At 73.2% G+C, this 45521-nt stretch carries 42 protein-coding genes, 1 rRNA gene and 1 pseudogene (1 of these 44 only partly in view); 13 read left to right on the plus strand and 31 right to left on the minus strand.

Translation table 11 applies throughout. The features are described 5' to 3' along the window. A protein-coding gene (locus ACFY30_RS25150; protein WP_390847388.1) for an ABC transporter substrate-binding protein crosses the window boundary here: on the minus strand, window positions 1-148 show its 5' portion. The gene continues 1133 nt to the left of window position 1, outside the view; 148 of the gene's 1281 nt are visible here — the first part of the coding sequence; the start codon lies at window positions 146-148; its stop codon lies off the left edge, out of view. Beyond that, entirely contained in the window at window positions 117-692 is a 576-nt protein-coding gene (locus tag ACFY30_RS25155; RefSeq protein WP_390847390.1) for a hypothetical protein, read from the minus strand. Before ACFY30_RS25155 ends, ACFY30_RS25150 begins: the two co-directional genes overlap by 32 nt. Window positions 693-816: 124 nt before the next feature. Between ACFY30_RS25155 and ACFY30_RS25160 the strand changes: the two genes are divergently transcribed. Genes ACFY30_RS25160 through ACFY30_RS25170 form a run of 3 tightly spaced genes read left to right on the plus strand, consistent with a single transcriptional unit; the run spans window position 817 to window position 4726 of the window. Further along, window positions 817-1299: a hypothetical protein gene (locus tag ACFY30_RS25160; protein WP_390847391.1), complete on the plus strand. Its 483-nt coding sequence runs from the start codon at window positions 817-819 to the stop codon at window positions 1297-1299. Then, window positions 1299-4070, plus strand: coding sequence for an ATP-binding cassette domain-containing protein (locus tag ACFY30_RS25165; RefSeq protein WP_390847392.1), 2772 nt, complete (start codon window positions 1299-1301; stop codon window positions 4068-4070). The genes ACFY30_RS25160 and ACFY30_RS25165 overlap by 1 nt, the downstream gene beginning before the upstream one ends. Beyond that, the gene (locus ACFY30_RS25170) at window positions 4067-4726 is read left to right on the plus strand and encodes an ABC transporter ATP-binding protein (RefSeq protein ID WP_390847393.1); all 660 of its coding nucleotides are present in this window, start codon (window positions 4067-4069) and stop codon (window positions 4724-4726) included. The genes ACFY30_RS25165 and ACFY30_RS25170 overlap by 4 nt, the downstream gene beginning before the upstream one ends. A gap of 37 nt (window positions 4727-4763) precedes the next feature. Here the strand turns inward: ACFY30_RS25170 and ACFY30_RS25175 are convergent, their stop codons facing one another. Then, window positions 4764-5438 (minus strand): transglycosylase family protein, encoded by a 675-nt coding sequence (locus ACFY30_RS25175; RefSeq protein WP_390847394.1) that lies wholly within the window; start codon window positions 5436-5438, stop codon window positions 4764-4766. Window positions 5439-5953: 515 nt separating this feature from the next. Here ACFY30_RS25175 and ACFY30_RS25180 point away from each other — a divergent pair. Then, window positions 5954-6736, plus strand: coding sequence for a hypothetical protein (locus tag ACFY30_RS25180; protein ID WP_390847395.1), 783 nt, complete (start codon window positions 5954-5956; stop codon window positions 6734-6736). Window positions 6737-6893: 157 nt separating this feature from the next. Further along, window positions 6894-7313 (plus strand): hypothetical protein, encoded by a 420-nt coding sequence (locus ACFY30_RS25185; protein ID WP_390847396.1) that lies wholly within the window; start codon window positions 6894-6896, stop codon window positions 7311-7313. An 82-nt stretch (window positions 7314-7395) separates the two neighbouring features. Here the strand turns inward: ACFY30_RS25185 and der are convergent, their stop codons facing one another. The 5 genes from der to aroH all read right to left on the minus strand — a co-directional run bounded on the left by der (window position 7396) and on the right by aroH (window position 11892). After that, window positions 7396-8874, minus strand: coding sequence for a ribosome biogenesis GTPase Der (der, locus tag ACFY30_RS25190; RefSeq protein WP_390847397.1), 1479 nt, complete (start codon window positions 8872-8874; stop codon window positions 7396-7398). 106 nt (window positions 8875-8980) lie between these two features. Next, window positions 8981-9643: a lysophospholipid acyltransferase family protein gene (locus ACFY30_RS25195; RefSeq protein ID WP_390847398.1), complete on the minus strand. Its 663-nt coding sequence runs from the start codon at window positions 9641-9643 to the stop codon at window positions 8981-8983. Continuing rightward, window positions 9640-10326, minus strand: a complete 687-nt coding sequence (gene cmk, locus ACFY30_RS25200; RefSeq protein WP_390824195.1) for a (d)CMP kinase — start codon at window positions 10324-10326, stop codon at window positions 9640-9642. Before cmk ends, ACFY30_RS25195 begins: the two co-directional genes overlap by 4 nt. Before the next feature lie 121 nt (window positions 10327-10447). Then, window positions 10448-11533, minus strand: coding sequence for a prephenate dehydrogenase (locus ACFY30_RS25205; protein WP_390847399.1), 1086 nt, complete (start codon window positions 11531-11533; stop codon window positions 10448-10450). Continuing rightward, entirely contained in the window at window positions 11530-11892 is a 363-nt protein-coding gene (gene aroH / locus ACFY30_RS25210) for a chorismate mutase (RefSeq protein WP_390847400.1), read from the minus strand. The genes ACFY30_RS25205 and aroH overlap by 4 nt, the downstream gene beginning before the upstream one ends. Window positions 11893-12065: 173 nt before the next feature. On the opposite strand from aroH, the gene ACFY30_RS25215 reads away from it, so the two are divergent. Then, window positions 12066-12485 (plus strand): Rieske (2Fe-2S) protein, encoded by a 420-nt coding sequence (locus ACFY30_RS25215; protein ID WP_390847401.1) that lies wholly within the window; start codon window positions 12066-12068, stop codon window positions 12483-12485. Here ACFY30_RS25215 and ACFY30_RS25220 read toward each other — a convergent pair whose 3' ends face one another. Both ACFY30_RS25220 and ACFY30_RS25225 read right to left on the minus strand, forming a co-directional pair. Continuing rightward, window positions 12486-13508, minus strand: a complete 1023-nt coding sequence (locus ACFY30_RS25220) for an ADP-ribosylglycohydrolase family protein (RefSeq protein WP_390847402.1) — start codon at window positions 13506-13508, stop codon at window positions 12486-12488. Continuing rightward, window positions 13505-14236 carry an NUDIX domain-containing protein gene (locus ACFY30_RS25225; RefSeq protein ID WP_390847403.1) on the minus strand — a complete coding sequence of 244 codons (732 nt, stop codon included), beginning with the start codon at window positions 14234-14236 and terminating at the stop codon, window positions 13505-13507. Before ACFY30_RS25225 ends, ACFY30_RS25220 begins: the two co-directional genes overlap by 4 nt. 79 nt (window positions 14237-14315) lie before the next feature. Between ACFY30_RS25225 and ACFY30_RS25230 the strand changes: the two genes are divergently transcribed. Further along, window positions 14316-15203: a DUF72 domain-containing protein gene (locus ACFY30_RS25230; RefSeq protein ID WP_390847404.1), complete on the plus strand. Its 888-nt coding sequence runs from the start codon at window positions 14316-14318 to the stop codon at window positions 15201-15203. A 63-nt stretch (window positions 15204-15266) separates the two neighbouring features. Here the strand turns inward: ACFY30_RS25230 and ACFY30_RS25235 are convergent, their stop codons facing one another. The 9 genes and pseudogenes from ACFY30_RS25235 to ACFY30_RS25275 form a co-directional block, all read right to left on the minus strand. Further along, on the minus strand, window positions 15267-16358 hold the full coding sequence (locus ACFY30_RS25235) for a pseudouridine synthase (RefSeq protein ID WP_390847405.1): 1092 nt from the start codon (window positions 16356-16358) through the stop codon (window positions 15267-15269). Continuing rightward, window positions 16358-17005 carry an SMC-Scp complex subunit ScpB gene (scpB, locus tag ACFY30_RS25240; protein WP_390847406.1) on the minus strand — a complete coding sequence of 216 codons (648 nt, stop codon included), beginning with the start codon at window positions 17003-17005 and terminating at the stop codon, window positions 16358-16360. Before scpB ends, ACFY30_RS25235 begins: the two co-directional genes overlap by 1 nt. After that, window positions 17002-18075, minus strand: coding sequence for a segregation and condensation protein A (locus tag ACFY30_RS25245; protein WP_390847407.1), 1074 nt, complete (start codon window positions 18073-18075; stop codon window positions 17002-17004). Before ACFY30_RS25245 ends, scpB begins: the two co-directional genes overlap by 4 nt. An 18-nt stretch (window positions 18076-18093) precedes the next feature. Then, window positions 18094-18681 (minus strand): hypothetical protein, encoded by a 588-nt coding sequence (locus ACFY30_RS25250; RefSeq protein ID WP_390847408.1) that lies wholly within the window; start codon window positions 18679-18681, stop codon window positions 18094-18096. Beyond that, the gene (locus tag ACFY30_RS25255; RefSeq protein ID WP_390847409.1) at window positions 18666-19802 is read right to left on the minus strand and encodes a ParA family protein; all 1137 of its coding nucleotides are present in this window, start codon (window positions 19800-19802) and stop codon (window positions 18666-18668) included. Before ACFY30_RS25255 ends, ACFY30_RS25250 begins: the two co-directional genes overlap by 16 nt. Before the next feature lie 413 nt (window positions 19803-20215). Then, a complete protein-coding gene (ald, locus tag ACFY30_RS25260; protein WP_390847431.1) occupies window positions 20216-21331 on the minus strand; it encodes an alanine dehydrogenase in 1116 nt (371 codons plus the stop codon). 146 nt (window positions 21332-21477) lie between these two features. Next, window positions 21478-23554, minus strand: a pseudogene (locus ACFY30_RS25265) (tetratricopeptide repeat protein). A 245-nt stretch (window positions 23555-23799) separates the two neighbouring features. Beyond that, window positions 23800-24426: an NUDIX domain-containing protein gene (locus ACFY30_RS25270; protein WP_390847410.1), complete on the minus strand. Its 627-nt coding sequence runs from the start codon at window positions 24424-24426 to the stop codon at window positions 23800-23802. Between the two features lie 90 nt (window positions 24427-24516). Next, complete coding sequence (locus ACFY30_RS25275) at window positions 24517-26187, minus strand: CTP synthase (protein WP_390847432.1); 1671 nt, start codon at window positions 26185-26187, stop codon at window positions 24517-24519. 493 nt (window positions 26188-26680) lie between these two features. Here ACFY30_RS25275 and ACFY30_RS25280 point away from each other — a divergent pair, with 493 nt between their 5' ends. The 3 genes from ACFY30_RS25280 to ACFY30_RS25290 all read left to right on the plus strand — a co-directional run bounded on the left by ACFY30_RS25280 (window position 26681) and on the right by ACFY30_RS25290 (window position 31817). Continuing rightward, window positions 26681-28483 carry a glycoside hydrolase family 15 protein gene (locus ACFY30_RS25280; protein ID WP_390847433.1) on the plus strand — a complete coding sequence of 601 codons (1803 nt, stop codon included), beginning with the start codon at window positions 26681-26683 and terminating at the stop codon, window positions 28481-28483. A gap of 66 nt (window positions 28484-28549) precedes the next feature. After that, window positions 28550-29932 carry an FAD-binding oxidoreductase gene (locus ACFY30_RS25285; protein ID WP_390847411.1) on the plus strand — a complete coding sequence of 461 codons (1383 nt, stop codon included), beginning with the start codon at window positions 28550-28552 and terminating at the stop codon, window positions 29930-29932. Between the two features lie 241 nt (window positions 29933-30173). Then, the gene (locus ACFY30_RS25290; RefSeq protein ID WP_390847412.1) at window positions 30174-31817 is read left to right on the plus strand and encodes a PucR family transcriptional regulator; all 1644 of its coding nucleotides are present in this window, start codon (window positions 30174-30176) and stop codon (window positions 31815-31817) included. Window positions 31818-31833: 16 nt separating this feature from the next. Here ACFY30_RS25290 and ACFY30_RS25295 read toward each other — a convergent pair whose 3' ends face one another. The 5 genes from ACFY30_RS25295 to ACFY30_RS25315 form a co-directional block, all read right to left on the minus strand. Continuing rightward, window positions 31834-32961, minus strand: coding sequence for a glycosyltransferase family 4 protein (locus tag ACFY30_RS25295; protein ID WP_390847413.1), 1128 nt, complete (start codon window positions 32959-32961; stop codon window positions 31834-31836). A 750-nt stretch (window positions 32962-33711) separates the two neighbouring features. Beyond that, window positions 33712-35430, minus strand: a complete 1719-nt coding sequence (gene recN, locus ACFY30_RS25300; protein ID WP_390847434.1) for a DNA repair protein RecN — start codon at window positions 35428-35430, stop codon at window positions 33712-33714. Between the two features lie 80 nt (window positions 35431-35510). Next, complete coding sequence (locus ACFY30_RS25305; protein ID WP_390660639.1) at window positions 35511-36416, minus strand: NAD kinase; 906 nt, start codon at window positions 36414-36416, stop codon at window positions 35511-35513. Continuing rightward, window positions 36413-37228 carry a TlyA family RNA methyltransferase gene (locus ACFY30_RS25310; RefSeq protein ID WP_390847414.1) on the minus strand — a complete coding sequence of 272 codons (816 nt, stop codon included), beginning with the start codon at window positions 37226-37228 and terminating at the stop codon, window positions 36413-36415. The genes ACFY30_RS25305 and ACFY30_RS25310 overlap by 4 nt, the downstream gene beginning before the upstream one ends. 7 nt (window positions 37229-37235) lie before the next feature. Beyond that, complete coding sequence (locus ACFY30_RS25315) at window positions 37236-37541, minus strand: hypothetical protein (protein ID WP_390847415.1); 306 nt, start codon at window positions 37539-37541, stop codon at window positions 37236-37238. Between the two features lie 42 nt (window positions 37542-37583). Here ACFY30_RS25315 and ACFY30_RS25320 point away from each other — a divergent pair, with 42 nt between their 5' ends. Then, on the plus strand, window positions 37584-37931 hold the full coding sequence (locus ACFY30_RS25320; protein ID WP_390847416.1) for a sterol-binding protein: 348 nt from the start codon (window positions 37584-37586) through the stop codon (window positions 37929-37931). Here ACFY30_RS25320 and ACFY30_RS25325 read toward each other — a convergent pair. From ACFY30_RS25325 to ACFY30_RS25340, 4 genes are read right to left on the minus strand one after another with little or no spacing between them, the layout of a single operon-like run. Continuing rightward, a complete protein-coding gene (locus ACFY30_RS25325) occupies window positions 37915-38799 on the minus strand; it encodes an ABC transporter ATP-binding protein (RefSeq protein ID WP_390847417.1) in 885 nt (294 codons plus the stop codon). The genes ACFY30_RS25320 and ACFY30_RS25325 overlap by 17 nt on opposite strands. Beyond that, entirely contained in the window at window positions 38796-39875 is a 1080-nt protein-coding gene (locus ACFY30_RS25330) for a FecCD family ABC transporter permease (protein ID WP_390847418.1), read from the minus strand. The genes ACFY30_RS25325 and ACFY30_RS25330 overlap by 4 nt, the downstream gene beginning before the upstream one ends. Window positions 39876-39883: 8 nt before the next feature. Then, a complete protein-coding gene (locus ACFY30_RS25335) occupies window positions 39884-40927 on the minus strand; it encodes a FecCD family ABC transporter permease (protein ID WP_390847419.1) in 1044 nt (347 codons plus the stop codon). 51 nt (window positions 40928-40978) lie between these two features. Further along, on the minus strand, window positions 40979-42028 hold the full coding sequence (locus tag ACFY30_RS25340) for an HAD hydrolase-like protein (RefSeq protein WP_390847420.1): 1050 nt from the start codon (window positions 42026-42028) through the stop codon (window positions 40979-40981). 82 nt (window positions 42029-42110) lie between these two features. Between ACFY30_RS25340 and ACFY30_RS25345 the strand changes: the two genes are divergently transcribed. Continuing rightward, entirely contained in the window at window positions 42111-43394 is a 1284-nt protein-coding gene (locus ACFY30_RS25345; protein WP_390847421.1) for a DUF1015 family protein, read from the plus strand. 53 nt (window positions 43395-43447) lie between these two features. Here the strand turns inward: ACFY30_RS25345 and ACFY30_RS25350 are convergent, their stop codons facing one another. Both ACFY30_RS25350 and ACFY30_RS25355 read right to left on the minus strand, forming a co-directional pair. Continuing rightward, window positions 43448-44176, minus strand: coding sequence for a hypothetical protein (locus tag ACFY30_RS25350; RefSeq protein ID WP_390847435.1), 729 nt, complete (start codon window positions 44174-44176; stop codon window positions 43448-43450). Continuing rightward, complete coding sequence (locus ACFY30_RS25355) at window positions 44068-44697, minus strand: hypothetical protein (RefSeq protein WP_390847436.1); 630 nt, start codon at window positions 44695-44697, stop codon at window positions 44068-44070. Before ACFY30_RS25355 ends, ACFY30_RS25350 begins: the two co-directional genes overlap by 109 nt. Between ACFY30_RS25355 and ACFY30_RS25360 the strand changes: the two genes are divergently transcribed. After that, window positions 44669-45340: a hypothetical protein gene (locus ACFY30_RS25360; protein WP_390847437.1), complete on the plus strand. Its 672-nt coding sequence runs from the start codon at window positions 44669-44671 to the stop codon at window positions 45338-45340. The two genes, ACFY30_RS25355 and ACFY30_RS25360, sit on opposite strands and share 29 nt — an antisense overlap. 90 nt (window positions 45341-45430) lie before the next feature. Here the strand turns inward: ACFY30_RS25360 and rrf are convergent. Next, window positions 45431-45521: ribosomal RNA gene (gene rrf / locus ACFY30_RS25365) — 5S ribosomal RNA — on the minus strand; the annotation flags it as partial.

Below are 45521 nucleotides of genomic sequence, written 5' to 3' on the forward strand. Positions count from 1 at the left end.
TGACGCCGACCCGGACGGCGGAGGCCGGAGGGGTCCCGGTGGGTCCGAAGTCGCTCTCCGGGAGCCGGCTGCCGCAGGCCGCGCTCAGCAGGAGCAGCAGCGTGACGGCAGCGGTCTCAGCAGCCCGGAACCGCCGACGCGGACCCATCGCCGCTCAGCTTGACCAGCGCGCAGAGTGTGGTGCCGGAGACCTTCCAGGTGCCGTCCTGAAGGACCGCCTTCCCCGAGGCGTTCGGCAGGGCGGTCGTGCCGTCGAGCGTGAGGGTGTACGTCACGGTCGCCTCGGTCGGGCTGGTGAACTCCACCTTCCCCACCTCGGCCGCCACCTGTCCGCCGCGCCGGTCCCCGCCGAAGGCCTGGAGGACCGGGCCCATCCGCTCGCCGTTCTCCAGCACGGCCTGCTTGTCCTCGGTGGAGGTGGCCGGGTCGAAGAACTTCTGCCAGTTCTGCCGGACCTGCTGCTCGGCCGCCGCCGGATCGGCGGGTGCGGTGGGCGGCGCGCTCGTGGGCGCCTGCGAGGCCGACGCGGAGGGCGAGGAGGCACCGCCGCCGCCGTCGTCGTCGCTGCAGGCCGCGAGGGCGGGGGCGCACAGGAGGACCAGGGCGGCCGCGAGGGCCGTGCCCCGTCCCGCCGCCCGGCGGCCGCTTCCCCGCCGTGTGTCCCCCCGTGTGACGTCGCTCCCGAGAACCATGTGGCTCACCACCGGGTGTCGTTCCGGGCGTGCGCGCCCGGTGCTTTCAGGGTCAGCTTGCAGAGGGCATAGTGCAAGCCATTGGCCGACATGGACCGTCGCACGACGTGTGGGAGGCCGGAAGATGCGGAGAGGACGACTGCGGACCGTGCGTCCCTTCCCCTGGGCCGGCCTGGCCGCGCTCGCCGTCGGCGCGGTGCTGTGCGTGGCCGGGTGGTACGGCGTCTCCGGCGAGCGCTTCGCCGAACGGCAGCTGCCCTACCTCGCCTCCTGCACCGTCCCGGGTGCCGCGCTGATCGTGGCCGGGTCGGTCCTGCTGACGTACGGGCGGGCGCACGCGGCCACCGCGCGTGTGGAGGAGCTGTACGGCCTTCTGGTGACGGCCGGACCGGAAGAGCGGGAAGACCGGGCGGAGTCGTCCCCGGCGGTCGCGCCCGTCGCGGTCAGCGGTGAGCTGCGGAGGGTGCCCGGGGGCACCCTGTGGCACCGCGCGGACTGCCCGCTCGTCGCCGGGAAGCCGGAGGCGGTGCCGGTGGACGGCCGGCTGCTGGCGAGCGGCGACCTCGACCCGTGCCCCGTCTGCGAGCCGGACGCGGCGGACTCCTGATGTCGTCCCTGACCTACGACCTCACGCTCGCCGGCCTCTCGGTCGGCAGTGCGGCCGCCCTCACGGGCATCGGACTGATCGTCACCTACCGGGCGACCGGGGTGCTCAACTTCGCGCACGGGGCGATCGCGATGATCTGCGCGTACGTGCTGCGGCAGTGCGTGGTGGAGTGGGGCTGGCCCCTGTGGCCGGCGGCGGCGGTGACGCTCCTTCTCCTCGCGCCGGCGATCGGGGTGGTGCTGGAACGGTTCGTCTTCCGGCCGCTCGCGGTGCTGGGCGGCGATCCGGCACAGACCCTGGTGGCCTCGATCGGTGTGTTCGTGCTGCTGGTGGGCGGGGCGGCACTGGTGTGGGGGCAGGGGGCACGGGACGACGTGCCGGAGCTGGTGCGCGCGGATCCGTGGGGGCAGCTGGCCGTGGTGCTGGTCCTGGCGGCCGGTGTCGGTGCGGCCCTGCGTCCCGCCCGCGGACCCGGCCCGCGCCGGTGGACGCGCTTCGGGCGGGAGCTGCGGGCGGTGGTCGACGACCGGGAGCTGGCCGCGCTCGGCGGCGTCGACGCCGACCGGGTCGCGGCCGCGGGCTGGGCGTTCGGCGCGTTCACGGCGGGTCTGACGGGCGTCCTGCTGGCGCCGTACGTGCGCCTCGACCCGTACGGCCTGCCGCTCCTCGTGATGGAGGTCGTCGCGGTGGCGGTGGCGGCGCGGATGCGCAGCCTGCCGGTCGCGGTGGCGGTGGCGCTGGGCGTCGGGATCGCGCAGAGCCAGCTGACCCGGCTGCACCCGTCGGGCTGGGGCGCGCCGCTGCTGCAGGCGATCGGCGCGAACCTGTTCGTGGTCGCCCTGCTGGTCGCCGCGCTCGTCCTGCCCGGCGTGGGCTCGCGCGACGCGCTGCCGCCCCCGGCGCGGGCACGGATGCGCACCCCACCGGGGGCGTGGCCGGTGGCCGCGGTGCTGTTCCTGCTGCCGCTGGGGTTCGCGGGGCCGGACCTGCACACCTCGGTCCAGGTCCCGGCGCTGGGTGTGATCCTGCTGTCCCTGGTGGTGGTCACCGGCCGCGGCGGCCAGATCTCCCTCGGGCAGGCGGCGTACGCGGGCCTGGGCGCCCTGTTCACGGCACTGCTGGCCGCGGGCCGCTTTCCGGGCCTGCCGCGCCTGCCCGAGCTGGTGGCGCTGGCCGTGGCGGTCCTGCTGGTGGCCCCGCTGGGCCTGCTGACCGGCCGGCCGGCGATCGGCCGTCACGGACTCGCCCTGGCCCTCGCGACCTTCGCGGTCGGCGTCGGCGTCAGCCGCTTCGTCTTCGCCCAGCCGTACGCCACCTCGGGCCTGGCCCTCGGCCGTCCGGCGGGCTTCGACGGGGACCGCGCGTACTACGTCCTCGAGCTGGGCCTGCTCGGGGTGGCCCTGCTGGCGACGCGGGCGCTGCGCCGGGGCCGTACCGGGCGGGCCCTGGCGGCGATGCGCGACCACGAGCCGGGCGCCTCGGCGGCGGGCGTGCGCGTCCCGGCCCTGAAACTCCTGGCCTTCGTCGCGGGGGCCGCGCTGGCCGCGCTCGGCGGCGCCATGCTCGGCATGGGTCTGCGGGCCTTCGACGCCGGCGCGTACGACCCCGTCCGCGGTCTGCTCTGGTTCGCGGCGGTGGTGGTTCTGGGCGCCGACAACGCCCTGGGCGCCCTCATCGCGGCGGCGCTGCTGGTGGGCCTGGACGCGGGCGCCCGCGGCGGAGTGGCGGCGGTCCTGGTGGGCGTCCTGGCGGCGCTGACGGGCCGCTTTCCCGGCGGCCCGTACGAGGCGCTGCGGGCGGCCGGCGCGCGAGCGCTGCCGCGGGCGGGGCTGACACCGCTGGGCGCGCGGGTACGGCGAAGGCTGCGGGCGGCGGACCGTGCACCCGGGAACCGACGGCCCCCGTCCGGCCCGCCCGACGTATCCGGCCCCACCCGCACTCCAGCCCACCCGTCCGGGGCTGCCAGTAAGCCGTCCCCGCCGGAGGCCCTTGCGCGCCACCCGTCCGGGGCCGCCCGTACACCGTCCCCGCCGGAAGGAACCCCACCCCGCCCCTCCCGGCCCGCACGGGCGCCGTCGCCGGCCGCCCTTCTGTCGGCCCGTCACCTCGAAGCGCGTTACGGGGGCTTCACCGCTCTCGACCGTGTCGGGCTGGACGTGCCCGCCGGGCGGGTCACCGCCGTGGTGGGGCCCAACGGCGCCGGGAAGAGCACCCTGTTCCACTGTCTCGCCGGCACCCTGCGCCCCGTGCGCGGGCAGGTGCTGTTCGGCGGGCGGGACATCACGCGGCTGCCCGCGCACGCCCGTACCCGGCTCGGTGTCGCGCGGACCTTCCAGCAACTGGCCGTGTTCCCGTCGCTGACCGTGGCGGAGAACGTGCGGGTGGGTGCCGAGCAGGGGCGGACCGCCGGCCCGGAGGCCGTGGAGCGGGCGCTGGCGCTGTTCGGGCTGGACGGGCCGGTCCGCGCACGGCCCGCCGCGGGGCTGCCCACCGGCACGCTGCGCCGGGTCGAGCTGGCCCGGGCGTTCGCGGGAGCCCCACGGGTGCTGCTGCTGGACGAACCCGCCGCCGGACTCGACACCGCCGAGGTGAGCGCGCTCGCCAGGATCCTGCGTGCCCTGGCCGCCGACGGCACGGCCCTGCTCGTCGTCGAGCACGACCTCGACCTGGTCGCCGGTCTCGCCGACACCGTGCACGTCATGGCGGCGGGCCGGATCGTCGCCTCGGGCCCGCCCGACCGCGTCCTCGACGCCCTGGAGACGACCCCGTGATCTCGCTGCGGCACGCGCGCGTGCGCTACGGCCCCCTGGAGGCCCTGCACGGCGTCACCCTCACCGCCCCGGCGCCGGGCCTCACCGTCCTGCTGGGCCGCAACGGCTCCGGCCGTACGACGGTGCTGCGGGCGCTGGCCGGGGCGGTGCCGCTGTCGGGGGGCGCGGTGGTGTGGGACGGCGCGGACGTGACCCGGATGCACGCGTTCGAGCGGGCGCGGCGCGGACTGTGCCTGGTCCCCGAACGGCGGGCGGTGTTCGGCTCGCTGACGGTACGGGAGAACCTGGATCTGACCGGGGCGGACCACACCCTCTACCCGCAGCTGGAGCCGCTGCTCGCGCGCCGCGCCGGCACCCTCTCGGGCGGTGAGCAGCGCATGGTGGCCCTGTGCCGCGCCCTGTCGGCGCACGCGCGCGTGGTCCTCGTCGACGAGCCCGCCCAGGGGATGGCACCGGCGGTGGCGGCCCGCACCTACGCCCTGCTGTCCTCGCTCGACGCGTGTGTGGTGCTCGCCGAGCAGCGGTTGCCGCCCGCGCTGCGCGGCCGCAGGACGTTCGTGTACGAACTGCGGCGCGGGAGCGTCGTGTTCGGCGGGGAGGCGGCCGAGTGGGCGGGCCGCGCCCGGGACGGCGGCGCGGCCCCACCCGGCGGGTGAACCGGGTGGGGCCGCGGTGTCCCGCGGGGCGTTCGCCTCAGATCGCGAGGCGCTGGCCCGGCATGATCAGGTCGGGGTCGCCGCCGATGACGCCCTTGTTGGCGGTGTAGAGCCGCTGCCAGGTGGTGTTGTGCCCGGCCGCGATGGTGCTGAGCGTGTCGCCCACGCGGACGGTGTAGTCGCCGCGGCCCGTGCCGCGGGAGGTGTTGGCCGTGGTGCGCTCGGGCGCCTGGGAGGAACCACTGCTCGACGAACCGGACTTGGCCGCCGGCTTCGACGACTTGGTCGACTTGGTCGACTTGGTCGACGCCGACCCGGTGGAGGATCCGGAGTTCGCCGGTGCGCTGCCGGTCGCCCCGGCGCGGCTGGAGCAGACCGGCCACGCGCCCCATCCCTGGGACTTCTGGACCTTGGTGGCGACGGCGATCTGCTGGGCCTTGGTCGCCTTGTCGGCGGTGGACGCGTAGGCGGTGCCGCCGTACGCGCGCCAGGTGCCGGCGGAGAACTGCAGCCCGCCGTAGTAGCCGTTGCCGGTGTTGATGTGCCAGTTGCCTCCGCTCTCGCACTGGGCGATGCGGTCCCACACCCCGCCGTCGGCCGCCGCGGCGTTACCGGTCGCGGCCAGCAGTCCGAGGGGGGCGAGCAGGGCCGCCCCGGCGAGGACCGCCGTCGTACGCGACGTGCGGGAGTGGTGATCGGCACATTCGGACATGAAGTTCCCTCTCTACGGACCCGGGTCTCCCCCGGGCGGGGCGCTTCCCGCGTGTCGACGCGGGTGTCGCGCTCCGCCCCGTCCACCGGCGGTGTCGCTGCGCGTTGTCTGGCTCTGCGCGGCCGGCGGACGTTCCCGAGCGGTGCTCGCTGCACACGGCGGAGCAATCTAGGGAGCCTGACGAGCCGATATCAACCAAATCCCTGTTGTTGCAGGCCAGTTGACGGTTACCGCAAGTAGCGGCGAATTCCGGCCACCCACTACATACCGGAATTTCAGCATTTGTCGACCGCCGACACGGGCATCCTGTGAGTCAGTTCACGGAGTCAACCGCCGTGACCTTCCCGTTACTTGACAAGGAGTGTCCGATTCCATACTCAACGTGACCATCCGTGTTCGGCGATGTGATCGCGTCGGGCGTTCAGCGTGACCCCCACCACAGCTCCCCCGTTGTCATCTCATGAGCCGGGGACCCACCCGGCCCGCCAACGCACCGCTTTCCGAGGGAGTCACCCGTGCCGCGCATGCTCGACGTCAGCGACGAGGTACGCGCCGAGATCGGCGACGAAGAAGCCGACCGGCTGCTCACCGGAGAGAACGCCCCGGGCAGTTACGACTGCACGTCCTGCCGCACCCCGGGCGACTCCGCGCACGAACGCACCAGCACCGTCCTGTTCATCGGGGACGAGACGGCCGTCCTCGCCTTCGCCCACGCCACCTGTCTGCCCTCGCAGGTCGTCCAGGTCACCGAGGAACAGCTCCAGGGCGCCGTCCGCTCCATCAGCGGCGACACCGCCGACCTGAACGCGGAGAAGATCGTCCCCGAGCAGGCCGTTCTCGGTGTGACGAGCGGACTGGTCCTGCTCGCCGGGGAGTTGCACCCCGCGCTGGTGGTCGAGCCCACCGCCCCCATCGTGCGCCCCGGGACCGTCGGCGCCGGGGACGACTTCCTGCCGCTCCTCATCGAGCAGGGCTTCATGCCGCTGTCCGAGCTGTACGAGGTGCCGCCGGTGCAGCACGGCTGGTCCGTGCTGCTGGCGATGGGCCAGCTGCACGCCGTACTGCAGCCGTCCGTGAACGGCGGGCAGCCGGTCGCCTGGTGGCAGGCGCACCAGCCGCTGCAGGTGACGGAGGGGTGGCGGGCCGCCGCCAACAAGCACCAGCAGGTGCTGATGTTCGCGGCACCGGTGGGGTCGATCGGGCGCCAGCCGCGGGAGGACCTGCTGCGGGACGCGCTGGACCGGGCCGCGGCGAACGGCAAGCTGGTCGGGGCCGCGCTGCCGCTCGCCGGTACCTGAGTCCCCCGCCGAGGGGAACCGCGGGCGGGACGGCTGCCGCGGACGGCGCGCGGCCGGTCGAGCCCCCGCGGCGTGACCGCGTCCTCGCGCGGTCCCGCGCCCCCAAAGGCACGCCGCCCGGCCGCATCTCTTGAAGTGCGCCCTCGTTTGGACATACGTGCACACCTACGACGTTCCCCGCCGCCAGGCCTACCAGGTCCCGTCCGCGCGACAGGCTCAGACCCCCCAGGCCGGCCCATCGGCCACGCCGATCTACGACGCGCTCTACGCCGAGTACGTCAAGACGTTCCGCTCGCTGCCGGGCGACCGCAGCGGTGAGGAGAACCTGGGGTTCACCGCTTTCGGGAACATCCCGCACGGCACGGGCACGTACAACGGGCACCGGCCGGGGTCGTTCAGCCACTCGTACAGCGCCTACAGCGCGGGCGCGCAGACCGCCCGGCAGCAGTCGCAGTGGCAGCGGGTCGGACAGATCGGCCAGGGAGGCCAGACCGTCCGGGCGGAGCAGCAGGCGCCCCCGGCGATGCGGCCCGTGCCGGCACGCGCGCTGCCGCCCGGCCCCCGGCGGGAGTTCTGACCCCGCCGGCAGGACGTGACACCGCTGGAGGGCGGCCCCCCGGGTCATCGGGGGACCGCCCTCCAGCGGTGTCATCCGTCCGCTACTTCTTCTTGCCGCGCTTCTCGCGCACCCGCACCGAGATGTGGATCGGGGTGCCCTCGAAGCCGAACTCCTCGCGCAGCCGGCGCTCGATGAAGCGCCGGTAGCCCGCCTCGATGAAACCGGAGGCGAAGAGGACGAACCGCGGCGGCTTGGTGCCGGCCTGGGTGCCGAAGAGGATGCGCGGCTGCTTGCCGCCCCGGATCGGGTGCGGGTGGGCCGCGACCAGCTCGCCGAGGAAGGCGTTGAGGCGGCCCGTCGGGACGCGGGTCTCCCAGCCGGCGAGGGCGGTCTCGATCGCCGGGACCAGCTTCTCCATGTGCCGGCCGGTGCGCGCCGAGACGTTGACCCGGGGAGCCCAGGCGACCTGGCCGAACTCGGTCTCGATCTCGCGCTCCAGGTAGTAGCGGCGCTCCTCGTCGAGGGTGTCCCACTTGTTGTACGCGATGACCATCGCGCGGCCCGCATCGACGGCCATGGTGACGATCCGCTGGTCCTGGACGGAGATGGACTCGGAGGCGTCGATCAGGATGACCGCCACCTCGGCCTTCTCCACGGCGGCGGCCGTGCGCAGCGAGGCGTAGTAGTCGGCACCCTGCTGGAGGTGGACGCGCTTGCGGATGCCGGCCGTGTCGACGAACTTCCAGGTCACGCCGCCGAGTTCGATCAGCTCGTCGACCGGGTCACGGGTGGTGCCCGCCAGTTCGTCGACGACGACGCGCTCCTCGCCGGCCACCTTGTTCAGCAGCGAGGACTTGCCTACGTTCGGGCGGCCGATGAGGGCGATGCGGCGCGGGCCGCCGGCCGCGGTGCCGAAGCTCTGCTCGGGGGCGTCCGGCAGCACTTCCAGGACGGCGTCCAGCATGTCGCCGGTGCCGCGGCCGTGCAGCGCGGAGACGGGATGCGGCTCGCCGAGGCCCAGGGACCACAGGTAGGCCGCGTCGGCCTCGCCGCTCGGGCCGTCGACCTTGTTGGCGGCGAGCACGACGGGCTTGCCTGCCTTGCGCAGCAGCCGTACGACCGCCTCGTCGGTGTCGGTGGCGCCGACCTTGGCGTCGACGACGAACACGACGGCGTCGGCGGCCTCGATCGCGTACTCGGCCTGCGCGGCCACGGAGGCGTCGATACCGAGGACGTCCTGCTCCCAGCCGCCGGTGTCGACGACCTTGAAGCGGCGGCCCGCCCACTCGGCCTCGTAGGTGACGCGGTCGCGGGTGACGCCCGGCTTGTCCTCGACGACGGCCTCGCGGCGCCCGATGATCCGGTTGACGAGAGTCGACTTGCCGACGTTGGGGCGGCCGACGACGGCGAGCACGGGCAGCGGCCCGTGACCCGCCTCCTCGATGGCGCCCTCGACGTCCTCGAGGTCGAAGCCCTCTACCGCGGCGAGCTCCATGAACTCCGCGTACTCGGCGTCGCCGAGCGCCCCGTGGTCGTGCTCGAATCCGTCCGAGCCGCCGGGCTGGATGTGGTCGTTCATGAAGTCCGTACCTCGTCGTTCATTCGTGGTGGTCGGTGGATCACCCGGTTCGTCCCGAGTGATCCACTACTCAGTGTCGCCCAGCGCCCGACCGGGCGCCCGGCGTTCAGTCGCCGGTCACCCGGCGGCCGGTGAGCCGTCTCGCGTGGTCCAGGTGCGCGGCCAGTTGCTTCTGGATGCGCTCGGTCGCCTCGTCCAGCGCCTTGCGGGTACGCCGTCCGCTGCCGTCGCCCGCCTCGAAAGGGTCGCCGAAGACGACGTCGACGCGGGAGCGCAGCGGGGGCAGCCCCTTCAACAACCGTCCGCTCCTCTCGGAACTTCCCAGGACGGCCACGGGCACGATCGGCGCCCCGCCGCGGACCGCGAAGTAGGCGAGCCCGGCGCGCAGGGAGGCGAAGTCGCCCTCGCCGCGGGTGCCCTCCGGGAAGATGCCGAGGACACCGCCGCTCTCCAGCACGCCCAGCGCCCGCGTGATCGCCGTGCGGTCGGTGGTCTCGCGGTCGACCTTGAGCTGGCCGATACGGGTCAGGAAGGGGTCGAGCGGGCCGATGAACGCCTCCTTCTTGATCAGGAAGTGCGTCGGCCGGGGCGCCACGCCCATGACCATCGGGCCGTCGATGTTGTGGGAGTGGTTGACGGCGAAGATCACCGGACCGCTCGCGGGCACCCGCCAGGCTCCCAGCACGCGCGGCTTCCACAGCCCGTACATCAGGCCGACGCCGATGCGCCGTCCGACCTCGGCGCCCTTCTCGGAGGGCAGATCGCTCACTTCGCGGCTCGCTTCTCCTCGACGAGGGTGACGACGCACTCGATGACCTGGGCCAGCGTCAGCTCGGTGGTGTCCACCTCGACGGCGTCGTCCGCCTTGGCGAGGGGGGAGGTCTTGCGGGAGGAGTCGGCCGCGTCGCGCTTGATCAGCGCCTCGCGGGTGGTGTGCACGTCGGCGCCCTTGAGCTCACCGCTGCGGCGGGCGGCACGGGCCTCCGGGGAGGCGGTGAGGAAGATCTTCAGGTCGGCGTCGGGCAGCACGGTCGTGCCGATGTCCCGCCCCTCGACGACGATCCCCTTCTCGGCGCCCGCGGCCAGCGACCGCTGCAGCTCGGTGATCCGGGCCCGCACCTCCGGTACGGCGCTCACCGCGCTGACCTGGGAGGTGACCTCCTGGGTGCGGATCGGGCCGGCGACGTCCACGCCGTCGACGGTGATCGTCGGGTTCGCCGGGTCCGTGCCGGAGACGATCTCCGCCTTGCCGGCGACGGCGGCGATCGCCGACGGGTCCTCTATGTCGATCCCGTTGGTCACCATCCACCACGTGATCGCCCGGTACTGGGCGCCGGTGTCCAGGTAGCTCAGCCCGAGCTGGGCGGCCACGGCCTTGGACGTGCTCGACTTGCCCGTGCCGGAGGGGCCGTCGATGGCGACAATCACGGGCTGGGCGGCGCCGTTTTCCACGGGGGGACACCTTCCTGGTGCGAGGCGGTGGGTGTGCGGGGCGCGACTGTGCCCCGCACAAGGTTACCGGGCATGCGTCACCCTTCCGGCCGCACGTCGTCCGCCGGCCCCCGGCGGGTGCCTACTGGCGGATCGCCCAGCCCCGCTCCCTGAGCGCGGCCGACAGCACCGGGGCCGACTTCGGCTCGACCATCAGCTGGACGAGGCCCGCCTGCTGTCCCGTCGCGTGCTCGATGCGTACGTCCTCGATGTTGACGCCCGCCCGCCCTGCGTCCGCGAAGATGCGGGCCAGCTGACCGGGCTGGTCGTCGATCAGCACCGCCACGACCTCGTACGTCCGCGGCGCGGCCCCGTGCTTGCCCGGGACGCGCACCTGCCCCGCGTTGCCGCGGCGCAGGACGTCCTCGATGCCGCCGGCGCCCTGACGGCGCTTGGCGTCGTCGGAGGACTGCAGTGCGCGCAGGGCCTGCACGGTCTCCTCCAGGTCGGCGGCGACGTCGGTGAGCAGGTCGGCGACGGGCCCGGGGTTCGCGGAGAGGATGTCGATCCACATCCGGGGGTCGGAGGCGGCGATCCGGGTCACGTCCCGGATGCCCTGTCCGCACAGCCGTACGGCGGCCTCCTCGGCGTTCTCCAGGCGGGCGGCGACCAGGCTGGAGACCAGGTGGGGCATGTGGGAGACCAGCGCGACGGCACGGTCGTGCGCGTCGGCGTCCATCACCACCGGGACGGCCCTGCAGTGCGAGACCAGTTCCAGGGCGAGGTTCAGCACCTCGGTGTCGGTGTCCCGGGTCGGGGTCAGCACCCAGGGCCGGCCCTCGAAGAGGTCACCGGTGGCGGCCAGCGGCCCGGACTTCTCACGGCCGGACATGGGGTGGGTGCCGATGTACGCCGACAGGTCGAGGCCGAGCGCCTGAAGCTCGCGGCGCGGACCGCCCTTGACGCTGGCCACGTCCAGGTAGCCGCGCGCCACGCCCCGGCGCATCGCGTCGGCGAGGACGGCGGCCACGTGGGCGGGCGGGGCGGCGACGACCGCGAGGTCGACGATCCCCTCGGGCGCCTCGTCGGTGCCGGCGCCGAGCGCGGCCGCCGTACGGGCCTGGCCGGGGTCGTGGTCCTCCAGGTGGACGACGACGCCCCGCTGGGCGAGGGCCAGGGCGGCGGAGGTCCCGATGAGCCCGGTTCCGATGACGAGCGCGGTCCTCACTGGGCGATGTCCTTGCGCAGGGCGGCGGCGGCGCCGAGGTAGACGTGGCTGATCTCCGAGCGCGGCCGGTCGGACTCGATGTGCGCGAGGAGCCGTACGACCCGGGGCATCGCGCCCGCGATGTCGAGTTCCTGGGCGCAGATCAGCGGCACGTCGACGATGCCGAGCTTGCGGGCGGCGGCCGCCGGGAAGTCGCTGTGCAGGTCGGGTGTGGCCGTGAACCAGATGCTGATCAGGTCGTCCGCGCTGAGGGAGTTCCGCTCCAGGACGGCGGTGAGCAGGGCCCCGACCTGCTCGTCCATGTGCCCGGCCTCGTCGCGTTCCAGTTGGACGGCTCCCCGGACCGCTCGTACCGCCACGGCGCTGCTCCTTGCTGATGTACGGCTCTTGAGGATTCCAGCCTAGTCAGCCCGCGCCGGGCCGGGTGCGTGCCGACCGCCCGCTGAGACGGGCCGGGCCCCGGTTGCGGTGCCCCGCTTGTTCGCGTTTGGCTGTCAGACATACGAAACGCGCACATCTTCGGAGTGACGACATGACCATCTCCCCGACCCGGCGCACCGTTCTCGTCGTGACGGGAGGCGCTGCGGCGGCCCTCGCCACGGGCTGCGGCGACGGCGGCGGTTCCTCGTCGACCTCGAACGGGGAGTCGGCCGGCGCCTCCGCCGGCGAGCGGCTGGCGAAGACCGTCGACATCCCCGTCGGCGGCGGCAAGATCTTCGCGGGCCCGAAGATCGTCGTCACCCAGCCGACGAAGGGCGACTTCAAGGCCTTCTCCGCGGTCTGTACCCACCAGGGCTGCACGGTCGGCAGTGTCGCCGACGGCACGATCAACTGCCCGTGTCACAAGAGCGAGTTCCGCGTCGCCGACGGCTCGGTGGCCGCGGGTCCGGCGCCCCGGCCGCTGCCCGAGAAGAAGATCACCGTGACGGGCGGCACCATCACGCTGGCCTGATCACAGGTCCCACAGCGCCCCGAGCGTCACCAGCTCCCCCTGGTATTCGATCCGGTCCGCCCAGGGCGTGGGCCAGGCCTCGGCACCGGCGTACGCGCCCGCGAAGGCGCCCGTCAGACAGGCGATGGAGTCGGAGTCGCCGGACGAGCAGGCGGCCCGGCGCAGCGCGGTCACCGGCTCGCCGGGGAAGAGCAGGAAGCACAGCAGCCCGGTGGCCAGGGCCTCCTCGGCGATCCATCCTGCCCCGGTGGCCAGGCACGGGTCGCTCTCCGGCGCCGGGTCGCGCAGCGCCTCGGCCAGGCGGTCCAGGACCCCCAGACACTCGTCCCAGCCCCGCGCGATGAAGTGCTCGGCGGTCGGGTCCTGGCCGCGGGTCCACAGGTCGCCGAGCCAGCGGTGGTGGTAGCGGGTGCGGTTGTCGAGCGCGTACGTCCGCAGCAGCCCGACCAGGCCGGCCGGGTCGGCCCCCTGCGCGAGCAGGCGTACGGCGTGGGCGGTGAGGTCGGACGCGGCGAGCGCGGTGGGGTGCCCGTGGGTGAGCGCGGACTGGAACTGGGCGGCACCGGCACGCTGTTCCTCGCTGAGGCCGGGCACCAGACCGACGGGGGCGACGCGCATGTTGGCACCGCAGCCCTTCGAGCCGATCTGGCTGGCGTCCTGCCACAGCCGCCGCTCGTCCTTCAGCAGGTTGCAGGCGGTCAGGCAGGTCCGTCCCGGGGCCCGGTTGTTCTCGGGCGACTGGTACCAGTCCACGAACTCCTCGCGCAGCGGCCGCTCCAGCCTCGTCGGCACCAGCAGCCCCCGGTCCATCGCGGTGCGCAGGGCCCGCCCCACGGCCAGCGTCATCTGGGTGTCGTCGGAGACGAGGGCGCGCCCGGGCAGCTCCATCTGCCGCCAGGGCCCGCACGTGGCGAGGATCGAGGGGACGTCGTTGAACTCGGTGGGGAAGCCGAGGGCGTCCCCGAGGGCGAGGCCCAGCAGGGATCCGGTGGCGGCGCGCTTCTTCACGGTGGTCATGGTCATGCTGAACGTCCTTCCCGGGGCGGTCGCAGCAGCGGCGGGTGGAGCGCGGTGGCGGTGCCCGCGCGGTAGAGGGCGGCCGGCTTGCCGCGGCCGCCGGTCAGCCGCGCGGCTCCGGGCACGGGCTCGACGAACCCCGGTGTGGCCAGCACCTTGCGGCGGAAGTTGGGACGGTCGAGCGCCGTCCCCCACACCGTCTCGTAGACCAGCTGGAGCTCCCCGAGGGTGAACTCGGGCGGGCAGAACGCGGTCGCGAGGCAGGTGTACTCGAGCTTGGCGCCGACGCGGTCGTGGGCGTCGGCCAGGATCCGGTCGTGGTCGAAGGCGAGCGGCCCGAGCGTGTCGTAGGGCAGCCAGCGAGCCTGGGCGGCGTCGCCGCCCCCCGTCGGCTCGGGCGCATGGGGCAACAGGGCGGCGAAGGCGACGGAGACGACCCGCATCCGGGGGTCGCGGCCGGGCTCGCTGTAGGTGCGCAGTTGCTCCAGGTGCAGCCCGGAGACGTCGTCCAGGCCGGTCTCCTCGGCGAGCTCGCGCCTGGCGGCCGCCTCGGCGGACTCGTCCGGCAGCACGAACCCGCCGGGCAGCGCCCAGCGGCCGGCGTACGGCGCCCGGCCCCGCTCGACGAGCAGCACGTGCAGGGTGTCGGAGCGGATCGTGAGGACGGCGAGGTCGACGGTGACCGCGAAGGGCTCGTAGGCGTACTTGTCGTACTCCACCTCGTCGGACTCCATGCGGCCACCTCTTTATAGTCACTAGGACTATAAACAGTCGGTGATGCTTCCACAACCCCTCGTCGGGTAACCGCATCGGATGAGCGAGATCCTCGTGGGCACGTGTGCGTGGACGGACCGGGCCCTGGTGGGCAGTGGCTGGTATCCGCCGGGGCGGCGGGACGCCGAGGGACGGCTGCGGCACTACGCCGAGCGGTTTCCGGTCGTCGAGGTCGACTCGGCGTACTACGCGCTGCCCAGCGCCCGCAACAGCCGGCTGTGGGCCGAGCGGACGCCCGAGGGCTTCGTCTTCGACGTGAAGGCCTTCTCGCTGCTCACCGGTCATCCGACGCGCGCCGCGGTGATGCCGGACGGGCTGCCGGCCGATCCCCGGGACCCGAAGGTGCTCGACGCGGTGTGGGCGCGATTCACCGAGGGGATCGAACCGCTCCGGGCGGCCGGGCGGCTGGGCGGGGTGCTGTTCCAGTTACCGCCCTGGTTCCGGCCGGGGCGGCGGGCCGGGGCGTTCCTGCGGGAGTGCGCGGAGCGGACCGCCGGGTGGCCGGTCTCCGTGGAGTTCCGGCATCCCGGCTGGTGGCGGCCGGAGTGGGCCGGGGCTACGCGCGCACTGCTCACGCGGTACGGCATGGCCGCCGTCGCCGTCGACATGACGCAGACCCTGCCCTCCTCGATCCCGCCCGTCACCGCGGTCACCTCGCCGCGGCTGTCCGTCGTGCGGTTCCACGGACGCAGCCCCGCCTGGGGCTCGGGCAGCAAGGAGGACCGCTTCCGCCACGACTACCACGACGGGGAACTCGCCGAGTGGGTGCCCCGGCTGCGGGACATGGCCGGGCGGGCCGAACGGCTCCACGTCCTGTTCAACAACTGCTGCGGAGCCGCCGCCGTCCGGGCCGCCGAGGCGATGCAGCGGCTGCTCGCCCGCCCGGACCCGGCCCCCGCGGCCGAAACGACGAGGACCGTCCGGTGACCCCTCGGCGGGCCACCGGACGGTCCTCGCGGAGCCCTTCGGCGGCCCCCACGGCGAAACGTCCTACAGGTCGACTTCCTTCATCAGCATGCCGACCTCGGTGTTGGACAGCCGCCGCAGCCAGCCCGACTTCTGGTCGCCCAGGGTGATCGGCCCGAAGGCGACGCGCACCAGCTTGTCGACCGGGAAGCCCGCCTCGGCGAGCATGCGGCGCACGATGTGCTTGCGGCCCTCGTGGAGGGTGACCTCGACGAGGTAGTTCTTGCCGGTCTGCTCGACGACCCGGAAGTGGTCCGCGCGCGCGTAGCCGTCCTCCAGCTGGATGCCGTCCTTGAGCTTCTTGCCCAGGTCGCGCGGGATCGGGCCCACGATGTGCGCGAGGTAGGTCTTGCGCACGCCGTACTTGGGGTGGGTCAGCCGGTGGGCCAGCTCGCCGTGGTTGGTGAGCAGGATGACGCCCTCGGTCTCGGTGTCGAGCCGCCCGACGTGGAAGAGCCGGGTCTCGCGGTTGGTGACGTAGTCACCGAGGCACTGCCGCCCCTCCGGGTCCTCCATCGTGGAGACGACACCGGCCGGCTTGTTGAGCGAGAAGAACTGGTACGACTGCGTGGCCACGGTCAGGCCGTCGACCTTGACCTCGTCCTTCTCCGGGTCGACCCGCTTGCCCTGCTCGAGGACGATCTCGCCGTTGACCTCCACCCGCGCCTGCTCGATCAGCTCCTCGCAGGCCCGCCGTGAGCCGTAGCCGGCCCGCGCGAGGACCTTCTGCAGCCGCTCGCCCTCCTGCTCGGCGCCCGGGAAGGTCTTGGGCAGCTTGACGTCCTTCTTGCCCGCGTACCGCTCGCGGTTGCGCTCCTCCGCGCGCGCCTCGTACTCACGGGACCGCGCGGGCGCCGTACGTCCGCGCCCGCCGCCCTGCTGGGACTGCTTGGGGCCGCCCTTGGCGCCACCGCGCGCGGAACCGCCGCGCCCCGACTTGGGGCCGTCCGGGGAGGCGCCGGGGCCCACGTCGTAGCGGCGCTCCTCGGGGCGGGGCTTGCGGGGACGGCCCTGGCCGCCCTGCTTCTGGTCCCTGTCGTTGCCGGCCCCGCGGTGGTTACCGCGCCCGCCGCTCTTGCCGCTACCGCTACCGCTGCCGCTGCCACTGCTTCGCATCAATTGTCCGTCGTCGTCGTGTTAGGCGTGTTCGTCGTGGGCCCGTCGTCCGCGTCCGGGGCGTCCGGGTCGAACGACGGTACGGCTTCCTGGGTCTCGGCCTCGATCGCCTCCGCCTCCGGGAGGAAGGGCGCGAGCTCCGGGAGCTCGTCCAGACCGCGCAGGCCCATCCGCTCCAGGAAGTAGTTCGTCGTCGCATACAGGATCGCACCTGTTTCGGGTTCCGTGCCCGCCTCCTCGACCAGACCGCGCTGCAGGAGGGTGCGCATCACACCGTCACAGTTCACTCCGCGTACCGCGGAGACCCGGCTGCGGCTGACCGGCTGACGGTACGCGACCACCGCCAGCGTCTCCAGGGCGGCCTGGGTGAGCCGGGCCTGCTGCCCGTCCAGCACGAACCGCTCCACGGCCGGGGCGTACTCGGCCCGGGTGTAGAACCGCCAGCCGCCCGCGACGAACCGCAGCTCGAAGCCCCGCCCCTGCACGGTGTACTCGTCGGCCAGCTCCCGCAGCGCGTCCGCGACCTGCCGTCGGGGCCGCTCCACGATCTTCGCGAGGTGCTCCTCGGTCGCCGGCTCGTCCACGACCATCAGGACGGCCTCCAGGGCTCCCTTGAGGTCGAGTGCGGCGACGGTCTCCTCACTCACGTCTCGTTCTCCTTCCCGGGCTCCTCGGGCGGCCGGTCGAACTCGTCGGTGACCCTCGGCGTCTCGTCCCCGTCGCCACCGGTCCAGCGCACCAGCAGCTCGCCGAGCGCGGTCTCCTGGTCGAGCGCGACCGCCTTCTCCCGGTACAGCTCCAGCAACGCGAGGAACCGGGCCACGACGGTCAGGGTGTCGTCGGTGTCCTCCACGAGCGCCCGGAAACTGGCCTCCCCCAGCTCCCGCAGCCGCGCCACCACGATCCCCGCCTGCTCCTGCACGCTCACCAGCGGCGCGTGGATGTGGTCGACGTACACCTGCGGCTTGGGCCTGGGCTGCATCGCCTTCACGGCGAGTCTGGCGAATCCTTCCGCCCCGATGCTGATGACCACCTCGGGCAGCAGCTCGGCGTGATGCGGTTCGAGTCCCACGGTACGGGGGTAGCGGCGGGCCTCGTGCTCCAGGCGCCCGGTGAAGACGTCGGCGACCTGCTTGTAGGCGCGGTACTGGAGCAGCCGGGCGAACAGCAGGTCCCGCGCCTCCAGCAGCGCGAGGTCGGCCTCGTCCTCGACCTCGGCGGCGGGCAGCAGCCGGGCCGCCTTCAGATCGAGCAGCGTGGCCGCCACGACGAGGAACTCGGTCGTCTGGTCCAGGTCCCAGTCCGGGCCCATCGCCCGGATGTGCGCCATGAACTCGTCGGTCACCTTCGACAGCGCGACCTCGGTGACGTCCAGCTTGTGCTTGGAGATCAGCTGCAGCAGCAGATCGAAGGGACCCTCGAAGTTGGCGAGCCGCACCTTGAAGACACCATCGGGGGCCTCCTCCGGCGCGGGGACGGGTTCCGGAGCGGGAACACGTTCCGGAGCAGCGGGTGCGGCAGGTTCCCGCGTGACGGCTTCTGACACGCCGGCCTCGGGCTCCGGCCCGGCGAAGGGCTCCTGCCCGGGCGAGGGCTCCGGCTCGACGGCCGGCTCCGGCTCGGCAGGCGCCGGTGCCGCGCCCGGCCCCCGCCCCAGCGCACGCCGGCGACCACCGGCTGCACCGGGTACGGGGCTGGGCGCGTCGTTCGAGGTCATGGCCTCCGCAGGCTACCGCTACCGGCCACGCAACCGTCGTACGAGGATGCTCGCATCCCCACGGGTCTCCAGGTCGGCGAGCACCACCGCGACCGCTTCCCGCACGATCCGCCCCCGGTCCACGGCCAGACCGTGCTCACCCCGGAGCACCAGACGGGCGTGCTCCAGGTCCATGAGCTCCTCGGCGGACACGTACACGGTGATCTTCTCGTCGTGCCGCTCGCGCCCACTGGGCCGGCGGGCGGCGGCCCGCCCCCGCTTGCGCGGCTGGCCCTCGCCCACGGCGGCCGCCGCGGCGGATCCCTCCTGCGGCTGTGCCCCCGGGCGCCGCGCGGAACGCTCCGCGGCGGCGGCCCGGCTGCGGGACTCGGCCTCGGTCTGGTCCGCGTCGGCCGCCGCGTGTTCGGCGCCCTCGCCGTCCCCGCCCTGCGCGGGCACGGCCTGCGGCGCGTCGTCGCCCGCCGCGACCCCGTCGCTCTCCTGGGCCGGTGCGGGCACCCGGGCCTCGCCGTTGGCCTGGCGCCGGGGTGCGGACGGCTGCAGCCCCATCCCCCCTGTCGTACGGAAGAGTTCGTCGGCCCCCGGCAGACTCACTCGGCGTGACACCGGGCGAGCACCTCCCTGGCGAGCTGGCGGTATGCGGCGGCACCGACGGAGTTGGAGGCGTAGGTGGTGATCGGCTCACCGGCGACCGTGGTCTCCGGGAAGCGGACGGTGCGCCCGATGACCGTGTGGTAGACGTGGTCGTCGAAGGCCTCGACGACACGCGCGAGCACCTCACGGCTGTGCACGGTGCGCGAGTCGTACATGGTCGCCAGGATCCCGTCGAGCTCCAGCTCGGGGTTGAGCCGCTCCTGGACCTTCTCGATGGTCTCGGTCAGCAGGGCCACACCGCGCAGCGCGAAGAACTCGCACTCCAGCGGCACGATCACCTTGTGCGCGGCCGTCAGCGCGTTGACGGTGAGCAGGCCGAGCGAGGGCTGGCAGTCGATGACGATGTAGTCGTAGTCGTCCATCAGCGGCTTCAGCGCCCGCTGCAGGGTCGACTCGCGCGCGACCTCGCTGACCAGCTGGACCTCGGCGGCCGACAGGTCGATGTTGCTGGGCAGCAGGTCCATGTTGGGGACCGCGGTCTTCAGGAGCACCTCGTCGGCCGACATGCCCCGCTCCATGAGCAGGTTGTAGACCGTGAGGTCGAGCTCCATCGGGTTGACACCGAGACCGACCGACAGCGCGCCCTGCGGGTCGAAGTCCACGAGCAGCACCCGGCGTCCGTACTCCGCGAGCGCGGCACCCAGGTTGATGGTCGACGTGGTCTTGCCGACGCCGCCCTTCTGGTTGCACATCGCGATGATCGTCGCGGGACCGTGGTGGGTCAGCGGTCCCGGGATCGGGAAGTACGGCAGCGGGCGTCCGGTCGGGCCGATGCGCTCCCGGCGCTGGCGGGCAGCGTCGGGCGCGAGCGTGGCCGCGTACTCCGGGTCCGGCTCGTATTCGGCGTCGGGGTCGTAGAAGTGCCCGTCGGGCAGTTCGTCGTAGTCGGCGAAGTGGTTGTGGGGCGCGCCACTCCCGTCGCCGGCCATGGCGTTCACGTGATGACCGTCCATGCTCTGGTGTGCTGACAGAGCCGTATGGGGGCTGGTCTGGCTCTGGTGGGCTGCGAAGGTTCGGACAGCGACGGAGCCGACAGCCTCGAGCCCCGTGGGGCCCGGGCCCCGCGTAGGCATTCCTGGTTGACCACCCCCGGGAGAAAATGTCGACTCATTCACAAGTCGTCTTACCTCCTTGGTGACCAGGAAACTTCTAGACAAGGTCAGCGTGGCACCATGCCGACGGTTGGCGACTCTATGGCGTGTCGGGCGTCCGCAGCAACACAATCCGCCGGACCCGGCCCGATGTGTCGGCAATGAAACATCCCGCTGTCAAGGGCGTACGGCCGTCGCACAGCAGGTTCGAGCGGTGTACGAATCGGTCGAAGGGTTGTGTTCGAGGCGAGTTGACCGAGAGCCGCAAAGTGACCATACACACACCTGGCCGGACCTTGCGGGCAAGGTCCGGCCGGTCGTGCGCCATTGACGCGTCTTGTTGACGTATCGCCTTTACGAAAAGGTGACTTGATCCGGGCGCCCGGTGGCGGGGATCAGCCGAGGAGCTGGTCGAGCTCCAGGTGCTCCAGGCCGTGCGCCTCGGCCACCTCGCGGTAAACGACCTTGCCGTCATGGGTGTTGAGACCCCTGGCGAGCGCGGCGTCACGGCGCAGCGCCTCCGCCCAGCCCCGGTTCGCGAGTTCGACGATGTAGGGCAGCGTGGCGTTGGTGAGCGCGTAGGTGGAGGTGTTGGGGACCGCGCCGGGCATGTTGGCGACGCAGTAGAAGACCGAGTTGTGGACCCGGAAGGTCGGCTCGGCGTGGGTGGTCGGACGGGAGTCCTCGAAGCAGCCGCCCTGGTCGATCGCGATGTCGACAAGGACACTTCCCGGCTTCATCCGGGACACCAGCTCGTTGGTGACCAGCTTGGGGGCCTTGGCACCCGGGATGAGGACGGCGCCGATGACGAGGTCGGCGTCCAGGACGGCCTTCTCGAGTTCGAAGGCGTTGGACATGATCGCCCGGACCTTGGTGCCGAAGACCTTGTCGGCCTCGCGCAGCTTGTTGATGTCGCGGTCGAGCAGCGTGACGTGGAAGCCCATGCCGACGGCGATCTGCGTGGCGTTCCAGCCGGAGACGCCGCCGCCGATGACGACGGCCTTGGCGGGCTGGGTGCCGGGGACGCCACCGGGGAGCACACCCCGGCCGCCGGCCGAGCGCATCAGGTGGTAGGCGCCGACCTGCGGGGCGAGGCGGCCCGCGACCTCGGACATCGGGGCGAGCAGCGGCAGGGCGCGGCTGGGGAGCTCGACGGTCTCGTATGCGATCGCCGTGGTGCCGGACTCGATGAGCGCGTCCGTGCACTCCTTGGAGGCGGCCAGGTGCAGGTAGGTGAAGAGCGTCTGGTCCTTGCGGAGGCGGTGGTACTCCTCGGCGACGGGCTCCTTGACCTTCAGCAGCAGATCGGCGGTGGCCCAGACCTCGTCGGCCGTCTCCAGGATCCGGGCACCGGCGGCCACGTACTCCTCGTCGGCGATCGACGAACCGACGCCGGCGTTTCGCTCGATGACGACCTGGTGGCCGTGGCGCACCAGCTCATGCACGCCGGCGGGGGTGATGGCCACCCGGAACTCGTTGTTCTTGACCTCGCGGGGGATGCCGACCTTCACGTCGATCACGGTCCTTGGCTCAGAGGATGGGACGGGGCATAGCAATACATACCCGGATGGAAGGGGTGCATCGGGGTACACCGCAGGAGAAGGTGCGGCAGAGCCAGTCTAATGAAGGTGTTCCCGCTGTCTAGCCTTTCAATGCATCAATCTTCAGCGGATGTACTACGGATTTCGCAGGCGTTAGGGCTGTGTTCCGGCCGATTCGGGGTCCGGACCCCGGTCCTGCGGCCCCTCTCCCAGCAGACGCTCGGCCGCGCCGCGGTGCAGCCGGGCGGCCGTCGGATCGCCCAGGTGCTCCAGGGTGTCGGCCAGCCGCAGCCGCACCGCCGCCTGCAGCCGGGTGTCCTCGGCGCGCCGCGCCCACTCCAGTGCCTCCTCGCAGGTGCGCAGCGACTCCTCGGGCCGGCCCGCGTACTCCTGGACCCGCGCCAGCTCGCTCAACGCCCGCGCACAGGCGGCCACATCGCCGTTCTTGCGGTGTCCGGCCACCGACGCCCGCCAGGACCGCTGTGCCTCGCCGTAGCGGCCCGCGTAGGTGTGCGCGGTGGCGATCCGGCCGTACAGCCGGGCGGCGTCCGCGCGCTCGTCGCGGGCCAGACGCTGGGCGAGGGCCCGGCCGAACCAGTCGGCGGCCCGTTCGTAGTCGCCCAGCTCCAGATGCGCCCCGCCTACGGATTCCATCGCGCGGCCGGTCGCGTACGGGTCGTGCGCCGCCCGTCCGGCGTCCAGGGCCGCCCGGTAGCGCACCAGCGCCTCCGCCGTGCGTCCGGTCCGCGCGTCCACGTCGCCCAGGTTCAGCAGGGCGGCGGCCTTCTCCCGGGGCAGATCGCGGCGCTCGGCCACGTCGAGGACCAGCTGATGGATGCCGTACAGGTCGGCCGCGGCCGCCTGGGTGCCGAGGTGCGCGACCATCGTCCGCACCAGCTGGGACATCAGCCGGCGGGCCAGCGTGTCCAGCTCCCCGTCCGCGACGGCCGCCCGGGCCGCGGCGAGCAGGGCCGGGCGGCGGACGTCCAGCCAGTCGGCGGCGTCGCGCGGGGTGGGGAAGCGCAGGGCGCGGGGGGTGCCCTGGAGCTTCTCGCGGGCCTGGGGGTTGTCGGGCTCGGTGACGGCCCGGCACGACTGGAGCAGCCGTACGGTCCGCTCGAGCATGCGGGCGCGGGCCAGCTTGAGCTCGGCCGGGCGGTCGTGGGTCTCGGCGGCGGCGCGGAGCAGCGGGTGCAGCGCGCCGGGGACCTCGTACTGGGGCAGTGGGGAGTCGACGGGCCGCAGCAGGCCGAGCGCGGTGAGGTCGTCCAGGGTGGTGCGGGCGGCGCCGATCGAGCAGCCGGCGAGCGCGGAGGCGGTGTGCGGGTCGACCAGTCCCGCGGGGGCGAGCGAGAGCAGGCGCAGGGTGCGGGCGGCGGGGGCGGGCAGGGCGGCGTGGACGAGCCCGAAGACGCGGCTGAGCGGGGTGCCCGCGGAATCCTCGGCCATCTCCGCGTGCAGCTGCTTGGCGAGGTCGGAGACGGCCGCCTGGGGGCGGGCGGCGAGCCAGCCGCCCGCGAGGATCAGCGCGGTGGGCTGGCCCTGGCAGGCCTCGACCAGGGCCTCGGCGGCGCGCGGGTCGACGGTGATGCGGACCGAGCCGGTGTAGCGGGTGAGGAGTTCCAGGGCCGACTTGGTGTCGAGGCCGCCCAGGGTGCAGGGGCGGACGTCCGAGATGCCGGTCAGGGGACCCGCGGAGACCGCGACGAGCAGGCATTCGGGGGTGTCCGGCAGCAGCGCGTCGACCTGTTCCGCCCCCACCGCGTCGTCCAGCAGGATCAGCGCGCGCCGGCCGGCGAGGGCCTCCCGCAGGGTGGCCGCGAGCTCGTCCTCGTCTGCGCCGGCCGGGGTCGGCAGGTCCAGGGCGGCGAGCAGTTCGCGGGCGGCGCGCTCGACGGGGACGGGAGTGCCGTCGGGCTCGGCGAGCCGGGCGCGCAGGACACCGTCGCGGTAGCGGCCGGCGACCTGCCGTACGAGCTCCTCGGCGAGTGCCGTACGCCCGGATCCGGGCCGGCCCGCGATGAGGAGCACACGAGCGCGGGGCGCCTTCTTCCCGGTCAGGGTGTCCAGCCCGGTGCGCTCGATGTCGGCGCGCAGTTCCTTCAACTCCCGGGTCCGGCCCAGGAAATGGCCCTGTGTCGCAGCGTGTCCGGACAGCTGCACGCCGCCTGTGTCCACTGCCTGATCCGTCACGGGCCACACTCCCGTCCCACGCGCACGCCGGCCCGCCGGGACTCCGGATCGGGCGATTCCAGAGCCTAGTTCACGCTCTGCGACGTTCCGTGCGGCGGACGTGGGGCACGGCCGGGACGTCCCCCGATCGGATCAAGCGATCTTCACACCGCAGCCTGCCGATCGTCACGTCGCGGCCCGCAGACCGCCACTCGTCACCTCGCAGGCCGCCGGTCGTCGGGGCGCGGGCCGTCCCGGCGTGGGGCTCAGGCCTCGAACGGGCGGGCCGGCCAGGGCGCCTCGGCGGGACGCAGCGCGTCGAGGCCGTCCCCGCCGCGCGCGGCCACGAACGACAGCACGCCCACGACGAGGCAGTTGTTGTGCACGTCACCCGCGAGCACCGCCCTGACGAGCTCGTCGACCGGCACGCGCGCGTGCTCCATGTCGGCCTCCTCGTCCTCCACCTCGAAGCGCTGCCCGTCGGCCTCGGACAGCCCCCGGGCGAGGAAGATCCGCACGGACTCGTCACAGCCGCCGGGGGTCGTGTACACGTCGGTCAGAACGCGCCACTCCTCGGCCTTGACGTGCGCCTCCTCGTACAGCTCGCGCTGGGCGGCGTGCAGCGGGTTCTCGCCGGGCACGTCGAGCAGACCGGCCGGGATCTCCCAGAGCTTGTGCCGCACGGGGTGGCGGTACTGCTTGATCAGCAGCACCCGGTCCTCGTCGTCGAGGGCGAGGACGGCCACGGAACCGGGGTGGACCTGATAGTCGCGGCCGACCACCGAGCCGTCGGGCATGACCACCTCGTCGGTGCGCACGGAGGTCTTGTTGCCCACGAAGGGGGTCCCCGTGGACCGGATCTCCCACGCCTCGGGGGTGTCCTTGATCGTCATTGCCCTTTGCCGTCCTTCCACCTGCGCGAACGAAAACCGGGGTGCTCACCGTTGAAGGGATGCACCCCGGCCACCGTACAAGCTGGTGTGTTACTCGGAATTCTCCCGCGGGCCCTCGGTCCGCTGACGCTCCACCGCCGCCTTCACCAGGCCGGCGAACAGCGGGTGCGGACGCGTCGGCCGCGAGCGCAGCTCGGGGTGCGCCTGCGTGGCGACCAGGTAGGGGTGGACGTCGCGGGGGTACTCGACGTACTCGACGAGCTTGCCGTCCGGCGAGGTGCCGGAGAACAGGATGCCCGCCTTCTTCTCCAGCTCCGCGCGGTAGGCGTTGTTCACCTCGTACCGGTGACGGTGCCGCTCCTCGACGTACTCCTTGCCGTCGTACACCTCACGGACGATGGAGCCCTCCGCCAGCTTGGCCGGATACATGCCCAGGCGCATCGTTCCGCCCATGTCGCCCTCGCCCGCGACGATGTCGAGCTGCTCGGCCATGGTGGAGATGACGGGGTGGGCGGTGGCCGCGTCGAACTCGGTGGAGTTGGCGTCGGAGATGCCGGCCAGGTTGCGGGCCGCCTCGATCACGATGCACTGCAGGCCCAGGCAGAGACCCAGCAGCGGAATCCTGTTCTCGCGGGCGTAGCGGATCGCGCCGACCTTGCCGAGCACACCGCGGTCGCCGAAGCCGCCGGGGATGCAGACGCCGTCGACGTCCGCGAGCTGCGCCTTGGCTCCGGCCGGGGTCTTGCAGTCGTCGGAGGTGACCCACTTGATCTTCACGCGGGCCTTGTGGGCGAAGCCGCCGGCGCGCAGTGCCTCGGTGACCGAGAGGTAGGCGTCGGGCAGGTCGATGTACTTGCCGACCAGGGCGAGGGTGATCTCGTGGTCGGGGTTGTGGACCCGGTCGAGCAGGTCGTCCCAGGTCGTCCAGTCCACGTCCCGGAACGGCAGGTCCAGCTTGCGGACGACATAGGCGTCCAGGCCCTCGCCGTGCACGGTCTTCGGGATGTCGTAGATCGAGCGGGCGTCGGGGCAGGCGACCACGGCGGCCTCGTCGACGTCGCACATCAGCGAGATCTTGCGCTTGATCGCGGTCGGCACCTCGCGGTCGCAGCGCAGCACGATCGCGTCCGGCTGGATACCGATGTTGCGCAGGGCGGCCACGGAGTGCTGGGTGGGCTTGGTCTTCAGCTCACCGGACGGGCCGATGTAGGGCAGGAGAGAGATGTGGACCACGAAGACGTTGTCCCGGCCGACCTCGTGCCGGACCTGGCGGACGGTCTCCAGGAAGGGCAGCGACTCGATGTCGCCGACCGTGCCGCCGACCTCGGTGATCACGACGTCGACCTCGTCGGTCGCCATCCGGCGGATGCGGTGCTTGATCTCGTTGGTGATGTGCGGGATGACCTGCACGGTGTCGCCCAGGTACTCGCCGCGGCGCTCCTTGGCGATCACCGTCGAGTAGACCTGACCGGTGGTGACGTTCGCCGAGCCGTCCAGGTCGCGGTCGAGGAAGCGCTCGTAGTGGCCGATGTCCAGGTCGGTCTCGGCGCCGTCGTTGGTGACGAACACCTCACCGTGCTGGAAGGGGTTCATCGTGCCCGGGTCGACGTTCAGGTACGGGTCGAGCTTCTGCATCACGACGCGCAGGCCCCGCGCCTTGAGCAGCATGCCGAGGCTGGAGGCCGTCAGGCCCTTGCCGAGCGAGGAGGCGACACCCCCGGTGACGAAGATGTGCTTGGTCGTCGTAGATTTCGGCGGCATGGCCAAGAGGGGGCTCCCGTGGTGGCGGTCTGGGGTCGCTGCGGTTCGGGGGTTTCGAGCCCACCGGTCCACGGGCTACCAGGGTATCAGCGCCTCGGGGACCTGGCTTCCGGCCACGCTCCGCGCACGGGCCGGTACCGGACGCGCCTTCCGCGAGAGCCAGGCAGACTTCTCTTACGGGCTTCTCACCGGTGGCTCACCCGTTCGGCGTACCCGCGTTGCCCGGAGCGGCACACAGATCATCTACGTGCGTCGTATCCTGCTCGGACACTCGCTGCCGAGCCCGGCCGGCAAGACGGCACACCCCAGCCCGTATCCCACCGGAACAACGAGAGCTCGTCAGTTCGTTGAGCAGGAATTGGCGTTTTGCCCATACGGCGGAGCGTTTGCTTTGCTTCATCGCTCAACGACGCATTACAACGACCCCTTGACCGCACTAGCGACAGCCCCCCGTACGCGTGGGGGTGACGTGGCCGTTCGACTGGAGTTGCACGTGGCCGGGCGCATCGAAGACTACGCACTCATCGGAGACATGCAGACCGCTGCCCTGGTCTGCCGTGACGGGACAGTGGACTGGCTGTGCCTGCCCCGCTTCGACTCGCACGCGATCTTCGCCGGTCTGCTGGGCACCGAGGATCACGGCTTCTGGCGCCTCGGCCCGGCGCACGCCTCCGACACCCAGCCGCCGAGCGCGGCCCGGCGGACCTACCGCGGCGACTCGCTGATCCTGGAGTCCGAGTGGGACACCCCGCGCGGCACGGTCCGGGTCACCGACTTCATGCCTCCCCGCGACGGCGCCCCCCAGCTGATCCGCATCGTCGAGGGCGTGACCGGCCGCGTCCCGATGCGCTCCACCCTGCGCATGCGTTTCTCCTACGGCCGGGTGGTCCCCTGGGTGCACAAGCACGAGGGGCGCACCGTCGCCGTGGCCGGCCCCGACTCGGTGTGGTTCGACACCACCGCCGAGACCTACGGGAAGTCGCTGACCACGTACGCGGACTTCACGGTCGCACCCGGTGACCGGATCGCGTTCACGATCTCCTGGGAGCCCTCGCACAAGCAGCCGCCGGCCCTGCCGGAGCCCGAGCAGTCGCTGGAGGCGACCGAGGAGTTCTGGCGCGAGTGGGTCGAGCACTGTACGTACCACGGCCCCTACCGTGAGGCGGTGATCCGCTCGCTGATCACCCTGAAGGCACTGACGTACGCGCCGACCGGCGGCATCGTCGCCGCGCCCACCACCTCCCTGCCGGAGGACATCGGCGGCGTCCGCAACTGGGACTACCGCTACACCTGGCTGCGGGACGCGGCGATCACCCTGTCCTCGCTGCTGCGCACCGGCTACCGCGAGGAGGCCCGCGCCTGGCGCGAGTGGCTGCTGCGCGCGGTCGCCGGCGACCCCGAGAACCTGCAGATCATGTACGGCATCGCGGGCGAGCGCGAGCTGGGCGAGGCCGAGCTGGACTGGCTGCCCGGCTACGAGAACTCCGCCCCGGTCCGGGTCGGCAACGGCGCGGCGCACCAGCTCCAGCTGGACGTGTACGGCGAGGTCACCGAGGCCCTGCACCTCGGCCACATGACGGGCCTCGCCCGCAACGACTACGCCTCCCTGCTCCAGCTGAAGCTGATCCGCTACCTGGAGAAGCACTGGGACGAGCCGGACGAGGGCATCTGGGAGGTGCGCGGCCCGCGCCGCCACTTCGTGCACTCCAAGGTCATGGCCTGGGTCGCGGTCGACCGCACGATCAAGCTGATCGAGTCCGGCGACGCGGACGGCCCGCTGGAGAAGTGGCGCGAACTGCGCGACGACATCCACCGGGACGTGTGCGAGAAGGGCTACGACAAGGAGCGCAACACCTTCACCCAGTCCTACGGCTCCCGGGAACTGGACGCCTCGCTGCTGCTCATCCCGCAGATGGGCTTCCTGCCGCCCGACGACAAGCGGGTGATCGGCACCATCGAGGCGATCCAGCGCGAGCTGTCCACCCCGGACGGCTTCATCCTGCGCTATCCGACGCAGGGCGACGACGAGGGCGTCGACGGCCTCCCCGGGGACGAGGGCGCCTTCCTGGCCTGCTCGTTCTGGATGGCGGACGACCTGGCGATGATCGGCCGCGTCGACGAGGCCCGCAAGCTCTTCGAGAAGCTGCTGTCCCTGCGCAACGACCTCGGTCTGCTCGCCGAGGAGTGGGACCCGCGCCTCAAGCGCCAGGTCGGCAACTTCCCGCAGGCCTTCAGCCACGTGCCGCTGATCGACACGGCCCTGCGCCTGACGGCGTCCGGCGCGTACGGCGGCTGAACAGGAAGACGACACCGCGCCCGCCTACGCTGGGAGGACCAGCCCCTGCACGGAAGGGGGCGCCCCATGGCCTCCCCGTCGAAGGCGGGCGCGGCGCTGACCGCGCTCCGCGAGGATCTGGCCGGCGATGTGTTCGCCCCGGGGGACGTCGGCTACGACGAAGCGCGCACGGTCTTCAACGCGATGATCGACCGGCGCCCGGCGGTGATCGCCCAGTGCGTGGACGAGGACGACGTCGTCCGGGCGGTGCGCTTCGCCCGTGACCTGGACCTGAAGATCGCGGTGCGCGGCGGCGGGCACAGCGTGGCGGGGATGGCGCTGGGCGACGCGGCACTGGTGATCGATCTGCGGCACATGCGGGCGGTCACCGTGGATCCCGCGGCCGAGGCGGTGCGGGTGGCGGGCGGCGCCACGATGAGCGACCTGGACCGCGCCTGCCAGCCCTTCGGCCTCGCCACGACCGGCGGCCGGGCCTCCACCACCGGCGTCGGCGGCTTCGTCCTGGGCGGCGGCACCGGCTGGCTGGACCGCCGCTGCGGCCTCGCGGTCGACAACCTGCTCGGCGTCGAGCTGGTCACCGCCGACGGCGAGCGGACCCATGCGAACGGCGACGAACACCCGGACCTGTTCTGGGCCCTGCACGGCGGCGGCGGCAACTTCGGCGTCGCCACCGCGCTCACCCTCAAGCTGTACGAGCTGCCCGAGTTCTCCATCGCGCTGGTGCTGTACCTGCCGGAGTACGGCCCGGAGGTCGTGCGCACCTACCGCGACATCATCGAGACGGCCCCCGTCGAGGCGAGCGGCGCGGTCCTGTACCTCACCGGCCCGCCGGAGGAGTTCGTGCCGCCGCCGCTGGTCGGCCGACTGGTGTGCGGGGCGCTGCTGACGTACGCCGGCTCCGAGGAGGACATGCGCAAGCTGGCCCAGCCGCTGCTGGCGCTGCCGCACGAGGCGGAGGTCGTCGGGGCGATGCCGTACGCGGACGTCCAGTGCATGATCGACGATCCGCCCGGGATGCGGAACTACTGGTCGGCGGAGTACCTGACGAACGCGCCCGACGACTTCGTGGACGCCTACTGCGCCCTCGCGGACGCCATGCCCGTGCCCACGGCCACCCAGCATCTGCTGATGCCGCAGGGCGGCGCGATCGCCGGCGGGTCCCACGCGTACCCGGTGCCGTACCGGGACGCGTCCTGGGCCGTACACCCGTTCGGGATCTGGGAGGACCCGGCCGACGACGAACGCTGCGTCGCGTGGGTCCGGGACGTGCGCGCCCGCGTCCGCCCGTGGAGCACCGGCGACGTCTACCTCAACTTCATCGGCGACGAGGGCACCGAGCGGGTGGTGGCCGGCCTCGGCGCGGAGAACGCCCGCCGGCTCGCCGAGGTGAAGCGGCGGTACGACCCCGACAACGTCTTCCGCTTCAACCACAACATCAGGCCGGCCTGAACACCGTCGCCGTCCGCTCCTCCGGCGGATCACCGGCCGTCGCCGGGGCCGGGGCGACCGCGTCGGGCCCCGCCCGGGCACAGGCGCCGGTCCACTCGCGCACGGCGTCCCCGTAGCCGACCGGCCCACCCGCCCCCACCTCCCGGTGGCCGAGCCGGTCGGCGGGCCGCCGCAGCCCGGGCGCGGCCCACGCGACCCGCGGAGATGTCGCCGGGACGTCTTCGCAGGTAGCGTCCGCTGCATGGACAGCCGCACGGACCATCGACCCGACAGCCGGAGTGCCGGCATCACCGTGCAGCGCGCACTGGAGCTGCCCGGACTGCGCAGCGGGCTGCCCGAGATCCTGGCGGGTGCCGACCGGCTGGGGCGGACCGTGCGCTGGGTGCACGCGGGCGAGGTCCCGCACATCGCCTCGCTGCTCAAGGGCGGCGAGTTGCTGCTGACCACGGGCTACGGCCTCGGCACCCGTCCGGCAGAACAGCGGGCGTTCGTGCGGACGCTGGCCGAGCGGGGCATCGCGGCCCTGGTGATCGAGCTCGGGCCTCGCTTCACACGGCTGCCCGCGACCCTCGTGGAGACGGCGAGGGCGAGCGGGCTGCCCCTGGTCCAGCTGCACCGCGAGGTGCCCTTCGTGGCGGTCACGGAGGAGATCCACACCGAGATCGTCAACGGCCACTACGCCCTGCTCCAGCGCGCCGAGGAGGTCCACCGCCGTTGCACGGAGGCCCTGCTGGGCGGCGGCGGGATCCCCCAGGTGCTGGGCATCCTCGCCGGGTTCAGCGGCAACCCCGTGTTCCTGGAGACGACGGACGGCCAGCTCCTGTACGCGGCCGGCGAGGGGCCGGAACGGGCGGATCCGCTCCAGGTGTGGGAGGGGCTGCGCGGCCCGCACAAGGACGCGCCGCCGCCCGCCGGTTCGGTGCTGGTGGATGTCCCTGGCGGTGGGCCGGGGACGGGTTCGGTCCGCGCGCGGCTCGTGCTCCTGCCCGTGCGCGCCCCGCTCGCCCCGGTGCACCGGATCGCCGCCGAGCGGGCGGCGGGGATCCTGGCGGTGGTGCTGATGCAGGCCCGTCAGGAGGAGGAGCTGGCGGCGCGCGGCCGGGGCGACTTCCTGACCGACCTCGCCGAGGGCCGCGTCGCGGCGGCGGACGCTCCGGCCCAGGCGCGGGTGCTCGGCTTCCGGCCCGGTACCGGCCCGCTGCTGCCGGTCGTCATGCGGCTGGGCGACGCCCTCGCCCCCGGCGGGGGCTGGGCGGTGCTGGCGCGGGCGGTCGGTGAGGAACTGGCGTCGGTGGGCGTGCCGGTGCTGCTGGGCGTACGGCCGGTGGAGGGCCGGGTGCCGCTGCTGCTGGGCCTGCGGTCGGAGTCGGAGCGGTCGGCGGTCGCGGACCGGGTCGCGGCGGGTCTGCGGGCCGGGGTGGAACGGGCCGGGATGCAGCGGCCGGGCGCCCCGCCGCCCATCGTGGTCGTCGGGGTCGCGGGCGGCTGGGCGGCGGCCTCGGCGGGGCTGCGGCACGCGGCGGAGACGGCGACCGCCGCCCAGGGCCTGTCGGACCGCCCCTGGTACGACGCCCGCCGCCTGGACATCGACCTGCTGCTGTGGCGCCTGCGCGACCATCCCGATCTGGCCGCCTTCGTGGACCGCGCGATCGGCCCGGTCCGCGACCACGACGACCGCTCCAAGCCGCCCCTGCTGCCCACGCTGGAGACCTATCTGGCGCATGCCGGCCGCAAGGCGGAGACGGCCCGCGAACTGCACCTCAACCGCCAGACGCTCTACAACCGCCTGGCCCGTATCGGCGAGTTGCTGGGCACCGACCTGGACGACCCGCAGACGGTCCTGGCGCTGAGTCTGGCGCTTCGGGCCCGCAGGCACGTGTCCTGAGGGACCCTCCGCCGGGTCAGACCATCGGCAGGGGCTGGGTCAGCTCGTCGTAGACGCTGAGGACCTGCTCGACGGTCTCGTCCTCGGTGGGCCAGGCGGCCGCCTGCCGGGTCCCCAGGTCGCGCAGCCGCTCGCACCGTCGCGGATCGTCGAGCAGGCGGACGACGGCGTCGGAGAAGGCCTTGGCGTCGTCGGGCGGTACGAGTTCCGCGGCGTCGCCGACGAGTTCGCGGACGCCACCGGTGTGGGCGGCGACCAGCGGCACGCGCGCGTGGAGGGCCTCCTGCGCCAGGACCGACCGGGCCTCCTCGCCGCCCGGCAGCAGCGCGAGGTCGGCGGCGGCGAGCAGGGCGCCGACGTCGTCCCGCCGGCCGAGCAGCCGCACCGGCAGCTCCTCGTCCTCGATACGGCGCTGGAGTGTCGGCCGCAGCGGCCCCTCCCCGGCGATGACGACCAGGGGCACGGGGTCCAGCCGGCACCACGCGTGCGTGGCGTCCAGCAGCAGGTCGTAGCCCCGGTGACGGTCGAGTGATCCGACGGCCATCAGCAACGGGCGGCCGGTCGCGCCGAGTTCGGCCCGCACCTTGGGATGCGACTGCTCGGCGTCCTCCTGCCCGTCGGTGCGCCGGAGGCCGGGCAGCGCCACACCGGCGAACCGCGCGTCCCTGGCCCCCGTCCGGCGCGCCCGGTCGACGAGGCCGGAGGTGGTGCCCAGCACCACGGTGGCGGCCTTCGCCACCCGCCGCTCCAGCAGCCGCAGCAGATGGGCGCGGGCGCCCTCGGCGCGCGCCCGGTTGTGCCAGGTGACGACGAGCGGGGTGCTGCGCCCGCTGAGCGCGAGGACGGCCCGGAAGGAGGCGTGCAGCCCGTGCGCGTGGACCAGGTCGGCGTCCGTGCAGGCCGCCCGCAGCGTGGCCACCGACCCCGGGTCGCTGCTGCGCGGCACGTGCACGTGTTCGGCGCCGGCGCCCGTGAAGTCGTAGAGGTGCTCGGCCTCGGAGGGGGCGCACACCGTCACCCGTACGCCCCGCGCGACGAGCCCCGCGGCCAGGGAGCGCACGTGCGCGCTGCTGCCGGCGTTGCCACCGCCCAGCACCTGCACGGTGCGCAGCGGCGACTGGCCGTGCGGTGAGTGGCTGCTCACGTGGCCGGGGCTCCTGGTTCGGCGTCGGACGGTCACGAAGGACGGACAGAGGGACCGGCGGAGGGGTGGACCGCTCGGTTCCTCCACGTACTACGCCCAAGGATGCCAGCACGTACGGGTGTTCCGTGCCGCCCGGCCCCCGGGCCCCCGGCGACACGGCCGCACAGTTCACCCACACGAGTGAAGAAACCCAGGGCCCCGTTCGATTCCCCCTCCCGAACCCCTCCCCGCACGTCACGTCTGCCCCATGCACCCGCCCCTCCGCGCCCGCCCAACGCGTCCGGCCCTGCACGCCGGTCCCGGGCGTCCGACCAACACGTCCGGCCCTGCACGCCGGTCCCGGGCGTCCGACCGGAGCGTCCACCCCACGTACCGGCCCCGCGCACCCGCCCAGCGGGTCAGCCCACGCGTCCACCCGGCGTGCCGACCCCGAGCGTTCACCCAGCGCACCCGCCCCACGCGTCCGCCGTGGGCATCCGCCCAGGGGTACGGCCGACGCATCCGCCCCACGCGACCGCCGAGGACGTCGGCCCTGGGCGTCCGGCCAGCTTGCCGGCCCCGCGCACCCGCCCAGCGGGTCAGCCCATGGCGTCCGCCCACGCGTCCGCCGTGGGCATCCGCCCAGGGGTACGGCCGACGCATCCGCCCCACGCGACCGCCGAGGACGTCGGCCCTGGGCGTCCACCCCACGTACCGGCCCCGCGCCTCCGCCCAGCGCGTCGGCTCCACGCGTCCCCCGGCGCGTCGCCCCTACGCGTCCGCGCGGGCCGTCGCCAGTAGTTCCTCCGCGTGTGCCCGGGCCGTTTCGGAGTCCTCCTGTCCGGCGAGCATCCGGGACAGTTCCCGGATGCGTTCCTCGCCCTCCAGGACCTTCACACCGGAGCGGGTCACCGACCCGTCGTTGGTCTTCTCGACCAGCAGCTGGCGGTCGGCGAAGGCGGCGACCTGCGGGAGGTGGGTGACCACCACGACCTGCGCGGACTTCGCGAGCTTCGCGAGCCGCCGCCCGATCTCCACGGCCGCCTTGCCGCCGACGCCCGCGTCGACCTCGTCGAAGAGGTACGTCGGCACGGGATCCGTCCCCGCGAACACGACCTCCACGGCCAGCATCACCCGGGACAGCTCACCGCCGGAGGCGCCCTTGGCGATGGGCCGCGGCGGCGCGCCCGGGTGCGGGGCGAGCAGCAGCTCGACCTCGTCGGCGCCGGACGGCCCGTAGGCGACCGTGCGCCCGCCGACCTCGACGCCCTCGGGGTCCTCGGTCTGCCGGATGGCGAACGACACGCGCGCGTGCGGCATCGCCAACGAGGCCAGCTCGGCGGTCACGGCGGCGGCGAACCGCTCGGCGGCCTCCGTGCGCGCGTCCGTCAGCGCCTGCGCCAGCCCGCCCAGTTCGGTCCGCAGCGCGTCCCGCTCGGCGGTCAGTTCGTCGATCCGCTCGTCGTCGCCGTCCAGTTCGGTCAGGCGCGCGGCGCTCCGCTCGGCCCACGCCAGCACCGCGTTCACGTCGGGGCCGTACTTGCGGGTCAGCGCGGTGAGCGCGGCCCGCCGCTCCTCGACCGCCGCCAGCCGCAGCGGATCGGCGTCGAGGTCGTCGGCGTACCCGGCGAGCTCGCCCGCCACATCGCCGAGCAGGATCCCGATCTCCCCGATCCGGTCGGTCAGCGCCGCCAGCGCCGGGTCGTGCGACCGGACGGCCTCCAGGGCCCGCTGAGCGCCCGCCACGAGCGTCGCCGCGTCGATGCCCTCGGGATCCTCGGGATTGCCCGCGAGAGCCGCGTGAGCGGCCGTGGCGGCCGAGGACAGCGCCTCCGCGTGCCCGAGCCGCTCCGCCTCCTCCGCCAGCTCCACGTCCTCCCCGGCGCGCGGCTCGACGCCGGCGACCTCCTCGAGGCCGAAGCGCAGCATGTCGGCCTCCTGGGCCCGCTCACGCGCGCGCGTGACGATCTCGTCCAGCTCGACGGCCACGGCCCGCAGCCGCCGGTAGGCCTCGGTGTACTTGGCGAGCGGCACGGCGACGGCGTCCCCGGCGTACCGGTCGAGCGCCTGCCGCTGCCGGGACAGCTTCAGCAGCCCCTGCTGGTCGGTCTGCCCGTGCACGGCCACCAGCTCGTCGGCCAGCTCGGCCAGCACGCCCACGGGCACACTGCGCCCGCCGACATGCGCCCGCGACCGCCCCTCGGCGGAAACGGTACGGCTGATGAGCAGCGCCCCGTCGTCGAGCTCGGCCCCCGCCTCCTCGGCCCGTACGACCACCGAGGCGTCCGAGGGCACGGCGATCCGCCCCTCCACGACCGCCCGCTCCGCGCCGATCCGCACGAGCGCGGCATCGGCGCGCCCGCCCAGCAGCAGCCCGAGGCTGGTGACCACCATGGTCTTGCCCGCGCCCGTCTCGCCCGTGACGGCGGTGAAGCCGGGCGACAGCTCGACGACAGCGTCGTCGATGACTCCGAGCGACCGTATCCGCATCTCCTCCAACACGGAGAAGACCTTACGAGGTCGGACGGAGAAAGTGCGAGGCACCCTGTCACCCGGCCGAGTGGACGTCCCTAGTGCCGAGCCCCCCGCCACCCGGAGACGGGCAGGGCGAACTTCGCGACGAGCCGGTCGGTGAACGAGGCGTGATGCAGCCGGGCCAGCCGCACCGGCACGGCCCCCCGCCGCACCTCCACCCGCGCCCCCGGCGGCAGCTCGAAGGTCCGCCGCCCGTCGCACCACAGCACACCCGGCGGAATGTGCGGCAGCAGCTCCACGGCGAGCACGGAGTTCGGAGAGGTCACCAGCGGCTTGGCGAACAGCGCGTGCGCGCTGATCGGCACCATCAGCAGTGCCTCGACCTCGGGCCACACCACGGGACCGCCGGCCGAGAACGCGTACGCGGTGGACCCGGTCGGCGTCGACAGGACGATCCCGTCACACCCGAACCCGGTCACCGGCCGCCCGTCGATCTCCAGCACGACCTCGAGCAGCTTCTCCGCGCCGGCCTTCTGCACCGCCGCCTCGTTCAGCGCCCAGTCCGTGTGCACGATGTCCCCGTTGCGGTGCACGACGACATCGACGGTCATCCGCTCCTCGACCTCGTACGCCTTCGACACCACCCGGTCCACGACCTTGTCGAGGTCGTCGCGCTCGGCCTCGGCGAGGAAGCCGACGCTCCCGAGGTTGACGCCGAGCATCGGCACCCCGGAGGCCCGCGCGAACTCCGCGCCGCGCAGCAGCGTCCCGTCACCGCCGAGCACGATGAGCAGCTCGCAGCCCTCCAGGCACTGCGGGGTGGCCTCGGAGACCAGCTCCACCTCGTCCGGCAGGGGCAGGTCGGCCGCCTCGTACTCCAGGACGCGCACCCCGATGCCCTCGCGCAGCAGCCCCTTCACCACCAGTTCCGCGCTGCGGATCGCGGCGGGCCGGCCCGTGTGGGCGAGCAGGAAAACAGTACGAGCTCGGTTCTGTGTCAACGCGGCCCCTCCGCAACAGCACGGTCAACGTCGGCCGGGTCCAGGGCAGGCGCCCCGGCCCGGAGCCACAGAAAGTACTCGACATTGCCCGAGGGCCCGGGCAGCGGACTGGCGGTGACACCCTTCACCCCGAGCCCCAGGTCCCACGCCTTCTCGGCGACGCCGCACACCGCCTCGGCCCGCAGCTGCGGGCTGCGTACGACGCCCCCGCTGCCGAGCCGTTCCTTCCCCACCTCGAACTGGGGCTTGACCATCATCACCAGATCCGCGTCCGGCTCGGTGCACCGCGCCAGGGCCGGCAGCACCAGCCCGAGCGGAATGAAGGACAAGTCCCCCACGACAAGATCCACAGGCTCCCCATCGATCGCTTCAAGCGTCAACTCGCGTACGTTCGTACGGTCCTTGACGGTGACGCGTTCATCGCTTCGAAGAGACCAGGCGAGTTGTCCGTACCCCACGTCCACGGCGACGACGTGCGTGGCCCCCGCCCGCAGCAGCACGTCCGTGAACCCCCCGGTGGACGCCCCGGCGTCCAGTGCCCGCCGCCCCTCCACGACGAGCCCCTGCGGCACGAACACCTTCAGCGCCCCGGCGAGCTTGTGCCCGCCCCGCGAGACGTAGTCGGGGTCGTCGTCGTCCACGGCGACGACGATCGCGGCCGCCGTCTCCACCTGTGTGGCCGGCTTGGTCGCGACGGTCTTGCCGACGGTGACCCGCCCCGCCGCGATCAGCTGCCCGGCATGCTCACGCGAGCGCGCGAGCTTCCGGCGGACCAGCTCCGCGTCCAGACGGCGGCGTGCGACTCCTGCCACGTTCGGTTCAGCTCCTAGTGCCATACGAGGGTGAAGACGCCCTCTGGTCATACGACGGTGAGGGCGCCGGAGGTCCCGGGCGGGCGTCGAGCGCGGTGAGCGCGTCGCGCAGCCCCCGGTGTACATCCTCGTACACCTCGATGTGTCCGTCCGTGGCGAGGTGGTCGGCGTCGGCGAGCCGGTCCAGCAGGGCGTCGACCTCGGCGTCGCCGGTGGGGACGCGGGGCACGGCCAGTGGGGCGGGCGCGGCGGGGTCGTACTCCGGCTCCTTTGGCGCGGTCTCCGGCTGCGGCTCCGGCACTGTGTCGCTCATGCCCAGACGCTATCGCGAACGGCTGGGGTACCGTCGGTCGCGATGGCCACGACTGAGGAGTGCCGTGCGGCACTCGAGAAGCTCTCGCAGAACATGCAGAGCGCCGAAGGGGACGTCCGCACGGCCGCGTCCCTGGACCGCTCGGTGAGCTGCTGGATCACGGACCTGGACGTCACGTTCGCCGGCCGGATGACGGGCGGCCGGATCGTGGTGCGGGACACCCTGCAGGGCCCTCCCCGGGAGAAGGCCCAGATCAGGCTGACCATGACCGGCGACGACCTGGTCGCACTGGTCGCGGGCGAGCTGCACTTCGCCAAGGCCTGGGGTTCGGGCCGGGTGAAGCTGGAGGCCGGTCTGCGGGACCTGTTCCATCTCAGGAAGCTTCTGTAGCCACCACCCGCCCGGACCGGGCCCGCGCCCTGCGCGCGGCCGGCACCACCAGCGGCGTCCCCGTCTCCGGGTCGTCGATGACCTGGCAGCGCAGCCCGAAGACCTCCTCGACCAGTGCGGCCGTGACGACGTCGTTCGGCGCGCCCTGCGCGATGACCTCGCCGCCCTTGAGCGCCACGAGATGGGTGGCGTACCGGGCCGCGTGGTTGAGGTCGTGCAGCACGGCGACGAGCGTGCGGCCCTGCTCCTCGTGCAGTTCGGCACACAGGTCGAGGACGTCGATCTGGTGCTGGATGTCGAGGAAGGTCGTCGGCTCGTCGAGCAGCAGCAGCGGGGTCTGCTGCGCGAGGGCCATGGCGATCCACACACGCTGCCGCTGGCCGCCGGACAGCTCGTCGACGTACCGGTCGGCGAGCTCGGCCACCCCGGTCTGCGCCATGGACTCCTGGACGACCCGCTCGTCCTCGGCCGACCACTGCCGCAGGATGCCCTGGTGCGGGTAACGGCCGCGGCCCACCAGGTCGCCGACGGTGATCCCGTCCGGCGCGACGGACGACTGCGGCAGCAGGCCCAGGGTGCGCGCGACCTTCTTCGCGGGCATCGACTGGATGACCTGCCCGTCGAGCAGCACCCGCCCCCGGGACGGCTTCAGCATCCGCGACAGCGCCCGCAGGAGCGTCGACTTGCCGCACGCGTTGGGGCCGACGATCACGGTGAAGGAGTGGTCGGGTATCTCGACCGAGAGCTGCTCCGCGATGACCCGCTGGTCGTAGGCGAGGGTGACGTTCTCGGCGGACAGGCGGTTCACGCTGCTCCTTCGGTTGTTCGGGTCGGCCGCACGGCCGTCGGTGCCGGCCGCGCCGCTCATATCCGGCCCGCCTTGCGTTCGGTGACGAGGAGCCACAACAGGTAGACCCCGCCGAGCACACCGGTGACCACGCCCACCGGAAGCTGTCCGTCGCCGAACAGCCGCTGCGACGCCCAGTCGGCCGTGACCAGCAGGGCGGCTCCCATGCACAGGGACGGCACGAGGTTCGGGCCGGGCGAGCGGGTCAGCCGCCGGGCGAGCTGCGGCGCGGTGAGCGCCACGAAGCTGACGGGGCCCGCGGCGGCCGTCGCGGCGGCGGTGAGCAGCACGGCCGACACCATCAGCACCAGCCGTACGCGCTCCACCCGCACGCCGAGCGCGTGGGAGACGTCGTCGCCCATCTCCATCATCCGCAGGCCGCGGGCGTTGGCGAGGACGAGCGGTACGAGTACGCAGACCAGCACGAGCAGCGGCCAGACCTGTTTCCAGTCCCGCCCGTCCAGGGTGCCGGTCATCCAGACGACGGCACGGGCCGCGTCGACGAAGTCGGCCTTGGTGATCAGATAGCCGTTGACCGCCGTCGCCATGGCCGACACGCCGATGCCGACCAGCACCAGCCGGTAGCCGTGCACGCCCCGCTTCCACGCCAGCAGATAGATCGCGGTCCCGGTCACCAGCCCGCCGACCAGCGCGCCGAGGGTCACCTGGGTGGTGCTCCCGGAGAACAGCACGATCATCACGAGCGCGCCGGCCGTCGCCCCCTGCCCGAGGCCGAGCACGTCCGGGCTGCCCAGCGGATTGCGCGACACGGCCTGGAACAGCGCACCGCCGAGCCCCAGCGAGGCGCCCACCAGCAGCCCGACGAGGACCCGCGGCAGCCGCAGTTCGTTGACGATGAGCTCCTGACCGGGGTTCCCCTCGCCGATCAGGGTCTTCACCACGTCGCCGGTCGAGATCGGGAAGTCGCCGGTGCCGATCAGCACGACACTCGCGGCGAACGCGGCGACGATCAGCAGCACGACGACGGTCAGGGCCCGTACGTCCAGCCGCAGCGACAGTCCGCCCGGGGTGCGCAGGGCCCGGGGCCCGGTCCGCGGCACGGGGGTCTCCCGCGTCGGCGCGCTCTTGGTCGTCACGTCGGTCCTCACAGCTGGGCCGTCCTCCGCCGTCGTACGAGAAAGATGAAGACCGGCCCGCCGATGATCGCGGTGATGATGCCTACCTGGACCTCGGACGGGCGGGCGACGACCCGGCCGATCACATCCGAGCCGAGCAGCAGCACGGGCGACAGGATCGCCGCGTACGGCATGATCCAGCGCAGGTCGGGGCCGGTGAACGAGCGCACGACGTGCGGCACCATCAGCCCGACGAACATGATCGGCCCGCAGGCGGCGGTCGCGGCCCCGCACAGCAGCGTCGCCGCGAGCATGGCCAGCGCCCGGGTGCGGTGCAGGTGGGCGCCGAGCGCCCTGGCCGTGTCGTCGCCCATCTCCATGGCGTTGAGGGGCCGGGCCAGGGCGAGCGCCAGGACCGTGCCGACGGCCAGGAAGGGCAGCACCTGCGCGATGGTCTCGTCCGTCGCCGTCGACAGCGAACCGACCGTCCAGAACCGCATCCGGGCGAGCGCCGCGTCATCCATGATCATCACGGCCTGGAGGTAGCCGTACAGCGCGGCGCTGATCGCGGTGCCGGCGAGCGCGAGCCGCACCGGCGTGGCCCCCCGGCTCCCGCCCAGGAACCACACCAGCGCGCCGACCGCCGCCGCCCCCAGGAAGGCGAACCACACATAGCCGGTCAGGCTCGTCACCCCGAGGAAGGTGATCGCGGTGACCACGGCCGCCGAGGCGCCCGCGTTGATGCCGAGCAGCCCGGGGTCGGCCAGCGGATTGCGCGTCAGGGCCTGGAGCACGGCTCCGGACAGCCCCAGCGCGGCACCGACGAGCAGCCCGAGCACGGTCCGCGACAGCCGCTCGTCGACGACGACGTCCGCGTACGTCCCCGAATCCGCGGCCAGGCCGTGCCAGACCTGGGCGACGGACAGCTCCTTCGCCCCGACGGCGATGCTCGCCACCGCCACCACCAGCAGCACCGCCACGGCGGCGAGCAGTCCAACGGAACGGATCGCCCGGCGGGTCGGGGGCGCGGGGGCGGTCTCCGCGCGCTGTTCGGGAACACTGTCGACCAACACGCAGTTAGGTTAGCCTACCCTCCCAAGCCGCCTCGATCCCTGGTGACGGACTCACAGCCCCAGCCGCACCAGCGCCTTCGCCGCGTCCAGCTCACAACTCCCCTCCCCCGCAGCCGTCCAGGCCGCCGCGCACAGCGCCCGCAGCCCGTCCAGCGCCTCGCCGTCCCCGTCCAGCTCCAGCCTTCGCTCGTGCGACGGGACCCCCGCGGCACCCGCCGTCGCCGTCCAGCCCCCGCACCGGAACCCGTCCCCGGCCACGCTCACCTCCGGCTGCCCGGTGAGCAGCCCGCGCAGGTCGGCGTCCACGAACGTCGGCCGGTGCTGCGGCGGCGCGGCCAGCAACTGCGCCCCGTCCGTGACCCCGGTGAGGACCAGCAGCGAGTCCACCTCCCCGTTGAACGCCCCCTCGATGTCGGTGTCCAGCCGGTCCCCGACGACCAACGGCCGCTCCGCGCCCGTCCGCAGGATCGTCTCCCGGTGCATCGGAGGCAGCGGCTTGCCCGCGACCTGCGGCTCGGCACCGGTCGCTATCCGCACGACCTCCACCGCCGCCCCGTTGCCCGGCGCGATCCCCCGCCCGCTCGGAATCGTCAGATCGGTGTTGGACGCGAACCACGGCACCCCGCGCGCCACGGCGTACGAAGCCTCCGCGAACCGCCCCCACGGCAGGTCCGGCCCGCCGTACCCCTGCACCACGGCCGCCGGATCGTCGTCGGCGGACTCCACCGGCGTGAGCCCCCGCTCCCGCAGCGCGACCCGCAGCCCCTCACCGCCGATCACCAGCACCCGCGCCCCCGCCGGCACCTGCTCGGCGATCAGCCGCGCGACCGCCTGGGCCGAGGTGATGACGTCCTCGGCCCCCGTGGGAATCCCCAACTCGGTGAGGTGCCCGGCCACGGCGTCCGGCGTCCGCAGCGCGTTGTTGGTGACGTACGCCAGACGCATCCCGCCCGCCCGGGCGGTGTCCAGCGACTCGACGGCGTGCACGATGGCGCTCCCACCCGCGTACACCACCCCGTCCAGATCGAGCAGCGCCGTGTCGTACGCCTCGCTCAGGGCCTGCCCACTGGCCTCGGGCCTCGTCCTGACGCTCCGGCTCATTCCGCATCGCTCCTCGCTCGATCCGCTTTCCCCCGATCATCGCGCATGCCACTGACACACGTGCGACCCGTACGATGCCGGGATGAACACAGCAGGTCACTCGGAAGCAACGGCGCCCCGAGGCCTGGAACTCACCCCGTTCCGAGGCCTGCGCTACGACCCCGACCGGGTCGGCAGCCTCGCCGCCGTCACGTCCCCGCCGTACGACGTCGTCGTCCGCCCCGACGGCCTGCACCACCTCCAGGACGCCGACCCGTACAACATCGTCCGCCTGATCCTCCCCCAGGCGACCACCCCCAGCGCACGCAACGAACAGGCCGCCGGCGCCCTGCGCCGCTGGCTGGCCGAGGGCGTCCTGACGGCCGACCCCGAGCCCGCCCTGTACGTGTACGAGCAGCGTCACGCCGACGGCATGCTCCAGCGCGGCCTCATCGGCACCCTGCGCGTCTCCGACCCGGCGGAGGGGGTCGTCCTGCCCCACGAGGACGTCATAGCGCCCGTGGTGGCGGAGCGCGCGGCCCTCATGCGGGCCACCTGCGCCAACCTCGAACCGCTCCTCCTCACCTACCGCGGCAACGGTACGGCGGCGGAGATCGTGGACCGCACCGCGCGACGGCCCCCGCTCCTCGCCACCACCACCGAGGACGGCTACCGCCACCGCCTGTGGGCGATCACCGACCGCGCCGAGCAGGCCCTCGTCCAGGCGGACCTCGCCCACCACCAGGCCCTGATCGCCGACGGCCACCACCGCTGGGCCACCTACCGCCGGCTCCGCGCCGAGCACCCCTCCCCCAGCCCCTGGGACCACGGCCTCGTCCTCCTCGTCGACACGGCCCGCTACCCCCTGCGCGTCCGAGCGATCCACCGCCTCCTGCACGGCCTGCCGGTGGCACGGGCCCTGACCGCGGTGGAGCACCTGTTCCGCGTCCGGCACCTTCCGGTCCCCCTCCCCGAGGCGCTGGACGCCCTGGCCGACGCGGCCTGCGCGGGCAACGCCTTCCTGCTCGCGGGCGACGGCGCCTTCCACCTCCTCGACCGCCCGGACCCGGCCTTCCTGGACCGCACGGTCCCCCGGGACCGCCCACAGGCCTGGCGCACCCTGGACGCGACGGTCCTGCACGCCACCCTCCTCGCCCATGTGTGGCACATCCCGGAGGACGACCCGGCCCGCATCGCGTACATCCACGACACGGCGGCCACGGTGCGGAAGGCGGAACGCAACGGCGCCACGGCGGTCCTGCTCCACCCGGTCCGCGAGGAGGTCGTCCGCGACCTCGCCCGCCAGGGCGTCACGATGCCCCGCAAGTCGACGTCCTTCGGCCCCAAGCCGGCCTCCGGCCTGGTCCTGCGCGCGCTGGACGTCTGAAACGCGGAAGGGGCGGGTTCCCCACGGAACCCGCCCCTTCTCACTCAGTGCGCTCAGTCCTTGTCGTCGTCCTCGTTCGGCGTCGTCTCCTCGGACTCACTCTCGTCGAGAGCGTCGACGAACTCCACGCCGTCCATCTCGGCGAGCCGGTCGGAGGCGTCGGTGCTGCCGTCGCGGTCCGCCTCGACGGCCTTCGCGAACCACTCCCGCGCCTCGCCCTGACGTCCGGCGGCCAGCAGCGCGTCGGCGTAGGCGTAGCGCAGCCGCGCGGTCCACGGCTGGACGGAGTTGGAGGCGAGCTCGGGGCTCTGCAGCGTCACGATGGCCGCGTCCAGCTGTCCCATGTCGCGCCGGGCGCCGGCCGCGACGAGCCGCATCTCCACCTGGCCGGCCTTGTCGAGCTTGTGCACCTCGGGGGCACCGGCCATGTCCAGCGCCTTCTCCGGCCGCCCGAGCCCCCGCTCGCAGTCGGCCATGACGGGCCACAGCTCCACCGAGCCGGTCATCCGCCGGGCAGCCCGGAACTCGGCGAGCGCCTCGCTGTACTTCTGGTTCGCGTACGCCGCGAACCCGGCCGCCTCGCGCACGGCGGCGACACGCGACGCGAGCCGCAGCGCCACCCTGCTGTACCCGTAGGCCCCTTCGGGGTCCTCGTCGATCAGCCGCGCGACCATCACCAGGTTCCTGGCGACGTCGTCGGCGAGCGTCTTGGGCAGGCTCTGCAGCTCCTGCCGTACGTCCTTGTCGATCTCCTCGCCGGTGACGTCCTCCGGGATCGGCAGCCGCTTGATCGGCTCACGGTCCCGGTCCCGCTCGTCACGGAACCGCCCGCCACCACGCCGGTCGTCCCTGCGGTCGTCGCGACGGTCGTCCCGCCCACGGAAACCGCCGGGCCGCCCGCCCCGGTCGTCACGCCGGAAGCCTCCACGCCCACCGCGGTCGCCGCCGCGCTCGTCCCGACGGTCATCGCGCCGGAAGCCTCCGCGGTCGCCTCGGTCGTCCCGCCGGTCGTCCCGCCGGTCATCGCGCCGGAAGCCTCCGCGGTCGCCTCGGTCGTCACGGCGGTCGTCCCGCCGGTCGTCACGGCGGTCATCGCGTCGGAAGCCACCGCGGTCATCGCCGCGCCGGTCGTCACGGCGGTCATCGCGACGGTCGTCCCTGCGGAGACCCCCGCGGTCGCCGCGATCGTCGCGCCGGTCGTCGCGGCGGAAGCCACCGCGGTCACCGCGGTCGTCCCTGCGGTCATCCCGCCGGAAACCGCGGTCGTCGCCGCGGTGGCCTCCGCGCTCGCCTCGGTCGTCACGGCGGTCGTCCCGACGGTCATCGCGACGGTCGTCCCTGCGGAAACCGCCCCGGCTGTCGTCACGGCGGAAGCCGCCACGGTCCCCGCGGTCGCCGCCACGGTCGTCACGGCGGAAGCCGCCGCGCTCTCCGCGGTCTTCGCCGCGCCGGTCGTCACGGCGGTCGTCACGGCGCCCGTCGCCACCGCGGTCCCGGTCCCCGAACCCGCCACGGTTGTCATCGCGCCGGAAGGCCGGCCGGTCACCGCGGTCGTCGCGGCGGAATCCACGGTCCCGGTCGTCCCGACGCGGCCCACGGTCGCGGTCGTCACGCTGGAACGCGGGACGCGAGCCCCGATCGCCTTCGCGACGGTCGTCGCGCCGGTCGTCGCGGCGGCCGTATCCACCACCACGGTTGTCGTCCCGGCGGTCGTCACGGCGGAAGCCACCGCGGTCACCGCGGTCACGGTCGTCACGACGGCCATGCCCACCCCGGCTGTCGTCGCGACGGCCTTGGCCTCCGCGGTCGTTGTCCCGGCGGAAGCCGCCACGATCACCACGGTCACGATCTCCGCGGTAGCCGCCACGTTCGCCGCGATCCCCACCGTCCCGTCGCCGCTCGTCGCGCTCCGGTCGGTCGTCGGGAGAGTTGGTGGACATCGGTGACTCCTGTCTTCGGTACCGCAATCATTCTAAAAACGAAAGGACCCCTGGTCCCAGCTGAACGCTGGTGACCAGGGGTCCTTCCCAAAGATTGTTCGGCGGTGTCCTACTCTCCCACAGGGTCCCCCCTGCAGTACCATCGGCGCTGTAAGGCTTAGCTTCCGGGTTCGGAATGTAACCGGGC

Origin of the sequence: Streptomyces sp. NPDC000345 (genome assembly GCF_042898825.1) — a bacterium.
Taxonomy (GTDB): Bacteria; Actinomycetota; Actinomycetes; order Streptomycetales; family Streptomycetaceae; genus Streptomyces.

What these genes read in the sequence shown, in the direction of transcription:
- ACFY30_RS25155 (WP_390847390.1), bottom strand. Translation starts at nt 692, where the DNA reads ATGGTTCTCGGGAGCGACGTCACACGGGGGGACACACGGCGGGGAAGC.
- ACFY30_RS25160 (WP_390847391.1), top strand. Translation starts at nt 817, where the DNA reads ATGCGGAGAGGACGACTGCGGACCGTGCGTCCCTTCCCCTGGGCCGGC.
- ACFY30_RS25165 (WP_390847392.1), top strand. Translation starts at nt 1,299, where the DNA reads ATGTCGTCCCTGACCTACGACCTCACGCTCGCCGGCCTCTCGGTCGGC.
- ACFY30_RS25175 (WP_390847394.1), bottom strand. Translation starts at nt 5,438, where the DNA reads ATGTCCGAATGTGCCGATCACCACTCCCGCACGTCGCGTACGACGGCG.
- der (WP_390847397.1), bottom strand. Translation starts at nt 8,874, where the DNA reads ATGAACGACCACATCCAGCCCGGCGGCTCGGACGGATTCGAGCACGAC.
- ACFY30_RS25215 (WP_390847401.1), top strand. Translation starts at nt 12,066, where the DNA reads ATGACCATCTCCCCGACCCGGCGCACCGTTCTCGTCGTGACGGGAGGC.
- ACFY30_RS25220 (WP_390847402.1), bottom strand. Translation starts at nt 13,508, where the DNA reads ATGACCATGACCACCGTGAAGAAGCGCGCCGCCACCGGATCCCTGCTG.
- ACFY30_RS25225 (WP_390847403.1), bottom strand. Translation starts at nt 14,236, where the DNA reads ATGGAGTCCGACGAGGTGGAGTACGACAAGTACGCCTACGAGCCCTTC.
- ACFY30_RS25230 (WP_390847404.1), top strand. Translation starts at nt 14,316, where the DNA reads ATGAGCGAGATCCTCGTGGGCACGTGTGCGTGGACGGACCGGGCCCTG.
- ACFY30_RS25235 (WP_390847405.1), bottom strand. Translation starts at nt 16,358, where the DNA reads ATGCGAAGCAGTGGCAGCGGCAGCGGTAGCGGTAGCGGCAAGAGCGGC.
- ACFY30_RS25245 (WP_390847407.1), bottom strand. Translation starts at nt 18,075, where the DNA reads ATGACCTCGAACGACGCGCCCAGCCCCGTACCCGGTGCAGCCGGTGGT.
- ACFY30_RS25255 (WP_390847409.1), bottom strand. Translation starts at nt 19,802, where the DNA reads ATGCCTACGCGGGGCCCGGGCCCCACGGGGCTCGAGGCTGTCGGCTCC.
- ACFY30_RS25270 (WP_390847410.1), bottom strand. Translation starts at nt 24,426, where the DNA reads ATGACGATCAAGGACACCCCCGAGGCGTGGGAGATCCGGTCCACGGGG.
- ACFY30_RS25275 (WP_390847432.1), bottom strand. Translation starts at nt 26,187, where the DNA reads ATGCCGCCGAAATCTACGACGACCAAGCACATCTTCGTCACCGGGGGT.
- ACFY30_RS25285 (WP_390847411.1), top strand. Translation starts at nt 28,550, where the DNA reads ATGGCCTCCCCGTCGAAGGCGGGCGCGGCGCTGACCGCGCTCCGCGAG.
- ACFY30_RS25290 (WP_390847412.1), top strand. Translation starts at nt 30,174, where the DNA reads ATGGACAGCCGCACGGACCATCGACCCGACAGCCGGAGTGCCGGCATC.
- recN (WP_390847434.1), bottom strand. Translation starts at nt 35,430, where the DNA reads ATGCGGATACGGTCGCTCGGAGTCATCGACGACGCTGTCGTCGAGCTG.
- ACFY30_RS25315 (WP_390847415.1), bottom strand. Translation starts at nt 37,541, where the DNA reads ATGAGCGACACAGTGCCGGAGCCGCAGCCGGAGACCGCGCCAAAGGAG.
- ACFY30_RS25320 (WP_390847416.1), top strand. Translation starts at nt 37,584, where the DNA reads ATGGCCACGACTGAGGAGTGCCGTGCGGCACTCGAGAAGCTCTCGCAG.
- ACFY30_RS25325 (WP_390847417.1), bottom strand. Translation starts at nt 38,799, where the DNA reads ATGAGCGGCGCGGCCGGCACCGACGGCCGTGCGGCCGACCCGAACAAC.
- ACFY30_RS25340 (WP_390847420.1), bottom strand. Translation starts at nt 42,028, where the DNA reads ATGAGCCGGAGCGTCAGGACGAGGCCCGAGGCCAGTGGGCAGGCCCTG.
- ACFY30_RS25345 (WP_390847421.1), top strand. Translation starts at nt 42,111, where the DNA reads ATGAACACAGCAGGTCACTCGGAAGCAACGGCGCCCCGAGGCCTGGAA.